Annotated in this window: 52 protein-coding genes and 3 pseudogenes (1 of these 55 cut by a window edge); 29 read left to right on the forward strand and 26 right to left on the reverse strand. The window is 72.9% G+C overall.

The window, feature by feature from the left end; translation table 11 throughout:
* Window positions 1-253: pseudogene (locus ACTWP5_RS10580) on the reverse strand (dihydroxy-acid dehydratase); the annotation flags it as partial.
* Window positions 250-1,317 (reverse strand): alcohol dehydrogenase catalytic domain-containing protein, encoded by a 1,068-nt coding sequence (locus ACTWP5_RS10585; protein ID WP_443220576.1) that lies wholly within the window; start codon window positions 1,315-1,317, stop codon window positions 250-252. The gene ACTWP5_RS10585 and the pseudogene ACTWP5_RS10580, both read right to left, overlap by 4 nt.
* A 280-nt stretch (window positions 1,318-1,597) precedes the next feature.
* Here ACTWP5_RS10585 and ACTWP5_RS10590 point away from each other — a divergent pair, with 280 nt between their 5' ends.
* The 6 genes and pseudogenes from ACTWP5_RS10590 to ACTWP5_RS10615 form a co-directional block, all read left to right on the forward strand.
* Complete coding sequence (locus ACTWP5_RS10590) at window positions 1,598-2,905, forward strand: ABC transporter substrate-binding protein (RefSeq protein WP_443220577.1); 1,308 nt, start codon at window positions 1,598-1,600, stop codon at window positions 2,903-2,905.
* Window positions 2,905-3,897 (forward strand): carbohydrate ABC transporter permease, encoded by a 993-nt coding sequence (locus ACTWP5_RS10595; protein WP_443220578.1) that lies wholly within the window; start codon window positions 2,905-2,907, stop codon window positions 3,895-3,897. Before ACTWP5_RS10590 ends, ACTWP5_RS10595 begins: the two co-directional genes overlap by 1 nt.
* Window positions 3,887-4,765: a carbohydrate ABC transporter permease gene (locus ACTWP5_RS10600; RefSeq protein ID WP_443220579.1), complete on the forward strand. Its 879-nt coding sequence runs from the start codon at window positions 3,887-3,889 to the stop codon at window positions 4,763-4,765. The genes ACTWP5_RS10595 and ACTWP5_RS10600 overlap by 11 nt, the downstream gene beginning before the upstream one ends.
* An 18-nt stretch (window positions 4,766-4,783) precedes the next feature.
* Complete coding sequence (locus ACTWP5_RS10605; RefSeq protein ID WP_443220580.1) at window positions 4,784-5,602, forward strand: VOC family protein; 819 nt, start codon at window positions 4,784-4,786, stop codon at window positions 5,600-5,602.
* Window positions 5,599-6,558 carry an aldo/keto reductase gene (locus ACTWP5_RS10610; RefSeq protein WP_443220581.1) on the forward strand — a complete coding sequence of 320 codons (960 nt, stop codon included), beginning with the start codon at window positions 5,599-5,601 and terminating at the stop codon, window positions 6,556-6,558. The genes ACTWP5_RS10605 and ACTWP5_RS10610 overlap by 4 nt, the downstream gene beginning before the upstream one ends.
* A gap of 101 nt (window positions 6,559-6,659) precedes the next feature.
* Window positions 6,660-8,066 (forward strand): annotated as a pseudogene (locus ACTWP5_RS10615) (GH1 family beta-glucosidase); the annotation flags it as partial.
* 59 nt (window positions 8,067-8,125) lie between these two features.
* Here ACTWP5_RS10615 and ACTWP5_RS10620 read toward each other — a convergent pair.
* From ACTWP5_RS10620 to ACTWP5_RS10655, 8 genes are all read right to left on the reverse strand, one after another.
* Window positions 8,126-9,103 (reverse strand): LysR family transcriptional regulator, encoded by a 978-nt coding sequence (locus ACTWP5_RS10620; protein WP_443220582.1) that lies wholly within the window; start codon window positions 9,101-9,103, stop codon window positions 8,126-8,128.
* Between the two features lie 32 nt (window positions 9,104-9,135).
* Window positions 9,136-9,618, reverse strand: coding sequence for a 2,4'-dihydroxyacetophenone dioxygenase family protein (locus ACTWP5_RS10625; RefSeq protein ID WP_443220583.1), 483 nt, complete (start codon window positions 9,616-9,618; stop codon window positions 9,136-9,138).
* 52 nt (window positions 9,619-9,670) lie between these two features.
* Complete coding sequence (locus tag ACTWP5_RS10630; protein WP_443220584.1) at window positions 9,671-10,378, reverse strand: SDR family NAD(P)-dependent oxidoreductase; 708 nt, start codon at window positions 10,376-10,378, stop codon at window positions 9,671-9,673.
* A 156-nt stretch (window positions 10,379-10,534) separates the two neighbouring features.
* A complete protein-coding gene (locus ACTWP5_RS10635) occupies window positions 10,535-12,424 on the reverse strand; it encodes an exo-alpha-sialidase (RefSeq protein WP_443220585.1) in 1,890 nt (629 codons plus the stop codon).
* 113 nt (window positions 12,425-12,537) lie between these two features.
* Complete coding sequence (locus tag ACTWP5_RS10640; RefSeq protein ID WP_443220586.1) at window positions 12,538-13,167, reverse strand: hypothetical protein; 630 nt, start codon at window positions 13,165-13,167, stop codon at window positions 12,538-12,540.
* Complete coding sequence (locus tag ACTWP5_RS10645) at window positions 13,164-14,585, reverse strand: AAA family ATPase (protein WP_443220587.1); 1,422 nt, start codon at window positions 14,583-14,585, stop codon at window positions 13,164-13,166. The genes ACTWP5_RS10640 and ACTWP5_RS10645 overlap by 4 nt, the downstream gene beginning before the upstream one ends.
* 123 nt (window positions 14,586-14,708) lie before the next feature.
* Window positions 14,709-15,149 carry a hypothetical protein gene (locus ACTWP5_RS10650; protein ID WP_443220588.1) on the reverse strand — a complete coding sequence of 147 codons (441 nt, stop codon included), beginning with the start codon at window positions 15,147-15,149 and terminating at the stop codon, window positions 14,709-14,711.
* Window positions 15,146-15,331, reverse strand: a complete 186-nt coding sequence (locus ACTWP5_RS10655; protein ID WP_443220589.1) for a hypothetical protein — start codon at window positions 15,329-15,331, stop codon at window positions 15,146-15,148. The genes ACTWP5_RS10650 and ACTWP5_RS10655 overlap by 4 nt, the downstream gene beginning before the upstream one ends.
* A 230-nt stretch (window positions 15,332-15,561) precedes the next feature.
* Here ACTWP5_RS10655 and ACTWP5_RS10660 point away from each other — a divergent pair, with 230 nt between their 5' ends.
* The 3 genes from ACTWP5_RS10660 (at window position 15,562) to ACTWP5_RS10670 (ending at window position 16,944) form a co-directional block, all read left to right on the forward strand.
* The gene (locus ACTWP5_RS10660; RefSeq protein WP_443220590.1) at window positions 15,562-16,413 is read left to right on the forward strand and encodes a helix-turn-helix domain-containing protein; all 852 of its coding nucleotides are present in this window, start codon (window positions 15,562-15,564) and stop codon (window positions 16,411-16,413) included.
* Window positions 16,410-16,643, forward strand: a complete 234-nt coding sequence (locus ACTWP5_RS10665) for a DUF397 domain-containing protein (RefSeq protein ID WP_443220591.1) — start codon at window positions 16,410-16,412, stop codon at window positions 16,641-16,643. The genes ACTWP5_RS10660 and ACTWP5_RS10665 overlap by 4 nt, the downstream gene beginning before the upstream one ends.
* Window positions 16,644-16,725: 82 nt before the next feature.
* The gene (locus ACTWP5_RS10670; protein WP_443220753.1) at window positions 16,726-16,944 is read left to right on the forward strand and encodes a DUF397 domain-containing protein; all 219 of its coding nucleotides are present in this window, start codon (window positions 16,726-16,728) and stop codon (window positions 16,942-16,944) included.
* A 13-nt stretch (window positions 16,945-16,957) separates the two neighbouring features.
* Here the strand turns inward: ACTWP5_RS10670 and ACTWP5_RS10675 are convergent, their stop codons facing one another.
* The 3 genes from ACTWP5_RS10675 to ACTWP5_RS10685 form a co-directional block, all read right to left on the reverse strand.
* A complete protein-coding gene (locus ACTWP5_RS10675; protein WP_443220592.1) occupies window positions 16,958-17,821 on the reverse strand; it encodes a helix-turn-helix domain-containing protein in 864 nt (287 codons plus the stop codon).
* 178 nt (window positions 17,822-17,999) lie between these two features.
* Window positions 18,000-18,809 carry an SAM-dependent methyltransferase gene (locus tag ACTWP5_RS10680; RefSeq protein ID WP_443220593.1) on the reverse strand — a complete coding sequence of 270 codons (810 nt, stop codon included), beginning with the start codon at window positions 18,807-18,809 and terminating at the stop codon, window positions 18,000-18,002.
* Between the two features lie 159 nt (window positions 18,810-18,968).
* A complete protein-coding gene (locus tag ACTWP5_RS10685) occupies window positions 18,969-19,508 on the reverse strand; it encodes a DinB family protein (protein WP_443220594.1) in 540 nt (179 codons plus the stop codon).
* A 145-nt stretch (window positions 19,509-19,653) separates the two neighbouring features.
* Between ACTWP5_RS10685 and ACTWP5_RS10690 the strand changes: the two genes are divergently transcribed.
* The 4 genes from ACTWP5_RS10690 to ACTWP5_RS10705 all read left to right on the forward strand — a co-directional run bounded on the left by ACTWP5_RS10690 (window position 19,654) and on the right by ACTWP5_RS10705 (window position 24,492).
* Entirely contained in the window at window positions 19,654-20,616 is a 963-nt protein-coding gene (locus ACTWP5_RS10690; protein WP_443220595.1) for an arylamine N-acetyltransferase family protein, read from the forward strand.
* A gap of 483 nt (window positions 20,617-21,099) precedes the next feature.
* Window positions 21,100-21,786, forward strand: coding sequence for a lytic polysaccharide monooxygenase auxiliary activity family 9 protein (locus tag ACTWP5_RS10695; protein ID WP_443220596.1), 687 nt, complete (start codon window positions 21,100-21,102; stop codon window positions 21,784-21,786).
* Window positions 21,787-22,035: 249 nt separating this feature from the next.
* Window positions 22,036-23,427, forward strand: a complete 1,392-nt coding sequence (locus ACTWP5_RS10700; RefSeq protein ID WP_443220597.1) for a glycoside hydrolase family 6 protein — start codon at window positions 22,036-22,038, stop codon at window positions 23,425-23,427.
* A gap of 39 nt (window positions 23,428-23,466) precedes the next feature.
* Window positions 23,467-24,492, forward strand: coding sequence for a DNA-formamidopyrimidine glycosylase family protein (locus tag ACTWP5_RS10705; protein WP_443220598.1), 1,026 nt, complete (start codon window positions 23,467-23,469; stop codon window positions 24,490-24,492).
* Window positions 24,493-24,693: 201 nt separating this feature from the next.
* On the opposite strand, the gene ACTWP5_RS10710 is transcribed toward ACTWP5_RS10705, so the two are convergent.
* Window positions 24,694-26,838 carry a PQQ-dependent sugar dehydrogenase gene (locus tag ACTWP5_RS10710; RefSeq protein WP_443220599.1) on the reverse strand — a complete coding sequence of 715 codons (2,145 nt, stop codon included), beginning with the start codon at window positions 26,836-26,838 and terminating at the stop codon, window positions 24,694-24,696.
* A 129-nt stretch (window positions 26,839-26,967) separates the two neighbouring features.
* Window positions 26,968-27,933 carry a sugar phosphate isomerase/epimerase family protein gene (locus ACTWP5_RS10715; RefSeq protein ID WP_443220600.1) on the reverse strand — a complete coding sequence of 322 codons (966 nt, stop codon included), beginning with the start codon at window positions 27,931-27,933 and terminating at the stop codon, window positions 26,968-26,970.
* 315 nt (window positions 27,934-28,248) lie between these two features.
* Between ACTWP5_RS10715 and ACTWP5_RS10720 the strand changes: the two genes are divergently transcribed.
* The 6 genes from ACTWP5_RS10720 to ACTWP5_RS10745 all read left to right on the forward strand — a co-directional run bounded on the left by ACTWP5_RS10720 (window position 28,249) and on the right by ACTWP5_RS10745 (window position 32,897).
* Window positions 28,249-29,037: an ABC transporter permease gene (locus ACTWP5_RS10720; protein WP_443220601.1), complete on the forward strand. Its 789-nt coding sequence runs from the start codon at window positions 28,249-28,251 to the stop codon at window positions 29,035-29,037.
* 191 nt (window positions 29,038-29,228) lie between these two features.
* A complete protein-coding gene (locus ACTWP5_RS10725; RefSeq protein ID WP_443220602.1) occupies window positions 29,229-29,591 on the forward strand; it encodes an ArsR/SmtB family transcription factor in 363 nt (120 codons plus the stop codon).
* Window positions 29,592-29,604: 13 nt separating this feature from the next.
* Entirely contained in the window at window positions 29,605-30,648 is a 1,044-nt protein-coding gene (locus tag ACTWP5_RS10730; protein WP_443220603.1) for a TIGR03086 family metal-binding protein, read from the forward strand.
* Between the two features lie 219 nt (window positions 30,649-30,867).
* The gene (locus tag ACTWP5_RS10735; RefSeq protein ID WP_443220604.1) at window positions 30,868-31,854 is read left to right on the forward strand and encodes a sigma-70 family RNA polymerase sigma factor; all 987 of its coding nucleotides are present in this window, start codon (window positions 30,868-30,870) and stop codon (window positions 31,852-31,854) included.
* Window positions 31,855-31,887: 33 nt separating this feature from the next.
* Window positions 31,888-32,280, forward strand: a complete 393-nt coding sequence (locus ACTWP5_RS10740; protein WP_443220605.1) for a hypothetical protein — start codon at window positions 31,888-31,890, stop codon at window positions 32,278-32,280.
* 59 nt (window positions 32,281-32,339) lie between these two features.
* A complete protein-coding gene (locus tag ACTWP5_RS10745) occupies window positions 32,340-32,897 on the forward strand; it encodes a DinB family protein (RefSeq protein WP_443220606.1) in 558 nt (185 codons plus the stop codon).
* 151 nt (window positions 32,898-33,048) lie between these two features.
* On the opposite strand, the pseudogene ACTWP5_RS10750 reads toward ACTWP5_RS10745, so the two are convergent.
* The 3 genes and pseudogenes from ACTWP5_RS10750 to ACTWP5_RS10760 all read right to left on the reverse strand — a co-directional run.
* Window positions 33,049-33,735, reverse strand: a pseudogene (locus tag ACTWP5_RS10750) (lytic polysaccharide monooxygenase auxiliary activity family 9 protein); the annotation flags it as partial.
* Between the two features lie 263 nt (window positions 33,736-33,998).
* Window positions 33,999-35,831, reverse strand: a complete 1,833-nt coding sequence (locus ACTWP5_RS10755) for a multicopper oxidase family protein (protein ID WP_443220607.1) — start codon at window positions 35,829-35,831, stop codon at window positions 33,999-34,001.
* A gap of 284 nt (window positions 35,832-36,115) precedes the next feature.
* Window positions 36,116-36,622, reverse strand: a complete 507-nt coding sequence (locus tag ACTWP5_RS10760; protein WP_443220608.1) for a MarR family winged helix-turn-helix transcriptional regulator — start codon at window positions 36,620-36,622, stop codon at window positions 36,116-36,118.
* 51 nt (window positions 36,623-36,673) lie between these two features.
* Between ACTWP5_RS10760 and ACTWP5_RS10765 the strand changes: the two genes are divergently transcribed.
* The 3 genes from ACTWP5_RS10765 (at window position 36,674) to ACTWP5_RS10775 (ending at window position 40,511) form a co-directional block, all read left to right on the forward strand.
* On the forward strand, window positions 36,674-38,113 hold the full coding sequence (locus ACTWP5_RS10765; protein WP_443220609.1) for an MFS transporter: 1,440 nt from the start codon (window positions 36,674-36,676) through the stop codon (window positions 38,111-38,113).
* 272 nt (window positions 38,114-38,385) lie between these two features.
* Window positions 38,386-39,423, forward strand: a complete 1,038-nt coding sequence (locus tag ACTWP5_RS10770; protein WP_443220610.1) for a TIGR04222 domain-containing membrane protein — start codon at window positions 38,386-38,388, stop codon at window positions 39,421-39,423.
* Window positions 39,420-40,511, forward strand: a complete 1,092-nt coding sequence (locus ACTWP5_RS10775; RefSeq protein ID WP_443220611.1) for a DUF692 domain-containing protein — start codon at window positions 39,420-39,422, stop codon at window positions 40,509-40,511. The genes ACTWP5_RS10770 and ACTWP5_RS10775 overlap by 4 nt, the downstream gene beginning before the upstream one ends.
* Before the next feature lie 72 nt (window positions 40,512-40,583).
* On the opposite strand, the gene ACTWP5_RS10780 is transcribed toward ACTWP5_RS10775, so the two are convergent.
* A complete protein-coding gene (locus tag ACTWP5_RS10780) occupies window positions 40,584-41,678 on the reverse strand; it encodes a sensor histidine kinase (RefSeq protein ID WP_443220754.1) in 1,095 nt (364 codons plus the stop codon).
* A gap of 180 nt (window positions 41,679-41,858) precedes the next feature.
* Between ACTWP5_RS10780 and ACTWP5_RS10785 the strand changes: the two genes are divergently transcribed.
* The 3 genes from ACTWP5_RS10785 (at window position 41,859) to ACTWP5_RS10795 (ending at window position 44,214) form a co-directional block, all read left to right on the forward strand.
* Window positions 41,859-42,515 carry a M15 family metallopeptidase gene (locus ACTWP5_RS10785; RefSeq protein ID WP_443220612.1) on the forward strand — a complete coding sequence of 219 codons (657 nt, stop codon included), beginning with the start codon at window positions 41,859-41,861 and terminating at the stop codon, window positions 42,513-42,515.
* 203 nt (window positions 42,516-42,718) lie between these two features.
* Complete coding sequence (locus ACTWP5_RS10790; protein ID WP_443220755.1) at window positions 42,719-43,702, forward strand: endonuclease/exonuclease/phosphatase family protein; 984 nt, start codon at window positions 42,719-42,721, stop codon at window positions 43,700-43,702.
* A gap of 125 nt (window positions 43,703-43,827) precedes the next feature.
* Window positions 43,828-44,214: a VOC family protein gene (locus tag ACTWP5_RS10795; RefSeq protein ID WP_443220613.1), complete on the forward strand. Its 387-nt coding sequence runs from the start codon at window positions 43,828-43,830 to the stop codon at window positions 44,212-44,214.
* A gap of 48 nt (window positions 44,215-44,262) precedes the next feature.
* On the opposite strand, the gene ACTWP5_RS10800 is transcribed toward ACTWP5_RS10795, so the two are convergent.
* Together ACTWP5_RS10800 and ACTWP5_RS10805 are read right to left on the reverse strand one after the other, a co-directional pair.
* Window positions 44,263-45,981: a hypothetical protein gene (locus tag ACTWP5_RS10800; protein WP_443220614.1), complete on the reverse strand. Its 1,719-nt coding sequence runs from the start codon at window positions 45,979-45,981 to the stop codon at window positions 44,263-44,265.
* A 233-nt stretch (window positions 45,982-46,214) separates the two neighbouring features.
* The gene (locus ACTWP5_RS10805; protein ID WP_443220615.1) at window positions 46,215-47,423 is read right to left on the reverse strand and encodes a M6 family metalloprotease domain-containing protein; all 1,209 of its coding nucleotides are present in this window, start codon (window positions 47,421-47,423) and stop codon (window positions 46,215-46,217) included.
* Window positions 47,424-47,664: 241 nt separating this feature from the next.
* On the opposite strand from ACTWP5_RS10805, the gene ACTWP5_RS10810 reads away from it, so the two are divergent.
* Window positions 47,665-48,318, forward strand: a complete 654-nt coding sequence (locus ACTWP5_RS10810) for a DNA alkylation repair protein (RefSeq protein ID WP_443220756.1) — start codon at window positions 47,665-47,667, stop codon at window positions 48,316-48,318.
* 34 nt (window positions 48,319-48,352) lie between these two features.
* On the opposite strand, the gene ACTWP5_RS10815 is transcribed toward ACTWP5_RS10810, so the two are convergent.
* The 3 genes from ACTWP5_RS10815 to ACTWP5_RS10825 all read right to left on the reverse strand — a co-directional run bounded on the left by ACTWP5_RS10815 (window position 48,353) and on the right by ACTWP5_RS10825 (window position 51,214).
* The gene (locus tag ACTWP5_RS10815; protein WP_443220616.1) at window positions 48,353-48,703 is read right to left on the reverse strand and encodes a hypothetical protein; all 351 of its coding nucleotides are present in this window, start codon (window positions 48,701-48,703) and stop codon (window positions 48,353-48,355) included.
* A gap of 155 nt (window positions 48,704-48,858) precedes the next feature.
* Window positions 48,859-49,755: a bifunctional diaminohydroxyphosphoribosylaminopyrimidine deaminase/5-amino-6-(5-phosphoribosylamino)uracil reductase RibD gene (gene ribD / locus ACTWP5_RS10820; RefSeq protein ID WP_443220617.1), complete on the reverse strand. Its 897-nt coding sequence runs from the start codon at window positions 49,753-49,755 to the stop codon at window positions 48,859-48,861.
* 1 nt (window position 49,756) lies between these two features.
* Complete coding sequence (locus ACTWP5_RS10825) at window positions 49,757-51,214, reverse strand: hypothetical protein (RefSeq protein ID WP_443220618.1); 1,458 nt, start codon at window positions 51,212-51,214, stop codon at window positions 49,757-49,759.
* A 289-nt stretch (window positions 51,215-51,503) separates the two neighbouring features.
* Between ACTWP5_RS10825 and ACTWP5_RS10830 the strand changes: the two genes are divergently transcribed.
* Window positions 51,504-52,001, forward strand: coding sequence for a hypothetical protein (locus ACTWP5_RS10830; protein ID WP_443220619.1), 498 nt, complete (start codon window positions 51,504-51,506; stop codon window positions 51,999-52,001).
* 218 nt (window positions 52,002-52,219) lie between these two features.
* Here the strand turns inward: ACTWP5_RS10830 and ACTWP5_RS10835 are convergent, their stop codons facing one another.
* Window positions 52,220-53,206, reverse strand: coding sequence for a hypothetical protein (locus tag ACTWP5_RS10835; RefSeq protein ID WP_443220620.1), 987 nt, complete (start codon window positions 53,204-53,206; stop codon window positions 52,220-52,222).
* 159 nt (window positions 53,207-53,365) lie between these two features.
* Between ACTWP5_RS10835 and ACTWP5_RS10840 the strand changes: the two genes are divergently transcribed.
* Both ACTWP5_RS10840 and ACTWP5_RS10845 read left to right on the forward strand, forming a co-directional pair.
* Complete coding sequence (locus ACTWP5_RS10840; protein WP_443220621.1) at window positions 53,366-53,956, forward strand: TetR/AcrR family transcriptional regulator; 591 nt, start codon at window positions 53,366-53,368, stop codon at window positions 53,954-53,956.
* A 33-nt stretch (window positions 53,957-53,989) separates the two neighbouring features.
* The gene (locus ACTWP5_RS10845) at window positions 53,990-54,283 is read left to right on the forward strand and encodes a hypothetical protein (protein ID WP_443220622.1); all 294 of its coding nucleotides are present in this window, start codon (window positions 53,990-53,992) and stop codon (window positions 54,281-54,283) included.
* 86 nt (window positions 54,284-54,369) lie between these two features.
* On the opposite strand, the gene ACTWP5_RS10850 is transcribed toward ACTWP5_RS10845, so the two are convergent.
* A protein-coding gene (locus ACTWP5_RS10850; protein WP_443220623.1) for a serine hydrolase domain-containing protein crosses the window boundary here: on the reverse strand, window positions 54,370-54,817 show its final stretch. Its footprint extends 674 nt past the window's final position; 448 of the gene's 1,122 nt are visible here — the last part of the coding sequence; its start codon lies off the right edge, out of view; the stop codon is at window positions 54,370-54,372.

Here is a 54,817-nt window from a genome sequence, read left to right on the forward strand (position 1 = left end):
CCTCCGCGAGTTCCCGCAGGTGAGCGTTGCACGGCGTCAACTCCGAGAAGCTGTTCGCGATCCCGATCACCGGACGACCATCGAACACCTCCGGACCAAAACCCTGATTCCGCATCCACGAACGATGGATGAAACCGTTACGCCCCTCCGCCCCGAACCACGCCCCACTACGCCGGGCGCCGCCAGCCGGAGTCGGGGTCGGGGTCGGGGTCGGGGTGGAGGGTGTCTCGGGGGATCGGTCGGTGTGCGTCATGCGGTCCCTCCCGCGTCGATGAGGATCTTGGTGTGCGCGCCCCGCCGCGGTCCGCCCAGCACGTCGAGCCCGTCGGCCACCGCCCGGCGCAACGGCACGCGGGCCGTGACCAGCCGGCGGGCCGTCTCGGCGTGCGCCGCGAGGAACCCGAGGGCGGGCGCGAGGTCGGCCTCGGCCTGGTGCGACATGCTGCCCACGAGCGTCAGCTCCCGGTGGGCGGCGTCGGTCACGTCGAACGGAACCGGCCGCGCCGGAAGCCCGGCCAGCCCCACGACGCCCCCGGGCCGCACCGCCCGGCAGGACAGGGCGAAGCCGTCGGCGCTGCCGGAGCACTCCAGCGCGGCGTCCGCTCCCTCTCCTCCCTCTCCCGCCACGGCCACCGCCTCGGCCTCGGCGCCGACGCGCAGGCCCAGGCCGGCGGCCACGCGCAGCCGTTCGTCGGCGACGTCGACCACCGTGACCTCGTGGCCGCGTTCCCGCAGGACCAACGCCGTGGCCAGGCCGATCGCCCCGGCGCCCACCACCAGGCAACGCGACCCGTCGCCCGCCCCGCGGGTGACCCGTCGCACCAGGTGCCAGGCCACGGCGAACGGTTCGGCGAGCGCCGCGACCTCCGGGTCGAGGCCGGGCGGCGCGGCCACCGCCATGGCCGCCGGCACGGTCACCCGTTCGGCGAGCCCGCCGTCGGCCGACATGCCGAGGTGCCCGAAGTCCGGGCACAGGTGGTCGTCGCCGGCCGCGCAGCGGGCGCAGCGCCCGCAGGGGATCAGGGCGTTCAGGGCGACCAGGGTGCCCGGCGGCAGGCCGGTGACGCCCGGCCCGGCGTCCGTGACGTGGCCCGCGATCTCGTGCCCGAGGACCAGCGGAGCGTGACGCCCGGTCACCGGGTGCGCTCGCCCGACCGGGATCAGCAGCGGCCCCGCGGCGTACTCGGCCACGTCGCTGCCGCACAGTCCGCACCAGGCCACGGCCACCCGCACCTCGCCGGGGCCGGGATCGGGCGCGTCGGGCACCGCCGTCTCGTAGCGGACGTCGCGGCGTCCGTGCCATCTCACCGCGCGCATGGGTGCCTCCCGCTGACTGTCTACACGCTGCCTTCGCACACGCACACAGGCCCCCGCTGCTCGCTCCCGCTTCCCGTTCCGTTTCCGGCCCGGTCGGGGGGCACGGAGCGTCACCCTAACCCGCTGCCGTGCGGCGGGCACCGGGTCGCGCGCCGCGCGAACGGCCGCGGGCGGCGTGCGAATAGGAGCCATCCGCTGCCGCGATAACCCATGACACCGGGCCGCCGCGCCCCCGAACGTCGCTCGGCAAGACCGCACAACACGGAAGTCGGAGGGCGTCATGGTCTCGTTTTCCACGACGCGGCGACCGAGCCGCCGGCAGGTACTGCGCGCATCCGCGCTCGGCACCGCCGCGTTCGCCGCCGCCCCCCTGCTCAGCGCCTGTGGCGGGTCCTCGGGCGGCTCGTCCGGGCGGCCCGTCGTCCGCCTGTGGCACTGGTACAACGAGCAGCGCGACCAGTGGCCGCGCCTCGTCGAGGAGTTCCAGGAGGCCCACCCGGACATCGAGGTCCGCAACCGCCTGTTCGGCTCGCCCGACGAGTACCTGCCGGCGCTCCAGGCGGCGGTGGCGGCCGGCGACCCGCCGGAGGTGTTCGCGCCGCACGTGCTGGCCCTGGAGTACGGCAGGAACGGCATCACCGCCAACCTGCGCGAGGAGCTCGGGGAGAGCTTCGTCGGGGAGTTCTTCGACTCCGCGAACGGCCTGTTCAGCGACGGCGACGGCCAGTACGCCGTCGGGTGGATGGCGCAGACCTTCGGCGTCTTCTACGACCCCGCCGCCCTGGCGGACGCCGGCACGGACGTGCCCGAGACCTGGGACGACCTGATCGAGGTGGCGCGGGCGGTGCGGGATACCGGCCGCGAGCCGCTCGTGCTGTCCAACAACCCCGGCACCAGCGGGCTGGACTTCTGGCTGCCGCTGATCACCCAGATCACCGACGACCCCGAGCTGGTCGTCCGCCTCGACCAGCAGCGCGACGGGGCGAGCTGGGAGTCCCCCGAGGTCGTCGAGTCGCTGGAGCTCGTCGAGCGGCTGCGGCAGGAGGAGGTCTTCGCCGCCAACCCCAACGGCATCGCCGGCAACCAGGCCGAGCAGATGCTGTACACCGGGCAGGCCGCGATGCTCTTCTCCGGCTCCTGGACCCCGCAGGGCTTCGCGCAGGAGGCGCCGCCCGAGTTCGTCGAGAACTACCGCGTGATGCGCAACCCCGCGCTGCGGTCCGGGGCGCGGCACTGGACGGCCAACCAGGCCGGGGCGGCGTTCGCGGTCTCCGCGACCAGCCCGCACAAGGACGCCGCCCTGGAGTTCCTGCGCTTCACCTTCGAGGCCGACCGCTACTCGCGGATCATGAACGAGTCGAACTCGATGCCGTGCACGAAGACGGCGGCCGAGCGCGTGGAGGACCCCGTCATGGCGGACATGACCTCCTGGCTGACCGACGGTGACGGCGCCCCGCACATCCTGATGGGCCGCGGCTCCTCCGACTCCGCCGCCAACGGCCTGGCCGCCCTGCTGGGTGGCGAGTCCTCCCCGGACGACGTCGCCGCCGACATCCAGGCCGGCGTCGAGCGGGCGGCGGCCCGCTGATGGCGACGGCCGTGCACGACCGGGCGGCGGCGCGCCGCGCGGGTGGCCGGCGCGCGGGCGGCCGCCGGGACGGGAGCGGCCGGGGCGCGCGTCCCGGCACCCGCCGCCGTTCCGAGAGCCTGGCCGGATACCTCTTCGTGCTGCCGGTGGCGGTGTTCTTCGCCGGCTTCGTGGCCTATCCGTTCCTGCGGTCGATGTACCTGAGCCTGACCCGGTGGTCGGGCTTCGGGACGCCCGAGTTCATCGGCGCCGAGAACTTCCGGAACCTGATGGACGACCCGGTGTTCTGGGAGGCGATGCGCAACACGATCCTGTTCACCCTGGCCACGACCGTGCTCCAGACCGTCGTGCCGATGCTGCTCGCGGTACTGCTGAACCGGGGCTGGCGGCTCGGGGTGCTCTTTCGGACCTGCGTGTTCATCCCCGCCGTCGTGTCGTTCGTGGTCACCGGCTCGCTGTGGCAGCTGCTGTACGACCCGAACTTCGGGACGATCAACTCCTTCCTCGAAGGCATCGGCCTCGGCTCCCTGGCCCACCCCTGGCTCGCCGACCCCGACACGGTGCTCCCCGCGCTCGTCCTCGTCTCCCTCTGGCAGGCGGCGGGCCTGTTCATGCTGATCTACCTCGCCGGCCTCCAGGGCATCGACCCGACGCTCTACGAGGCGGCGCGCATCGACGGCGCGACGCCCTGGCAGCGGTTCCGCCACGTCACCGTGCCGATGCTGCGGATGGTGACGGCCGTGGTGGTGCTGCTCAACGTCGTCAACGGCTTCAAGACCTTCGACGTGATCTACGTGATGACCGGCGGCGGCCCCAACCGGGCCTCCGAGGTGCTGGGCACCTACCTGTACGGGCTGGCGTTCGGCTCGACGGCCGGCGGCGTGCCGGCGTTCGGCTACGCCACCGCCATCAGCATGGTCGTCTTCGTGCTGTGCCTGGTGGCCACGCTGGTCCAGGTCCGCGTGAACCGGAGGGCCCGCGATGTCTTCTGAACCGACCACCGTGCCCACCGCCGCGCCGGTCCCCGCCGGCGCCGCCCGGCGCCGCGCGGCCCGCCGCGCCACGGGCTACCTGACGCTGGTCCTCGTCTCCGCCGCCTCGGTGTTCCCCCTGGTGTGGATGGTGCTGACCTCCCTGCGCCCCAGGAACACCGTCTTCGGCGGCAGCGTCATCCCCGAGGAGTGGACGCTGCGCGCCTACGGGGAGGCGTGGACCAGCCTCGACTTCCCGCGCCACTTCGGCATCAGCCTCGCGATCACCGTCGTGACCGTGCTGGCCGTGACCGCGCTCGCCACGCTCGCCGGCTACGCCTTCGCCCACCTGGAGTTCCGTGGCAAGCAGGCCATCTACGTGGTGCTGCTGAGCACGATCATGCTGCCGGTCACGGCCGTCGTGATCCCGCTCTTCCTGGAGCTGGACGCCCTCGGGCTGCTGGACAGCCTGACCGGCCTGACGCTGGTGTACGTCGGCACCTCGCTGCCGTTCGCGATGTTCCTGATGCGGGTCTTCTTCGAGACGCTGCCACGGGAGCTCGTGCAGGCCGCGCGGGTCGACGGCGCGGGCGAGTTCGCGGTGTTCTGGCGGGTGATGCTGCCGCTGGCCGCCCCGGGCGCCGCCACGGTGGTCATCTTCCAGTTCATGACGACGTGGAACGAGTTCCTCTTCGCCCAGACGTTCCTCCAGACCACGAGCCACCTGCCGCTCCAGCCGGTGCTGTTCTCCGTCGTGGGGCAGCACTCCACCGACTGGCCGCTCCTGTGTGCCTCCCTGACCATGTCCATCCTGCCGATCATCGTCGTCTACGCGAGGATGCAGCGGCGCTTCGTGGCCGGGATGACCCTCGGCGCGGTCAAGAACTGACACTCACGAAAGGCCCTCATGTCCCCACACACCGGACACCCCCACGCCGGACACCGGCACACCGGCATCTCCCACGTGGAGATCGGCGTCAGCGACGCCGAGCGCTCGCTGGACTTCTACCGCGGCCTGCTGGGCCTGCGACCCGCGGCCGACGCGCCCGAGCCGGAGCGGCCCGGCGTGCACTGGCTCGACGCGGACGGCGCGCTGCTCCGGCTGGCGCAGGCGCCGGCGGACAGCACGCTCGGCGGCTGGGTCGGCGACGACCTCCAACGCGGCATGCGCCACGTCGGCCTGAAGGTCGGCGACGTCCATCGCCGGTCCGAGCGGCTGCGCGACGCCGGGGTCACGTTCTCCATCGAGCCGACGCGCGCCGTCGGCGACGTCAACCTCGCCTTCTTCCGCGACCCCGACGGCACCCTGCTGGAGTTCATCGACGGCCACCTGCACTACCACCACGTCCACGACCAGGGGCTCGCCGACCGCGAACGGAGCCTCGCCGAGGCCAGGCCGGCGGACGCCGGACCGGTCTTCGACCACGTCGCCCTCACCTCGGACGACCTCACCGCGACCCTGGCCCTCTACCGCGACACCCTGGGCTACCCGCTGATCGGGCGGCTGGACCACACGCAGGACCCGCGCGGCTTCGTCATCCACTACCTCCAGGCGGGCTCCGGCGTCCTGGAGGTCTTCACCTTCACCGAGCCCACCACGCCCGCGCCCACCGATCCCGAACGCCTCGGTCTGCGCGCCGTCGCCCTGGCCGCCGGCGACGCGCCAGCCGGCCAGGAGCGGCTCGCCGACCCCGACGGGGTCCCGCTGCGGCTGGTCACCCGATGAGCGCCGCGCACACCGCCCTGCCGCGGCGGCGCCTGGGGCCCACCGGGCTGCTCGTGCCCGAGATCTGCTTCGGGGGCGGCCCGCTGGCGGGCATGCCCGCCGCCTTCGGCTACGACGTGCCCGCAGAGCGGGCGGTGGAGACCGTCCGGCACGTCCTGCGCTCACCGGCGCCGTTCCTCGACACCGCCGCCGGCTACAACGGCGGCGAGGGGGAGCGCCGCGTCGGGCGGGCGCTCGCCGAGGCCGGCGGCCTGCCGGCGGGCGCGGTGCTGTCGACCAAGGTCGACCGGGACGGCGCGACCGGCGACTACTCCGCCGCACAGGTGCGGCGCTCCCTGGAGGGCAGCCTGGAGCGGCTGGGCGTCGACCGCGTCCAGCTCCTCTACCTCCACGACCCGGAGCACATCACCTTCGAGGAGGCGATGGCGCCCGACGGGCCGGTGCGGGAGCTCGCGCGCATCCGCGACGAGGGCCTCGCGGCGCACATCGGCGTGGCCGGCGGCCCCGTCGGGCTGATGGCCCGCTACGTGGCCACCGGCACGTTCGAGGTGCTGCTGACCCACAACCGCTGGACGCTCGTCGACCGCTCGGCGGACCAGCTCATCGACGCGGCCAGGGCCGCCGGCCTCGCTGTGGTGAACGCCGCTCCGTTCGGCGGCGGCATCCTCGCCAAGGGCGGCGCCGCGCACGGCCGGTACGCCTATCGGGAGGCCGACGCCGTCGTCCTCGACCGGGTGCGGCGGATCGAGGCGGCCTGCGACCACCACGGGGTGCCGCTCGCCGCCGCCGCCCTCCAGTTCTCCACCCGGGACCCGCGCATCGCCGCCACCGTGGTGGGCGTCACGCGCCCCGAACGCGTCGCCGACACGCTCAGGCTGGCGCGGTGGCCCATCCCCGACGAGCTGTGGATGAGCCTGGAGGGGCTGGCCGCGCCCGCCTCCCACTGGCAGCACTGACCGACTGACCCGGCCGGCCCGGCCGGCCCAACCGGACCGGCCCCCCCGACGATCCCGACCCCTGCCTGTTTCCCCGTCCCTCCGTCCGTGGAACGACTGCCATGACCAACGATGACGCTCCCGCCCTGCGCTTTCCCGAGGGATTCGCCTGGGGCACCGCCACCGCCAGCTACCAGATCGAGGGAGCCGTGGACGCCGACGGCCGCGCCCCCTCGGTGTGGGACACCTTCGCCCACACCCCCGGCCGCGTGACCGGAGGCGACACCGGCGACGAGGCGTGCGACCACTACCACCGCTATCCGCAGGACGTCGCCCTCATGTCCCAGCTGGGGGCGACCCACTACCGCTTCTCGCTGGCCTGGCCCCGGGTCCAGCCCGACGGCCGGGGCGCGTTGAACGCCCCGGGCGTCGACTTCTACAGCCGCCTGGTCGACACGCTGCTCGACAACGGCGTCACGCCCTGGGTGACCCTCTACCACTGGGACCTGCCGCAGGCCCTGGAGGACGCCGGCGGCTGGCCCGAGCGGGACACCGCCGCCCGGTTCGCCGACTACGCCGCGCTGGTCCACGAGCGGCTCGGCGACCGGGTGACGGACTGGACCACGCTGAACGAGCCGTGGTGCGCCGCGTTCCTGGGCTACGGCAGCGGCTACCACGCCCCCGGCCGCACCGAGCCGGCCGCCGCCGTGCGCGCGGCCCACCACCTGATGCTCGGGCACGGCCTGGCCGTCGCCGCGCTGCGGGAGCAGGGCGCCAGCCGCCTGGGCGTGACGGTCAACCTCTACCCGGTCGAGCCCGCGCCCCGCCCGGACGGCGCGGCCCACGACGCCGACCGCGACGCCGACCGGGACGCCGCGCGCCGCATCGACGGGCTGATGAACCGCCTCTTCCTGGACCCGATGCTGCGCGGCGCGTACCCGGCCGACGTGCTGGAGGACCTGGCGCGCGCCGGGGTCACCGACGCCTCCCACATCCGGGAGGGCGACCTCGCGACCATCGCCGCCCCCCTCGACATGCTGGGCGTCAACTACTACTCGCGGCACGTGGTGCGCGCCGGCACGGGCGAACGGAACGCGGTCTCGCAGTGGCCCGGCTCGGCGGACGTGGAGTTCGTCAAGCGGGGACTGCCCGTGACGGAGATGGGCTGGGAGATCGACCCGGACGGGCTGTACGAGACGCTGACCCGGGTGTGGCGCGAGTACGGCCCGCTGCCGCTGTACGTCACGGAGAACGGCGCGGCCTTCGCCGACGAGGTCGCCGAGGACGGGCGCGTCCACGACGAGGAGCGGCGGGCGTACCTGGAGGACCACTTCCGGGCCGCGCACCGCGCGCTGGCCGAGGGCGTGGACCTGCGCGGGTACTTCGTGTGGAGCCTGATCGACAACTTCGAGTGGGCCCACGGGTACACCAAGCGGTTCGGGCTGGTCCACGTGGACTTCGCCACCCAGCGGCGGCTGGTGAAGGACAGCGGACGCTGGTTCGCGACCGTGACGCGGGCCGGCGGCCTCCCGGCGCCGGAGTGCGGTCGTTGGCGGAGCGCGGTCGCCGGGGGGTGCGGTGAGGGGGCTCAGAGCGCGGCGGCCCGGACCGGGGAGCGCTCGGCGGCGTCGCTGATGGTCAGCCGGGGCCCCGGCAGCGAGGTGATCAGGTCCCGGACCAGGGTGACGGCGGCGGACGTGGCGCGGTCGGCGCGCCACCAGACGGCGACGTGCCGCTGGACGCTGGTGGAGGCCAGCGGCAACAGCTCCACGCCCGCGCAGTTCGCCGTCATCATCGCCAGGGCGTTGGTCACCCCGACGCCCATGCCGCCACGGACCAGCGAGGCCAGCGTCTGCGGCTGGTTGGTCTGGAAGGCGATGCGCGGGCGGATGCCGGCCTCGGCGAAGGCCAGGTTCGTCTCGAACTGACGCGGGGTGTCCTCGCTGGGCTCGCCGATCGTGATCAGCGGGTACGAGGCGACCTCCCGCAGCGGCACGGGCGCCTCCGCCGCCAGCCGGTGCCCCGGCGGCACGACGACGACCAGCGGCTCGCTCCACAGCCGGGCGTTGAGCAGCCGGTCGTCGCGCGCCAGCGGCAGCACCGGACGGAGCGCCAGGTCGATGTCGCCGGCCGAGAGCTGGCTCTCCAGCGAGAGGGTGGGCCCCTCGAAGAGGGTGGTGCGCACGGTCGGCGCGGCCTGCCGCAGGCGGCGCACCAGCGCCGGGTAGAGGAACGCGGCGGCCGAGGGGTACATGCCGAGCCGCACCTCGCCCCGCACCACGCCGGCCGCTCCCGCCGCGACCTCGGAGAACACGTCGAGGCGCGAGAGGATCTCCTCCGCGTGGGGCAGCAGGGCCCGGCCCTCGGGCGTGAGCGTGACGGGCTGCACGCTGCGGTCGAACAGCCTGGCGCCCAGCACGTGCTCCAGCTCACCGACGTGGCTGGAGACGCGGGGCTGGGAGCGGTAGAGGGCCTTGGCCGCGGCGGAGAAGCCGCCGTTGTGGGCGACGGCCACGAAGCTGGCGATCCAGTCGAGTCGGTAGTTGTGGGCACTGGAGAGATCCACGCTGACCTCCGATGCGCGTGCGGGGCCCGTGGTCAGCGGATGAACTGGTCCACGTACTCGCGGCCCAACCCGACACGTTCGTAGTGGGCGCGGCACATGTCGATCTTCGTGAAGGCGTCCTCGTAGCCCGTCTGGTTGCCGTCCGCGTCCACGTAGACCATGGCACCCGTTATGTTGAACATGGTGATCATATAGTCGCAGTCGGGCGGTACGGCAAGAGTGTGGATCTCTCCCGGCGGCTCGTAGACGAAGTGACCGGTCTCGGCGACCCACTCGTGCTCGTGGTAGTGCCAGCGGCCCGCGATGACGTAGCCGAAGACGGCGCCGGGGTGGCGGTGGCGCGAGACGACGCCGGAGGCGGTGACCTTCAGCAGGTTGCACCACTGCCCGACGACCGTGTTGATCATCAGCGGGCGGAACCAGACGTTGGGCGCCTGCGGCACCCACACCCGCTCGTCGGCCGGCTCGGCGGCCACGGCGATCTCGGACGGGTAGTCCTGGGAGACCGGAATCATCGTTTCCCTTCCTTCTTTCTGGTCTGGAGGGGGCGGTGGGCGCCGGGGGAGGTCAGGCCGCGAGATAGCCGCCGTCGACGGGCAGCACCACGCCGGTGACGAACGCCGCGTCGGGCCCGGCCAGGAACGCGACCGCCCCGGCCACGTCCCGCGCCTCGCCCCACCGGCGCATCGGGGTGCGTTCGATGATCTGCCGGGTCATCCCCGGGTCCTCCTGCAACTCCCGGGTCAGACCGGTCCTGATCCAGCCGGGGGCGACGGCGTTGACCCGGACGCCCTCGGACGCCCAGGCCACGGCCAGGGCCTTGGTGAGCTGCACGACGCCCCCCTTGCTCGCCGAGTACGCCGGGACGCGCGGGCCGCCGAAGAAGCTCAGCATCGAGGCCACGTTCACCACGCAGCCCCCCGAGGCCGCCAGCAGACCGCGCGCGGCGGAGCAGGCGCGCATGGTGCCGGTCAGGTTGACCGTCAGCACCTCGGCGAAGACCTCGGGGCGGTGCTCGTCGTCCCGCCGCAGCACGCCCGCGGCGTTGACCAGCACGTCCAGGGCGGGCAGCGAGGCGAACAACTCCTCCACCTCGCCCGGCCGCCGCACGTCCACCTCGACGAGGGTCACGCCGGGCCCGGCCGGCACGCCGGGGCGCCGGCTGCCGAGCCCCGCCGCCACCACCTCGGCTCCCGAGGCGGCGAACCGTTCGGCGACCGCCGCTCCGATGCCGCTCGTGCCGCCGATGACGACGACGTGTGGCCGCTTGGTCACGAACTCCTCCGGGCCGCTCGTCCTCCCGGTCACCGCCGGGCTCGCGAGCCATGGCACCACGGCGGGGCGCGGCCGGGCCCCGGTCATTCGAGCGCTGAATGGCAGCCATCGCCCCCGCCGATGACCGCCGCCCCCTCCGCCGACCGGCCGTCGCCGCTACCGGCCGCGGACCTCGTCCAGCGGCAGCGCGAGGACGGGCGCGTCGGCCGGCGGCTCGTTCCCCTCGCGCAGCGCGGTCAGCTCCGCCCGCGACAGCGCCCGGTCGTAAACCCGCACCTCGTCCAGCGATCCCGCCAGGTGGGTGCGGCTGTCCACGCCCTGCCCGACGTGCACGCCGAAGGCCGAGGTGCGGCTGACGCTGCCCGGCACGTCCGCCACCGAGGCCGTCTCCGCGCCGTCCACGGTGAGCGTCAGCCGCCCGGCCTCGCGCACCAGCGACAGGTGGTGCCACGCGCCGTCGTTGTACGGCTCGGCCGTGGAGACGGAGGCGCTGGCGACGGGCCGGGCGCCGTCGACCGCCGTGATCAGGGCCCGCAGCCGGTCGTTGTCCGGCTCGCCCCGGACCCACACCTGCGGCGCCGCGCCGCCGACCCCGCCCATCCACAGGAACGGCCGGGTGCCGCCCTCCGCCGCGTACCGGAACCAGAGGCTCACGGTGAAGTCACCCGCGCCGAGCGCCAGATCCTCCCGGAACGGCAGCCGCACCGCGTCGTCCACGCCGTCGAACGTGACCGCGCCGCCGAACCGTCCGCCGTCGGCGTCCGGCGCCGCGCCGCCCAGCGCCAGCGCGGGCTCCGCGCCGGGCGCCTCGTCGGGCGTGACCGGGTCGGGCCCGCGCCGCGGCCCGAGGTCCTCCTCGGTGAACCGGGCGAACCGTATCTGGTCCCGCGCGTCCTCGGGCCCGCCCTCGTAGAGCAGGCCGACCGCGCCGTCCCCGAGCACCACCATGTCCGAGTAACCGGACCAGTCGGTGGTGACGCGCAGCGCGCGGTCCACGCCCTCCCAGGTGGCGCCGCCGTCCCAGGAGGAGCGCACCGACATGGTCCGACGCCGGTCGGGGTCGGCCGGGCAGGCCAGCAGCAGCCGGTCGCCGTTCTCGCCCTCCTCGGCGGGCAACCGCACCACCGAGCCCTGGACCTGCGGCGTGTAGAGGCCGGGGAGGGCGGCGAAGGGCGCGGCGAAGCTCTCGCCGCCGTCGAGGCTGACGGTGTGCGTGCGGTGCCCGAGGTCGGTGCCGCGGTCCTCCCGCCCGTTGACGTAGATCGAGCCGTCCCCGCGCTCGACGAGCGTCATCTCCTGCGGCTTCTGCCGGAAGAGCCCGTCGGCGTCCCGAGGCCAGCTGTCCACCGCGCCGATCCGCCAGCTCGCGCCCCCGTCGTCGCTGAGGGCCAGGGCCGCGTGGTTCTCCGTGACGCGGCCGTCCTCCCAGCTCTCGCCGTTGATGCCGAAGACCAGGCGGCCGGCGTGCTCGCCGCGCGTCAGCTGGACGCCGTGCACCGGCCCCGTGGCGTACCAGGAGTCCCAGGCGGCGGGCAGCAGCTCGTCCGCCAACGAGCGGGGCCGCGACCAGCTCGCGCCGTCGTCGTCGCTGACCTGGAGGTACGGCGTGCGCGCGCAGGGCGGGCCGCAGCTCCCGGCGTCCTCACGGCCGGCGTTGTGCACGCTGGCCAGCAGGATCCGGCCGCTGCCGGCGTCCACCACCGGCACCGGGTTCCCCCGGGTGTCGCCGCCGCCGGCCAGCACCACCCGCATCGGCTCCCAGCTGGCCCCGCCGTCGAAGGACCGCCGCAACACGATGTCGATGTCCCCGGCGTCCCCGCAGTTCTCCCGCCGGCCCTCGGCGAAGGCCAACAGCGTGCCCTTGGTGGACGCGACGATCGCGGGGATGCGAAAGCAGGCGTACCCGTCCGCCCCCTCCTCGAACAGCACCTGATGCCCGACGTCCCGCCCCTCGACGTCCGCCCACGCGGGGCTGGGCGCCAGCGCCAGGAGCGCGACGACGAGGAAGACCGCCGTCCGGCGAGCCACGACACGAGCTGACGCCATGACAGACCCCCACGTAGGACGTCCGACAACCTCTCAGGAGGAGTCTCCCCACCAGCTGTTGTTACGAAAACGTCATCTCGCCGAGATCTTCGGGAGAGGTGGCCGGTCGGCGTTCAGGAAGCCGCGCGCAGCGCCGCCAGCAGGTCGTTCACGAACACCTGCCACGAGGACACCTTCGCGACGGGGCCCTCCCGGTCGAGGAGTTCGAGCAGCCGATGGCGGTTCTCCTCGAACCGCTTCTGGACGACGTTCAGCCGTCTCCCCGAACAGCCGCTCGCCTTCGCCAGCGTGTCCTTGAGCCGCTGCTTGGGATCCGCGACCCGCTCGACCGCCGACGGCGACGGGAGGTCCAGCGGAATCCGCCCCCGCGGATTGCCCGCCACCTCCCGGATCGCGGCCTCGTCGAGCAGGAGCCAGGCTTCGAGCATCCGCACCGGCACGACGGGGAGGTGGCGAAGCCCCGGCCACACGCGGTCGACGGCGACGGCGATCTCGTCGCGCCTGGCGCTGGCCGGTCCCCGGTCGGCGTCCCGCTGGAGCGCCGCCAGGTCGTAGTCGTCGCCCAGGCGCCTCGCGGCCCGCAGCTTGTCGGAGACGGAGTGGCCCACGCGCTCGCGCAGCCATCGGAGGTCCGGGGCGCTCACTGTCACCTCCACGCCCGCCTCCTCCGCGATCTCCTCGACGTGGGACGCCAGCCCCGCATCGCTGGTCCCCTCGCAGAGGTAGAGCACGCGGAGCGTCACGGCGTGCTCCAGTCGAGCGTGAGGAGGGCTCCGGGAGGGGCCTCCAGATAGGGAAGGATGTCTGCCTTGGTCACGTAGTACCGGCCTGTTTCCTCGGTTCTCCAGGTGTCGCGCAGCGGCCGAAGCCGCAGCCGTCGCGACGTCCGCCCCTCGGGAGTGCGGTACGCCGAGGCGTCGGCGAAGAGGAGGTCGGCCTCCGGCACCAACTGCACCACGCCGGGAGAGTGGGTGTTCACCAGGACCTGGCGGAACGGGTTGTCCTCGCCGGGCTCCTGCCTCGGATCGACGGCCAGCTCCCGCACGAGGTCGACCATCGCGGGAAGGTTGGCCGGGTGGATGCCGTTCTCCGGCTCCTCCATGCACACCAGGCCACGGACCTCCGGGTCCTCCAGCAGGACACAGAGGGCGAGGAAGCGGAGCGTGCCCTCCGACAGGCTGCGCGCCGGCAGCACCAGGCCGCTCGTCTCGTGGAGGCGGATCGTCAACAGCTCCCGCACGTCGTCCTCTTCCACGTCGAGCGTGCGGACCCGGATTCCGGAGAGGTCGGAGAGCCGGCCGGCGACGCGGGAGTAGACGCGCGACGGATCGCCCGACGCGTCGGCGAGGGCGATGCGGAAGAGCGCCCCCGGCAGGTGCAGGCCGTCCGGCTCGAGCGAGCGCGGATCCGCGTACCGGTCCGAGCTGCGCAGCGCCGACGGCTCCAGCGCCAGCCGCCGCCAGGACTGCATCTCCCGGCGCGCGGCCAGGATCGTGGGGTCGTCGCTGCCGGTCACGGTCGAGACGACGGTGGCGGGGGCGCGGGACGCGGCGGCCGGACGCGGCTGGCCACGGCTGCCGCCGTCCTGGTGAATCCGGATGATGGGCTCGCCCTCGTCCTGCGTGGAGATGTAGGAGACGCCGGAGCGCCGTCCGGTGACGACGCGGTCGCGGAAGCGACCCTTGGCGTGGGGGAAGCGGAGCCGGGAGGGCGCCTCCGACTGCTTGATGTGGCGCAGGCTCTCGTGGAGCAGGACCAGCCTGCCGATCTTCTCCGCGCCCGAGGGCGGTTGGTATCCGAGTTCGAGTTCGTAGCGCAGGAACGTGGTGGTGGCGTGCGCGACGCGCCCGAAGTCGTCCTCGACCTCGGGCGGCACGAGCATCTCGGCGGCGAACCGCATCCGGTGGGCGCCCGGCGCGTAGCCGTTCCAGAACAGGTCGCGCACGTCGGCCTGTCGGCCCAGCCGTTCACCGTGCGTGCCCCGAACCTCCTGCGCCGCCTCCAGGAAGGGCCGGTCGGCGAGCAGACTCAGGAACTGGATCGCGTCGAAGAGGTTGGACTTGCCCGTGCCGTTCTCCCCGGCGATGCAGGTGAAGGGCCCCAACTCGACGGCCAGCCCGAGGAGGTTCTTGAAGCCGTCGACCTCAAGGCGCGTGAGCATCTGCCCTCCATGAAAGCCGGCCGGCCTCGCCCGGCCCCGGCGACGTGATCGCTGTAACCCGAGCAGGATATGTCCGAAGAGACACACGCATGGCCCTCCACGCCGTGGGGGCAGGGCTCGGCATCAGGCACGGGGGACCGACGTCACGGATGCCACGGCGCTCGGGCAGGGGACGGAGTGCAGGGGCCGGTGGGAGAGCGTGTAGCGCAGGGAGTCGTCGGTCACGGTGAAGACGTACAGGGAGCCCTCGGACGCCGCCCGCGTGAGCCGGGCGTGTTCGTGGACGTCGTCGGCCCAGCGGCGTAACGCGGCGGCGGCGTCGCTCCGGCCGGCCGAACCGACGGGAACGCGCGCGAGCTCCGGCAGCCACGGCGTATCGGGATCCGGGTCGATCAGGCCGGCGAGCCGCTGGGTCTGCCAGCGGAACCACCGCCGCGCGTGACGCGCGCCCCGTGCGTGGTAGCCGGCGAGCAGCCACTCGCGGGAGCGGTCCAACTCGGCCACGGTGGCCTCGCACCACGAGCCGCGCACCGACCCGAGGAGCCGTCGCGCGCCGCGCGTCACGCGGTCTCACCCCTCGCCAGCCGGTCGAGAAGCGCCAGGTGCTCGTCGATCCGCGCGTTGAGCTCGTCGACGCGCCGGGTCAGGTCGTCGGCCTCGTCCTCCCCGGCGAGGGATGGTCGGTTCGTTGGCCCGTCGGTCGAACCGCTGGGGCCGGTACCTGTCGCTGTCGGATCCGCAGCCATCCCGTTCCTCCGTTCTTCCCGGGTGGTTCGGACCTCCGCTGATGTCTCGTCCACCCGCCCGCTCGCCTCGGAGTTCCGTACGGCCTGTCGCGGAGGCCGTGCTCCGAGTCACTACGAGAGGCTGCTCGCGACAAATCGCGTAGGCAAGTGTTCCTAACGTGGTTCATCACATAGAGCTAATTTGCCTACTGGCTGCCCCTGCACGGCGGCCGGCACGCCACCATGTGCCCATGGCTCAAAGCGACATGCCCACGATGCGGAGCCGTCGACTCGGCGGAGAGCTGCGACGCCTGCGCGTCGAGGCAGGGCTGAAAGTGCAGGACGCCGCAGCGGCTCTGGAGTGTGGCCACCCCAAGATCAGCCAGATCGAGACGGGGAAGCGCGGCATCAGACAGCTTGATCTGACGCTGCTCCTCGACCTCTACGGCGTGGGGGACGAGCAGTTGCGGGCGAACCTCAAGCGCTTGGCCAAGGAGATCCACAGGGTCGACTGGTGGAGCCAGTCAGGACCGATGCTGCACGACGAGCTCAAGGACTACCTGACCCTTGAAGCGGATTCGCGTCTCGTGCGCTCCTACGAGTCGATGGTGCTCCCCGGACTCCTCCAGACGGAGGCGTACATGCGGGCGGTGATCGCCCCCGTCCAGCCGGAGCGGGTCGACGCCCTCGTCGACACCCGGATGCGACGGAAGGAACTCCTGGGGCAGCACCCGGGCTTCCGGCTGCGTACGGTCATTGACGTCCCCGCGCTCCACCGCATGCCAGGGTCGCGGGAGGAGCGGCGTGAGCAGATCGACCACCTTCTCCACGTCGCGAGACGTCCCAACGTGAGCATTCAGGTGTTGACCCTGGACGCGTCGCTACCAGTCGACCAGTGGCCACCGTTCACGATCTTCAGCCTTGGCGAGGAGCCACCTGCCGACGTCGTATGGCTGGAGCACCTGACCGGCGGTACGCTGCTGGAGCGACGGCATGACGTCGCGTTGTACAGCAGGACCTGGGGTGAGCTGACGGCAGCGGCCCTCGCTCCGGCCGCGTCCAGGCAGTACCTTCGCGACCTGATCAAGGAAAAGCTGACATGACACCCGCGAACAGCGCTTTTCGGCGTACCGAAGCGGACGTGCGGGGCATCGCTTGGCGCACGAGCAGCTACAGCGGCAACAACAACGGGTGTGTTGAGCAGGGACGGATCGCCACCGGCCAGCGGGCGGTCCGTGACACGAAGGACCGCCAGCGCTCGACGCTCGTCTTCGACGCGGCTGCCTGGGGTGCCTTCGTCGCGGCCGTGCGGGACGGGCACCTTTCGGCCTGATCGAACGCTCGCGGCGCTGTGGCGAACGATGTCCTCGCACGACTCGAACGCATCGAGAAGGGGTTGGTTCGAGATGAGTGGGATGACCGGTCCGGGCGGCGCGGATCTTGCGGGCATCCGCTGGCGTCGGAGCTCTTATACGGCAAGCAACGGGCAGTGCGTCGAGGTCGCCTCGCTCCCTGGTCGACGTGGCATAGCCCTGCGCGACTCCAAGCACGTCCACAACGGTGCCACCGTCGTCTCCCGACCCGCCTGGGGTGCCTTCGTCGCGGCCGTGCGGGACGGGCGCCTGACCGTCTGAGGGAGAAGCGGCCTCAGACCTCCCGCAGCACGCGGTGGATCATGTCCCGGCTGGCATGGGGCTCCGCGGCCTTCACGCAGAGGCTGTTCATCACGTGCCGGTACTCCTCCACCTCCGCCGGCTTCGACGGGTACACCGCACTGTTCAGCTGCTCCAGGTACACCACGTCGGGGAACGTGCCGCCCGGGAGGCGCACGATGCTGAGCGGGCCGCCGCCCGCCGCGTGGCCGCCCGCCGTGAACGGCATCACCTGCACCGTGACGTGCGGCTGCTCGCTCACCTCCAGCAGGTGCCGCAGCTGCGCGCGGTGCGCGGCCGCGTTCGTCACCGGGCGGCACAGCACCGCCTCGTCGATCACCATCCACAGCCGGGCCGGGTCGCTCGGCCGGTGCAGGACGCGCTGCCGCAGCATGCGCAGCTCGACGCCGCGCCGTATCGCGCGCCCGCCGCCCTCGGCGGCGCCAAGTCCCGGCCGGCTCAGCTGGATCACCGCGCGGGCGTAGTCGGGGGTCTGGAGCAGGCCCGGCACGAACTGCACCTCGTAGCCGCGGACGACGTGGGCGGCCTGCTCCATCCCCAGGTAGGACTCGAACCACGGCGGGATCACGTCCGCGTACTCCTGCCACCACACCGGCGCGTTGGCCTGCGCGGCCAACGCCAGCAGCGTGGCGCGGTCCTGCTCGTCCGTCACCTGGTAGAGCGAGAGGAGGTCGGCCACGTCGCGCGGCTTGCAGGCGCAGCGGCCACGCTCCAGGCGGCTCATCTTCGACTCGGAGCCGCGGATCGCCCAGGCCGCCTTCGCCCGGCTGACGCCGGCCGCCTCCCGCAACTCGCGTAGCCGCTGCCCCAGCACCAGCCGGGGCAGCGCCGAACCCACCGTGCGGCCGTCCCCGCCTCCCCCACCACGGCCGGTGGAAGGGCCGAAAGCGGGGTTTCCACGGTGGGTCGGCCGGTTCGCTGACGTGTCAGTGGCTGCCATGTCGGACTCACTCGCCTGGGTCGATCCGGGTGGGGGAGAGGGGACGCGGTGACGAGGCTGAGGGCTCGCGGTCGGGCTACGGCTTGCGCCCGACCGCGCAGAGGACGTCCACGCGCGACGTCTCACCGAAGGGCTGCGCCTCGGGACGCCAGGCGTCGCACGTGACGAATCCGGGCTCGACCAGGTCGAGCCCGTCGAAGAAGCTCCTGATCGTCGAGCCGGCGCGCAGCTTGTACGGCACGGCGCCCGTGTCGTCGTACCCCTGCTGGGCCTCCTCGAAGGACGGGCTGAAGTCCTTCGTGCCGTCGTACAGCGCGAGGTAGCTCCCGGAGGGGAGCGGGGCCAGGAGGCGGCGCACCAGGTCGAGCGCCACCTCGTCCTCGGCCACGTGTCCCATGATGCCCATCAGCATCAGCGCGACGGGGCGGTCCAGGTCCAGCTTCCGGCCGACCAGCGACAGGATGTGCTCGGGGTCGTAGAGGTTGGCGTCGACGTAGTGCGTGGCGCCCTGCGGGGTGGAGGTCAGCAGCGCGCGGGCGTGCGTGAGCACCAGCGGGTCGTTGTCCACGTAGACGATGTGGGCGTCCGGCGCGACGCGTTGGGCGACCTCGTGCGTGTTGTCCACGGTGGGGAGGCCGGTGCCGACGTCGAGGAACTGCCGGATGCCCGCCTCGCCCGCCAGGTACCGCACGGCCCGCGTCAGGAAGACGCGGGAGGCGCGCGCCGTCTCGATGATGCCGGGGAAGACCTTGACGTACGCGTCGCCCGCCACGCGGTCGACCTCGTAGTTGTCCTTCCCTCCGAGCCAGTAGTTGTAGATGCGGGCCGAGTGCGGCACCGAGGTGTCGATGTGCTCGGGCACGGTCTCGTTGGCCTCGTCGGTCACACGTTCTCCCCGGGTGGCGCCGATCGGTCTGGTGTCAGGTCAACCACCGTATGCGACCGACTGGTACCCGACAAGCGATCCGGAACACGACGGTCCGTCAACGCGGCGGTGACGCACGGCTCGTGGGCGCTGGGGGTTGGGGGGACGCGGCCGCGCCGTTCAGTCGAGGAGCCCGGTGGCGCCGTCGAGCTGTTCCCGCAGGATGTCGGCGTGGCCCGCGTGGCGCGCCGTCTCCGCAAACACCCAGGCGTAGATCCAGCGCAACGAGACGCGTCCCAGCCACGGATGGGGCACCTCGTCGTCCAGCGCGAACCCGGCCGCCACGCGCCGCGACTCCTCGCACGCCCGCTCGTAGGTGGCGACCAGCTCGGCCACCCTCTCCTCCTCGCCGACCTCCCAGCTGTCGGCCTGGCCGCCGACGGGCCGGGGGATCTCCTCGACCGGCCGCCGTGCCAGCTCGCGCTGGAACCACGCGCGTTCGACGCCGGTGAGGTGCTTGACGATGCCGGCCGGGGTCGTCGCCGAGGCCACCAGGCGCCTGCGGGCGTCGGCGTCCGACAGGCCCGAGACCTTGCGCACCACGATCCCGCGGTGGAGGTCCAGGTACGCCTCGAGCACCTCGCGTTCGCCGCCCGTGGGGTGCGTCTGCTCGATCGTGGTCGGGAGCGAGGAGGGGTCGGAAGCAGGGACGGACGTCATACGCGTCAGGCTACGTGCCCGGTCCTCGGCCGGTCCTCGGCCGGTCCTCGGGCGGTCCTGGGCCGGTCCTGGGCCGGTTCTCGGCGCCTGCGACCGTCGCCCTACGACCCGGGTCCTCCGCCGCACGGGAGGAAGGATGGTGGGCATGAGCGAAGCCAGCGACACGCGCGCACGGGACACACGCGCACAGCACGACCGAGGGCCGGAGATCCGGGAGCCGAGCGACCAGGGGCCCGGCGGCAAGGGACCGGAGACGCCGCGCCGGGCGCCGGTGCTCCTCGACGAGGCCCGGGTGGACGCCTACCTCGCGCGCCTCGGCACGGCGCGGCCACCCCGCGCGGACCTGGCGACGCTGCGGGAGCTGCACCGCGCGCACCTGTGCGCCGTGCCGTTCGAGAACCTGAGCGTCCACCTCGGGGAGGAGATCCGCCTCGCGCCCGACGCGCTGGTCGACAAGATCGTCAGGGCCCGGCGCGGCGGCTTCTGCTACGAGTTGAACGGCGCGTTCGCGGCGCTGCTGCGGACACTCGGGTACGAGGTGACCCTGCTGGCGGCCCGCGTCCACACCGAGGCGGGCCTCACGCCGCCGTTCGACCATCTCGCGCTGCGCGTGGACCTGCCCGAGGAGGGCGCGCCGGGCGCCGCCTCCGGTGCCGCGTCCGCGCCGGTCCCGTGGCTGGTGGACGTCGGCTTCGGGCGGTTCGCACACCTCCCGCTGCGGCTCGACGTCCTCGCCGAGCAGCACGACCCGGGCGGCGTCTTCCGCCTCGTCGAGCTGCCCCACGGCGACCTCGACGTCCTGCGTGACGGCGCGCCGCAGTACCGGCTCGAAGGCCGTCCACGGGAGCTGGCGGAGTTCACGATGGGCGCCTGGTACAACAGCACCTCGCCGCGTTCGCACTTCACCCGTAAGGTGACCTGCTCGCGCCTCACCGAGGCGGGCGGCCGGGTCACGCTCAGCGGGCGCACGCTGGTGACGACGGACGCGGCGGGTCAGCGCGCCGAGGCGGAGCTGTCCGACGACGCCGCCGTGCTGGCCGCCTACCGCGACCACTTCGGCATCGGCCTGGACCGCGTCCCCGAGGTTCGCACGCCCGCCGCGGGCTGAGGGCGGCAGCCGACACGGCGGGGGCGGCGGTCCACGCCACCCTCGCCGTACCGACCGGCGTCGCCTCTCCCCGGTCCGCGGCCCGAGCCGCGTGGCCGGGAGGGCGGCCGTGCCGACCGGCCGGCACGGCAGGACCGGCGCGACAGGGCCGGCACGGCAGGGCCGGCACGACGGGCGTCACGGGCACGACCGGCCCGGCCGTCACGGCGTGAAGGTTCCGTGACCTCACGCAGCGTGAGATCGCGGGCGGAACGGCCGTCACGCCGCGGTCGCGTTCCGTCAGACGTCCCAGATCGTCCCGGGTGCGCGCCGCCCCACCCGGGACCGCTTCGGCCGCGTGAACGGCCGGTTACCCATGACCGTCCTGTGGACGACCAGGGTTTCCTCTGCGTGTCCAGGGGTAATCTGGCGATAGCCCTGGGAGCGCTCCCACAGCACCACCAAGGAACCCCCACTCTTCCGGAAGTACGGAGACCGCGCATCATGAATGGTCATGTACAGGTCACAAGTCCGCGTCGCTGGACGGTGCGGGCGCTCGCGGCGCTGTTCGCCGGTGTGATCGGTCTGCTCGCGCTCTTCATGAGCCCCTGGACCAACTCCGCCGAGGCGCACGGCTCGATCGTCAACCCCGCCTCCCGCAGCTACGGTTGCTGGGACCGCTGGGGCAGCGACCACATGAACCCTGCGATGCAGCAGCAGGACCCCATGTGCTGGCAGGCGTTCCAGGCGAACCCGAACACCATGTGGAACTGGATGAGCCTGTTCCGCGAGAACCTCAACGGCCAGTTCCAGCAGAACATCCCCAACGGGCAGCTGTGCAGCGCGGGTAACGCCCAGGGCGGTCTCGCCACCTCGCTGGACAACCCCGGTCGCTGGACCACCACCAACGTCGGCAGCAACTTCACGGTCCAGCTCTACGACCAGGCCAGCCACGGCGCCGACTACTTCCACGTCTACGTGACGCGGCAGGGCTTCGACCCGAAGACCGAGCGCCTCGGCTGGGACGACCTGGAGCGGGTCCACACGACCGGCAGGTACGCCCCGGCGCAGAACATCTCCTTCAACGTCAGCGCCCCGGGCCGCACGGGACACCACATCGTGTACACGATCTGGCAGGCCTCGCACCTCGACCAGACGTACTTCATCTGCAGCGACGTCAACTTCACCTGAGCGAGCGACTCAGCTGAAGTGACCCGCATGCGGTGAGCCGCACCACCCACCGGGCCCTCGTCGCGGGGGCCCGGTGGGCCGCGTCCGGGACGGCGCGAGCCGGCGACCCCGGGCCGCGGCACCCCGGAGCCGGACGGTCCCGAGCGAGTCGGACGGTTCCCCGAGCGAGTCGGACGGTCCGCCGAGCAGTCCGTGAGACGTCCGAGCAGTCCGTGAGACGCCCGAGCGATCCGTGAGACGGAGAGTCCCGTGAGACGGACAGGACGCGCGCGCCGTGCCCTGGCGACCGCGCTGGGCGGCGTCACCCTCGTCGCCGCCGGCCTCGTCGCCACCGCCGACGCCAGCCCTGCACCCACAGCCGGCTTCGACGCCGGCCCCGCCGCCGTTCCCACGGCGCGCGTCGACAACCCGTACGTGGGCGCCCAGACCTACGTGAACCCCGAGTGGTCCGCCCGCGCCGCGGCCGAGCCCGGCGGCGCGGCCGTCGCCGACCAGCCGACCTTCGTCTGGCTGGACAGCGTCGCCGCCCTCCACGGCGCCGACGGCGCGATGGGCCTGCGCGACCACCTCGACGCCGCCCTCGACCAGGGCGTCGACCTCGTGCAGCTGGTCCTCCACAACCTGCCGGGCCGCGACTGCGACTGGCTGTGGTCGGAGGGCGAGCTCTCCCTGGACGACCTGCCGCGCTACCGCGAGGAGTTCGTCGACCCGATCGCCGCCGTCCTCGCCGACCCGGCCTACGCCGGCCTGCGGATCGTCACGGTCGTCGAGCCGGACGCCGTGCCGAACCTCGTCACCTACGCCGCCCTGGACGAGCCGCAGTCCACCGAGGGCTGCCGGCAGGCCCTGGGCCGTGGCACGCACCTTCAGGCCGTGGGCTACGCCCTGTCCCGCCTCGGCCCGCTGCCGAACGTCTATCCGTACCTCGACGTGGGCAACCGCGGCCGGTTCGGGTTCGAGGAGGAGGCCCGCGTCCTGGTCGACCTCCTCCACCTCGCCGCGAGCACGGCCGGCGCCGAGCCCGGGTACGTCCACGGCTTCGCCACCAACGTGGCCGACCACGCCCCCACCCGCGAGCCGCACTACTCCGCCGACGACCTGATCGACGGGGTCCCCGTGCGGGAGGGCAGCAGCTGGCTGTCGGGGAACCGCTTCGCCGACGAGCTGCCCTACGCCCAGGCCGTGCGCCGGGCGCTGGTCGCCGAGGGCTTCGACCCGGGGATCGGCATGCTCGTCGACACCTCCCGCAACGGCTGGGGCGGCCCCGACCGGCCCACCGGACCCGGGCCGCGCACCACGGCGGAGGAGTACGTCGAGGCCAGCCGGACCGACCGCCGCCTCCACCCCGTGAACTGGTGCAACCAGGCCGGGGCGGGCCTCGGTGAGCGGCCCGTCGCCGTACCCGCGCCGGGCGTCGACGCGTACGCGTGGGTGAAGCCGCCGGGCGAGTCGGACGGCGCGAGCATCCCGCTGCCGCAGGAGGGGACGGGCTACAGCCCGCTGTGCGACCCGACGTACTCGGGCAACACCGCCAACGGGAACAACCCGTCCGGCTCCCTTCCCGACGCGCCGCCGGTCGGCGACTGGCACTCCGCCCACTTCCGGGGCCTCCTCGCCCACGCGTGGCCGCCCCTGCCCTGACCCGCCGCGACGGTGCGGACACACCTCTAGGGTGGGGGCATGCCCGAGGGAGACACCGTCTGGCAGGCGGCGCGCCGGCTGCACCAGGCACTGGCCGGCCACACCGTGGTCCGCTCGGACCTGCGGGTGCCGAGGCTCGCCACCGTCGACCTCACGGGCCGGGCGGTGCTGGAGGTCGTGCCGCGCGGCAAGCACCTGCTGATGCGGCTCGGGGGCGGCCTGACGCTCCACTCGCACCTGCGGATGGAGGGCGCCTGGCGGGTGTACGGGCCCAGGGAGAGGTTCAGCGGCGGACCGGGGCACCAGATCAGGGCGATCCTCGCCGTGGACCCGGCAGCGGACCCGGCAGCGGACCCGGGCGGGCCGTCTGTGGGGCGGCCGGGACGGGCGGGGCCGCCGGGAGATCCGCCCGGTAATCCCCCTGGCGGCCCGCCGGGCAGCGCACCGCCGTCGGCCGCCGCCGGGCGGCGGACCGCCGTCGGATACCGCCTCCAGGTGCTGGAGCTCCTGCGCACCCGCGACGAGGCGCGCGTCGTCGGCCACCTCGGCCCTGACCTGCTGGGCCCCGACTGGGACGCGGCCGAGGCGCTGCGTCGGCTGCTGGCCGACCCGGCGCGGGCGGTGGGCGCGGCCCTGCTGGACCAGCGGGTTCTGGCCGGGATCGGCAACGTGTACATGGCCGAGGTCTGCTTCCTGGCGGGCGTGACGCCCTGGCTGCCCGTTGGCGAGGTGCCCGGGCCGGAGCGGCTGGTGGCGCTGGCCGGCCGGCTGCTGGAGGCCAACAGGGAACGGCCGATGCGCACGACAACGATCGAGCCCGCGACCGGCGCGACGGGCGCTGCCGGCAGAAGGGCCGGTGCGGCGGCGGGCCCCGTCCCCAGGGGCCCTCGCGCGCCCCGGCTGTACGTCTACGGGCGGGCGGACCGCCCCTGCCTGGTCTGCGGCGACGCGGTGCGGGTGGTCAACGACCGGCTCTCCGTGGGCGCGGCGCGCGATCCGGGCCGTGACCGGCCGACGTACTGGTGCGCCACGTGCCAGGCGGGACCCGGCCCTCGCCCCTGCTGAGGGCCGGATCCCGCCCGCCGCGCTGACCGCGCCGCTACGGGGCGAGCTACGCGTTCAGCTGGTCATCGGTGGCCCGCTGGTCGGTCGGTCTCCTGCACCAGGATGCCTCACCGGGCGGGCCTTGGTCAGCATGCCCTCGCGATCCTGGCCACGGTGGGCTGGCCTGGTGGCCAGCCCACCGTGGCGGTCAGGACGCGCCGGTCAGCTGGTGGGGGTGAGGATCACCTCCGCGCTTCCGGTGAGGGAGGGCACGCCCTCCTCGCCGGGGTCGGTGTAGGAGGCGTTGAAGACCCCGAAGAGGTTGTCGTGTTCGGGGTCGTGCCCGTCGGGCTGGGTCGTCTGGATCGTGCCGGAGCAGCCGGAGGCCGAGGTCTGCGGGTGGCCGTGGCTGTCGTGGCCGAGGATGTACGTCACGGTCACGCGCGAGCAGTCCACCGGCTGGTCGTCGGTGACCTCCACCTCGAACGCGACCCGGTCCCCGAAGGAGAAGGCGTCGCCGTCGGTCGGGGTCACGAAGGTGACGACCGGGGTCTCGTTGCCGACGACGACCTTCACCTCGGCGGAGGCGGAGCGTCCCCGGTGGTGGCCGCCGACGTCCGTCACGCGCAGGTTCGCGGTGTAGCCGCCGTCCTCGGAGTAGGTGTGCGTGGGGTTGGGCTCGCGGGAGTCGATCCGGCCGTCGGAGTCGAAGTCCCAGGCGTACCGGAGCCGGTCGCCGTCGGCGTCGCTCGTGCCCTCGCTGGAGAACCGCACGGTCAGCGGCGCGTGTCCGCTGACGACGTCGGCGGAGGCGACGGGCTCGGGGGAGTGGTTGCCGTTCGGGCCGATGTACTGGAGGCGGGAGACGCTGGCCTCGGGGTTCTCCGCGAAGTACCCGGTGCCGTACTCCAGCATGTACAGGGCGCCGTCGGGGCCGAACTCCATGTCGATGATGCCGCTGAACTCCATGGAGCCCAGCACGTCGTCGATGGCGGTCAGCTCGCCGGTCTCCTCGTCGAGCGTCATGCCCTTGATCCAGTGGCGGGTCCACTCGTAGAAGAGCGGCACGCCCTCGTAGTGCTTCGGCCAGGCGACGGGGGTGCGGCCCAGCCGGTTGAAGGGGTTGTAGTCGTAGGAGGGGCCGGCCATGGGGGCGATGCCGCCGGTGCCGAGCTCGGGGAACTCGGCGGACTCGCCGTAGCCGTACCAGACGTCGGGCTGCTCGACCGGGGGCAGCTCGGCGAGGCCGGTGTTGTGCGGCGAGTCGTTGACCGGGGCGGCGCAGTCGAAGGGCTCGCCCGACTCCTGCGTGGCGAAGTCGTAGTCGACGTACGGCAGCTCGGGGGTGACGCAGAACGGCCAGCCGTGGTTGCCCGCCTCGGTGGCGGCGAACCACTTGCCGTGGCCCGCCGGCCCGCGGTCGGGGTTGGCCTCGCCGGCGTCGGGCGAGTAGTCGGCGACGTAGAGGGCGTCGGTGTGCGGGTCGAGCTCGATGCGGAACGGGTTGCGCAGGCCCATCAGGTAGATCTCGGGCCGGGTGTCGGGCGTGCCGGGGGCGAAGAGGTTGCCCGAGGGGATGGTGTAGGAGCCGTCCTCCTCGACGTGGATGCGCAGCACCTTGCCCCGCAGGTCGTTGGTGTTGGCCGAGGTGCGGCGGGCGTCGAAGGCCGGGTTGCGGTTCGGCCGCTCGTCGATCGGGGCGTAGCCGGCGGAGGCGAACGGGTTGGTGTCGTCGCCGGTGGAGAGGTAGAGGTTGCCGTCGCTGTCGAAGACGATGTCGCCGCCGACGTGGCAGCACAGGCCGCGGTCGGTGTCGACCTGGAGGATCTGCTGTTCGCTGTCGAGGTCGAGCTCGTCGCCGTCGAGTTCGAAGCGGGAGAGCAGGGAGTAGCCCTCGAAGGCCGCGAAGTCCTCGGGGGTGCCCGTCTCGGGGGCGTCGCCCTCGTTGACGTCCGGGGTGGCCGGGTCGTCCACGGGGGTGTCCAGCGGCGGGGCGTAGAAGAGGTAGACCCAGCGGTTGTCGCGGCCGTCGAAGCCGGGGTCGACGGCGATGGACTGGAGGCCCTCCTCGTCGTGCTGGTAGACGTCCAGCTCGGCGGCGAGGGTGTTCAGGCCGGTGTCGGGGTCGTTGAGCCAGACCTCGCCGGCGCGGGTGGTGTGCAGGACCCGGCCGTCGGGGAGGACGGTGAGGTCGATGGGCTCGCCCGGGGTGTCGTTGAGGATGACCTTCTGGAACGCGGAGTCGGCCGGCGGCTCGCCGGGCTCGTGGCCGCCGTGGGCGGCGGCCGTTCCGGGTGGTGCGAGGAGCGCCGCGAGCGTGAGGCCCGCGGCGGCCAGTATGAGCGGGGTCGTGCGAGAACGGTGCATCGTGGACCTTTCGTGCCGAACGGGCCCTGGTGGGGCGTCAGCGGGACGGCGTGACAGCGCCGTCGGTGGGGCGGGAGGGCTTGTGGCGGGCCGTGGTGACGTGCCGCGCGGTCGTGGCGTCGTCGTGCGTCAGCAGCGCATCGAGCGCAGGTAGTCGTAGCCGACGGCCGTGGTCTGGAGCGGGGAGACGTCCGGTGTGTCGTTCTCGACGATGTACTCCAGGACGCGGTGGGCCCGGAAGACGCGCGCGAAGTCGATCATCCCGGTGCCGAGGTCGGCCATGTCGCCGGTGGCCGGGTCGCGGTCCTTCACGTGGTACTGGAGGACGGACTGCGGGGCGCGGCGGATGACGTCGATCGCGAAGCCCTCGGGGTCGTCCACGCCGTCGCCACTCTCGATGCCGCCGGTCACGGCCCAGTACAGGTCGATCTCCAGGTGGACCAGGCGCGGGTCGAGTTCGCTGGTGAGGATCTCCCAGGGGGTCAGGCCGCCGCCGAGGTCGGTGGTGAACTCGTGGGCGTGGTTGTGGTAGCCGTAGCGCAGCCCGTAGGCGCGGGCGGCGGCGGCCTCGTGGTTCATCTGCTCGGCCCAGCGCCGCCACTGGTCGGCGTCGTCGGAGGCGAGGTAGGGGACGACCATGAAGGACTGGCCGAGCGTCGCGGCGTTGGTCAGCTTCGTCTCCAGCGCGGCCTCGTCGGCGGCGATGTCGTCGTGGCTGGAGGTGCACCGCAGGCCCAGCTCGTCGTAGAAGGCGCGCAGTTCGGCGGCGGTGCGGCCGAAGTACCCCAGGGCCTGCTCGACCCGGGGGTAGCCCTGGTCGGCGATGGTGCGCAGGGTCTGGTCGAAGCCGATGTCGCCGCCCATGGCGTCGCGCACCGTCCACAGCTGGATGCTGATCTTGCCGGGCGGCACGTGGACGGGTCGGCGGCGGCGTTCCGCGGCCTGCGCCCCGGGCGCGGCGGCCAGGCCGCCGGCGACGAGGGCGACCGAGCCGAGCACGCCCCCGGCCGCGCTCCGCAACAGGGAACGCCGGCCCGGCCCGTGGTGGGCGCGGGCCGCGGCGAGCGCACGGTCGTCCGATATTCCGTAACACATGGCGGCTCCTGGGGAGATAAGGAACGTGCGGACAGGCCGCACGGGGCGGCGTTGTGTGGGGGTGGGCGCGGACGCGCTGCTCATCGAGGCGGCGGGGGGACGGATGCTGATGAGGGAACGGTGCGAACGGGAGCGGAACCGAGGTGCGACGTCGTGGTCCGTCGGGACTGCGAGCCAACGTAGAAACGACTTTGGTCGTCGTCAAGATAAGTTTCAAAACTTGTCTTCGAAACTTCGGTGGAGCTCACTCAAAGTCTCGTGTGACGCGACGTCACGTCATCCCCGCCGGTCCGCCCAGCCTTCTAGGATGACGGCGTGTCCGCCTCCGCGCAGCGGGCCGCCGAGACGTTGCTCCCCGTCAACGCGACGCTCGGCGTGCTGCTCGCCACCCTCCTCCTCGCCGCCGTGGGCACGGCGGCCGTGGCGCACCTGGTCCGCGACGACGGGCGCGGCCAGAGCCGGGACATCCTCACGGCGGGGCTGCGCGCCGCCCTCCAACTCGCGGCCGTCTCCTGGCTCATCGGCTGGGTCGCCGGCGTGGTCCCCGCCCTGCTCGGCTTCGTGCTGCTCATGTACCTCGTCGCCGCGCGCACCGCGGGGCGACGGATCACCCCGAACGCCACCTGGGTCTGGGCCGCCGCGCCCATCGCCGCCGGTGTGCTCCCCGTCGTCCTCGCGCTGCTGGCCACCGGCCTGGTCACGCTCGACGACGTCGCCCTGGTCCCCGTGGCCGGCATCCTCATCGGCGGCTCCCTCACCGCCACCACGCTGGCGGGCCGCCGCGCGCTGGAGGAGCTGGCGGCCCGCAGGGGGGAGGTGGAGGCGGGGCTCGCGCTCGGCTTCGAGGAGCGCGCCGCCCGCCTGGAGATCGCCCGCCCGGCGGCGTCCGCCGCCCTCATCCCCGGCCTGGACCAGACGCGGACGGTCGGCCTGGTCACCCTGCCGGGGGCGTTCGTCGGCATGCTGCTGGGCGGGGCCTCGGCCACCGAGGCGGGCGCGGTGCAGCTGTTCGTGCTGGTCGCGCTGATGGCCACGCAGTCGGTCGCGGTGGCCGTCGCCCTCGAACTCGTCGTCCGCCGCCGCCTGCACCGCGAGGTGCCGTAGCCCGCCGCGCGCCGGTCCGTGCGCGCCGGCCGTGCTCGCCCGCCGGTGTCGGGTCCGTGGCGCGGGATCTCGTCCGTCGGGACACGCTCGCCGCGTTCGTGACGGACTGTTATGCAACCAGTCGGTTGACCATGCCGGGTGCCGGGTCGTAGCTTGTCTTCAACCATCTGGTTGAAGAAGGGGAGCGTGAGATGCCTGACGACGGGCTGACCCGGGTGTTCTCCGCCCTGGCCGACCCGACCCGGCGCGACATCGTGGCCCGGCTCGCCGTCGGAGACGCCACGGTCAACGAACTGGCCGCACCGTACGACGTCACCGTGCAGGCCGTGTCCAAGCACATCAGGGTCCTGGAGGACGCCGGCCTGGTCAGTCGCCGCAGGGACGCCCAACGGCGACCCTGTCACCTCGAGGCAGAGGTCCTGGACCTGATGACCCAGTGGATCGAGCGTTACCGGCGCGAGGCGGAGGCTCGGTTCAGCCGTCTGGACGCCGTCCTCCAGCAGATGGACGAGCAGCCGGTGACGGACACCCCGACGAAGGAAGCAGCATCATGAAGGAAGCAGCATCATGAGCGCCACGCCCACCCACCACCCCGGCGACACACGGATCGCGGTCGACCCGACGCTTCCCACCATCGTGATCACCCGGGAGTTCGACGCCCCCCGCGAGCGCGTCTTCCGCGCGTACACCGACCCCGACCTGGTGATCCAGTGGCTCGGCCCGCGCCACCTCACCGCTCGGATCGACCGGTACGACGCGCGGAGCGGCGGCTCCTACCGCTACGCGCACCGCGCGGACGACGGGACCGAGTACGGCTTCCACGGCGTGTTCCACGAGGTGCGCCCCCACGAACGCATCGTCCAGACCTTCGCCTTCGACGGCTCGGCGGACACGGTCAGCCTGGAGACGGCCGTGTTCGAGGACCTCGGCGGCTCGCGCACGCGGGTGACCGTCACCTCCCTCATGGACTCCCTCGCCACCCGCGACGCGATGCTCGCCAGTGGCGCGGAGGGCGGCGTCCGGGAAGGCCACGAGCGGCTCGACGTGGTGCTCCGCGGCCTGGGGGCGGCCGACGAGCACCGGGCCGTCGCGCGCGCCTTCACCGACCGGGTCCGCGGCGTGCCCGAGGGGGCGTGGGAGCGCCCCGCGCCGTGCGAGGGGTGGTCCGCCCGGGACGTCGTCCGGCACCTCGTCGAGTGGTTCCCGGACTTCCTGAAGACCGGCGCCGGAGTCGACCTGCCGAAGGGGCCGAGCGTCGACGAGGACCCGGTGGCGGCCTGGACGGTCCACAGCGAGGCGGTGCAGGCCCTCCTCGACGACCCCGCCACCGCGCGGCGCGAGCTGTCGAACCCGCACCTCGGACAGGCGCCGCTGGACCAGGCGATCGACCGGTTCTACACGGCCGACGTCTTCATGCACACCTGGGACCTGGCGCGCGCCACCGGCCAGGACGAGACCCTCGACCCGGGCAGGTGCGCGCGGCTGCTCCAGGGGATGGAGCCACTCGACGGCGTGCTCCGCGAGAGCGGGCAGTTCGGCCCCCGGGTCGAGGTCCCCGAGGACGCCGACGTGCAGACGCGTCTGCTCGCCTTCGTCGGCCGCACGCCCTGACCAGGGGCCCCTCGGCGCGGCCGGCGGCGGCAGGGCGAGAATCACCCTCGTGACCGGCGCCGCCGGCCGCGCCTCCCGGGCGCCGGGACGTGGGGTCGGCGACGTCGTTCGCGTCGGGAGTGGCGCCCGGGGGCCGAGGGCACCACAGGGCCGCTCCCGTCACACCAGCACGGCCCGGTCCGTCATCCCACCGACGGACCAGAGCAAGGAGAGTGACCGGTGGACGGACACGGACCTCAGGACCAGGCAACCCGTGACGACGAGTACCTAGCGCGGCGCTTCGAGGAGCACCGCTCCCACCTGCGGGCGGTCTCCTACCGCATGCTCGGCTCGCTCAGCGAGGCCGACGACGCGGTGCAGGAGGCGTGGCTGCGCCTCAGCCGCGCCGACACCTCCGGCGTCGGGAACCTCGGGGGCTGGCTGACGACGGTCGTCGGCCGCGTCTGCCTCGACATGCTGCGCTCCCGCGCCGCGCGCCGCGAGCAGCCGCTGGAGGCCCACCCGCGCGGGGACGCCCCGCACGCCGGACCGCCCGCACACCGTGTGCCCGACCCCGTCCTCAGCGACGTGGACGGCCCGCCCGACCCCGAACAACAGGCGCTGCTGGCGGACTCCGTCGGCCTGGCGCTGATGGTCGTCCTCGACACCCTCTCGCCCGCCGAGCGGCTGGCCTTCGTGCTCCACGACACCTTCGGCCTGCCGTTCGAGGAGATCGCCCCCGTCGTCGACCGCACCCCGGCCGCGGCGCGGCAGCTCGCCAGCCGCGCCCGCCGCCGGGTGCGCGGCGCGGCCCCCGAGCCCGACCCGGACCTCGCGCGGCAGCGGGAGGTGGTGGACGCCTTCCTCGCCGCCGCCAGGGGCGGCGACCTCCAGGCGCTGGTCTCGGTCCTCCACCCCGACGTCGTGCTCCGCTCCGACACCGCGCTCGTGCGGGGCGCGCACGACGTCTCCCGCGGGGCGTCGACCTTCTCCCCGCTGGCCGACTCCGTCCGCCCGGTGCTGGTCAACGGCGCCGCGGGCATCGTGGCCTTCCGGGAGGGCCGACCGCTGTCGGTGGTCGCCTTCACCATCACCGGCGGGCTGGTCACCGCGCTCGACATCGTGAACTCCCCCGAGCGCCTGGCCGGTATGGACCTCACCGAGTTCGCCGACGGCGAGCGGGTGACGGACGACGCGAGCCCCGACGACACGCCGAGGACACAGTGAGGTCGGTCGGTGGCTCTCCGTAGTCTTGGCGGCATGAGACGACTGCGACTCCTGGCGGCCACGGTCGCCGTCACCGCCGCCGCGACCGGGCTGCTCGCGGCCGGCGCGACCACGGCCGCCGCCCAGGCCAGGGACGAGCCCGGCCGCGTTCCCGCCACCGACCTCCAGATCACGCCCTCGGCGAGCGGCTCCTTCGAGCAGTACGTCGGGGAGCGGGTCGACGTCGCGCCGGGCGACGTCGGGTACGCCACCGTCGAGTGCCCGTACGGGCAGGTGCCCACCGGCGGCGGCGCCGCGACGTCCGCCGAGGACATCGCCATCCTCGACACCCACCCGACGGCGACCGGGTGGTTGGCCTCCGGCGTGAACTTCGGCGACAGCACCCAGGAGCTGCGGGCGTACGTCATCTGCGCGGACGCCACCTGAGGCAGGGCGCCGGCGCCCTCACGCGGGGCGCCGGCGGACAGCCTTTAGACTCTGCGGCCATGACCGCCGAGGCCGAGCCGCAGCTCATCGACGAACAGGGCCGGCCCGAGCCGCCCGTCACGGGCGACGAGGCCGCCACGCTCCTCGGCTTCCTCGACTTCCTGCGCGCCACGCTCGCGTGGAAGTGCTCGGGGCTCGACGCGGCGGGGCTGCGCGCCACGGTCGGGCCCTCCACCATGACGCTCGGCGGCATGCTCAAGCACCTGGCCTTCGTCGAGGACCACTGGTGCTCCCACGCCCTGCACGGTCGGGAGCGGGCGGCGCCGTGGCGCACGGTGGACTGGGGAGCCGACCGCGACTGGGACTGGCACTCGGCCGACGAGGACACCCCCGAGGAGCTGCGCGGCCTGTGGCGGGACACCGTCGCCCGGTCCCGCGCCCAGGTCGCCGAGGCCCTGGCCGACGGGGGCCTCGACCGGCCGGCGGCGCGCGCCTGGAGGGACGGGCGCTCACCCACCCTGCGGTGGATCCTGGTCCACCTGATCGAGGAGTACGCCCGCCACTGCGGCCACGCCGACCTGCTGCGGGAGTCGGTCGACGGCCTGACGGGGGAGTAGCGCCCCGCACGCGCGGGGACCCGCCGGGCGTCGCCCGACGGGTCCCCTCGTACTGGTGGTGCGGTGGTGCGGTGGTGCGGATGGTGCCGTGGTGCGGTGTGGTGCCCCGGTGATGCGGCCGTCGGCTGGCCGGCCGCTCAGCGGATCAGTACGTCACCTCTCCGCGACCGCCGTCGAAGACGACGTCCGAGCAGGAGTAGAAGTTCTCCTGGCTGTCGGAGCGGATCCAGTGGATGAACATGATGTGCTGGCCGCTCCGGCTGGGCAGCTGGACGTCCCAGTAGTAGTAGCCGCCGTCGGAGCCGGCGCCGCCCGACTGCGGCGGGTCGGTCACCGAGTCGACGAGCTCCAGGTCGTCCCAGCCGAGGGGCTGCGTCGGCGAGTACCCGCTCTTGGTGAGGTACACGTCGAAGTCACCCGGGTGGGCCGCCCAGTTGCTGTACTGGATCTGGACGTTCGCACCGGAGCTGAGGTGCGTCGTCGGCCAGTCGGACCGGGCCGCGTTGTACGACGAGAAGTCGTACGGCCCGTTGTGGCCACCACTGCACAGCTCGCCGTCGGGGATGTACCCGACGGTCCGGCCGCCGCCGTTGGAGTCGAGCACGGCGAACCAGTTGTACAGCGGCGTCGTCCCCGTCTCCGCGACCGCGGCGGCGCAGGCCGGGTTCGACGGCGTCTGGTTGCCGCTCTGGAGCATGTCCTTGTAGCACAGGTACGTGCGCGAGCCCGGCTGCATGGCGACGCCGTGGGCCGAGGCCGGCGCCGGCATCGACGCGACCACGAGCCCGAACAGCGCGGCTCCCAGGACGCTCAGTAGTCGGATCTTTCGAGTTGCCATGTGGGGGGTCTCCATCTGTTCGTCCCTACCGTGGGAGCGCTCCCGCACCTCACCGTAGCGCTGCCCACGCCGCGAACTCAATGGCCCCAACGCTGAGAGCTCCCACGACGTTCGACACGAGTCGGTCGCCGTGGGAGCGAAATGGGAGAGAAGTGGAAGCGAAGTGGGAGCGAAGTGAGGGTGGAATGGAAACGGAGTGTGACCGTTCCGGCCCCGAGGCCGGGGCCAGGCCCGGGGCCGGAACGGCGAGGATCGGCCCCCGGTCAGTGCTCCCCGTGCCCGCCGTCCGGGCTGTGGTGGTCGAAGACCATGACCTCACGCGGCAGCACGGCGAACGGCCGCATCATGCCCATGTCCTCGTGTTCCAGCAGGTGGCAGTGGTACATGAAGCGCCCCTGCGCCCCCTCGTACGGACCCAGCACGTTCACCATCTGACCGGCCGGCACGGTGACGACGTCCTTCCACCCCTGCTCGTTCGGCGCGAGCGGGATCCCGGCGCCGGGCGAGGCGTCGAACGCCACCGGGCTCGTCGTGCCGCCGAGCTCCGGGCTGAAGCCCTCGGTGAGGTACGGCTCGCGGCCCAGCAGCTGGAACGCCGTCAGGTGGATGTGCATCGGGTGGGTCGGGCCCCCCAGGTTCAGGAAGCTCCACTGCTCGTGGTCGCCCTCGGCGATCCTGATCGCCAGGGTGTCGTCGAAGGTGCGGGCGACCCTGCGGTACGTCCTCGTCGTCCCCTCGGCGTCGGTCAGCTGGATGACGCCGTCCGAGCCGAGCGTCACGGAGTCCTCGGGGACCTCCACCATCTCCCAGATCTCCGGGTGCCCCGCGCCCCCGACCGTGCCGGGCGGGGTGAGCACGACGAGGCGGTGCCGGTGCGGGACGTCGTGGGTCAGCCGACGGAAGGACGAGGAGATCACCGGCGGGAGGACGAACCGGTCACGCACCGGGCGCCTGTCCACGCGGAACTCCATGACCTGCGGGAACGGCACGTTGCGCGCGGGGTCGCCCGGCCGCTCGGCGTCGGCGGGGGCGTTGACCAGGCGCAGCCGCCTGCCGCGCAGCGCGCCGAAGTCGACCAGCAGGTCCATGCGCTCGGCGGGGGCGATGGTGAGCCGTGGCAGCCCCTCGTCGAAGTCGACGGGCACGGGTGCCGGCAGCAGGCCGCCGTCGCTGCCGATCTGGTGGACCACGCCTTGCACGAGCTCCCCGTCCTCGTCGACCAGCGCGAGGTCGAAGACGCGGGCGTTGGCGGCGTTGAGCAGGCGGAAGCGGTACCAGCGCGGCTCGACCTCCAGGTGCGGCCAGACCACCCCGTTGACCAGCGTGTACGGGCCGGAGAAGGGGATGGTGACGACCGGCTCGCCCGACTCGGGGTCCGGATCGGACAGGCGCGGCACCTTGTGCAGCACCTCGCCGGTGGGGCGGCCGTCGGCGTCGGTCTCGAAGTTGCGGTCCGTCAGGACCAGCGGGATCTCGTACTCGCCCGACGGCAGCCGCAGGGCCTGCTCCTCCTCGTCCCGCACGAGGTACACGCCGACCAGGCCGGCGAGCACGTTCCACCGGGTGATGTTGAGGGCGTGGTCGTGGTACCAGAGCATGGCGGAGCGCTGGTCGTTCGGATACTCCGACAGCTGGGCGTCGCCGACGCCGACCGCGTTCTCCGTCCAGCCGTCGTTGCCGCCGCCGGTGACCGCGCCGTGGAGGTGCGTCACCGACCAGGCCGGGAGGTCGGCGACCTCCTTGGTCTCGATGAAGTCGGGGCCCCGCCCCGGCTGGGCCGTGCTCGGCTCGCCGTCGACCGTCAGCGGCGCGGTGCCGGCGGCCAGCGGGTACGGGCCCTCGATGCGGTTGGCCCACGAGACGCGGACGCGTTGGCCGCGCCGGACCTCGATGGTGGGGCCGGGAAAGTGGCCGTCGTAGGTCCACGTCAGGCTCGGGGGCATCTGCGAGTGCAGCCGCACCGACCTGGCCTCCAGCTCGACGGTGATGTCCTCCCCCCGGCCGCCGCGCCCCGGCCGCAGGACGGGCGGTATGCGGAGCGGGTCCCTGAACGGCGTCAGGCCCCCGGTCTCGTGACGCGCGTCGTCGTCCCTCATGGTGTGAACCCCCCTGGTTCCCCCCGTACCGCCGACGGCTTCGGCCGAACTCCGGCGGCACGTACGTCGATTGGTCTGGCGGGACTCCCCAGTCCCACCAGAAGCGAGACTAGCCTCACAAGTCGCCGATCAGGGGAGGTTTTCGGTCACCGTATCCCCGCACGCCACGCAATACGGCTCTCACGTGACCTCGCCGCCTGACTGCGCACATGAGGGTCGCAAACGTCCGAATCGGACACGGGTGAGGGCTGTCGGTCAGGAGAGGGCGCTGGAGCCCGCCGGGCTCAGCGGTCGGCGTCGACGCGCTGGGACTGGGCGAGGAAGTCGTCGACCATGCGGTGGAACAGGGTGGCGAGCTGGCGCAGGTCGTGGGAGGACCAGTCGGACAGGGCCTCCTCCATCCAGCGCTGGCGGACCTCGAGGATGCGCTCGTGCGCCTCCGCGCCGGCCGCCGTCAGCTCCACGAGCTGGGCCCGCCCGTCGTTCGGGTCGGGGAAGGAGCGGACGTATCCCTCGCGCACCAGCCGCTGGACCTGGCGCGTCACGTGGGGCGCCTCGACCGCCAGGCGCGTGGCGAGCTCGCCGGGGCGCATGGGCCCGGCGTCGCTGAGGAGGCGCAGGACGGGCACGGCGGCGCGCTCGACGGGGACGCCGGCCTCGGCCGCGATGTGGCCGTGCTGCCTGGCCCTGCCGATCAGGTGCGCGATGCGTGCGAGCGCCCGCTCGATCTCGACCACCTCCGCCGGGGTGGCGGGGGCGACGGGCGTGTGGGACGGACTACGGGAGGTCACGCCGCCAGTTTACCCAATGATTACTTAACTTAATCAAGTACACTCCTCCCCATGACCACTGCCCCCTCCACCAGCACCGCGCCCGCGAAGGATCCCGTCGACCCCGAGCCGTCGAGCCGGCCGGGGCTCACCCTGCTCGCGCTGGCGATCGCCGGCATGGTCGCGTCGGTGCAGCAGACCCTGGTGCTGCCCCTGCTGCCGCGCCTGGTCGAGACGTTCGACACCTCCGTCTCTACCGTGACCTGGGTGTTCACCGTCACCCTCCTCGCCGGCGCCGTCGCCACGCCGCTGCTGTCCCGCTTCGGCGACATGTACGGCAAGAAGCGGCTGATCACCCTCACGCTCTCCGTGATGTGCCTCGGCTCGGTGCTGTGCGCCCTCGCCGACAACCTCGGCACGCTGATCGCCGGCCGCGCCCTCCAGGGCGTCGCGGCGGCGCTGATCCCGCTGGCCATCGGCGCGATCCGCGACAGCTTCCCGCGTGAGAAGGTCACCTCGGCGATCGGCATCGTCAGCGCCACGATGGGCGTGGGCGGTGCCCTGGGCATGCTGGTCACCGGGCTCATCGCCGACCACACCGAGAGCCACAAGCCGGTCTTCTGGATCGCCGCCGGCGCCGGCCTGGTCGGGCTGCTCCTGGTCACGCTCAGCCTCCGCGACACCGGCGCCCGCACCGGCGGGCGGCCCGACATGCTGGGCGCCGTGCTGCTCGCGGGCTTCCTCGTCTGCCTGCTGCTCGGCATCAGCCAGGGCAACACCTGGGGGTGGACCAGCGCCTCGGTCCTCGGCCTGTTCGTGGGCGCCGTCGTGCTGTGCGCGCTGTGGGTCGCCGTCGAGCTGCGGGTCCGCGAGCCGCTGGTGCGGCTGGCGCTGCTGGTCGGCCCCCGCTCCCTGTCGGCGAACTTCGCCTCGCTGCTGCTCGGCTTCTCGATGTTCGCCGGCTTCACCCTGATATCGACCTACGTGCAGACGCCGAAGGATGCCGTGGGCTACGGCCTGTCCGGCGACGTCATCGACGTCGGCCTGTACTCCCTGCCGAGCACCGTCACGATGCTCGTCTTCTCCGCCCTGACCGGCCGCATCGAGGCCAGGATCGGCGCCGGGTACACCCTGGCCACGGGGTCGTTCGTCGTCGCCCTCTCCTTCGGCTGGCTCGCGCTCTTCAACGACACCGGCACCGACTTCCTGATCTACTCCGCCGTCATGGGCACCGGCATGGGCATCGGCTACGCGGCGCTGGGCACCCTCGCCGTGCAGCACGTGCCGATGGACGTCAGTGGCATCGCCAGCGGCGTGAACTCCCTGGTCCGCACCGCGGGCGGCAGCGTCGCCAGCGCGCTGACGGCGGCGATCCTCTCCGCGCAGGTCATCGCCGGCACGGAGGTGCCCACGCACGGCGCGTACGTGGTCTGCTTCACCATCGCGGCCGTCGGAGCGGGCCTGACCGCCGTCGTCGCCGCGTTCAACGGCATGCGCCACCGCGCCGCCTGACCGCTGCCGTCCCGGACGGCCGGCGGCCAGGCGGCCGGCCTCCGCGACGGCCGGCCCGCCACGGCGGGCCACCGGCGACGGCAGGCGCTCCCCCACGCTTCGGCCCGCACGCCTGAACGCCGGGCCGCGCCCGGGATGGTTCGATGGCACCCTCCCGGCGCGGCCCGCCGCACAGGGAGGGGCGGGCGAAACCGGCCGGTTTGGCGCACTGGTGTGCGAGGGAGAACCCTCACAGGGGAACTCGCCGTCGCACGGGGGAGGGAGCGAGTCTCATGATCGACGGTTTTGATCTGGGCGCGCAGCAGTACACGGCCATCGGGGGGCTGCTGTTCGGGTTGGTCCTCGTCCTACGGGAGCAGCTGCGGCGCGCGGTGACGCGGGCGCTGCCCGCCGTGCGCGAACGGGCCTGGCCCGGCCCCGGCACGGCCAGGGCCCTGGACGACCTCGGCCTCACGCCGTGTGAGCTGGCGTACTTCTCCGACGGCCCGGTCCGGGCCGTCGAGACCGCCCTGGGCGGCATGATCGACCGCGGCGCGGTCCGCGTCTCGCGCGCCGGCTGGCTGACGCGGGTCGAGGGCGAGCCCGAGCCGACCGACCCGGTCGAGGCGGCGGTCTGGCGGCGGATCGGCGACGGACCGCACGGCGAACACGTCCGCCGCGTCACCGCGTCCGTCGGGTACGCCCCCGCGATGTCCACCATCCGCTCGCGGTTGGTGAACCGCGGCCTGCTCCTGCCCGACGCCGTCGTGGCCCCGCTCACCCGGTGGCGGGGCAGCCTGGTGACGGCCGTCGTCCTGGCCTTCGCCACGCCGCCCGTCCTGCTCCTCCTCGCCGGCGCGCCGTCCTCGGACGACCGGCTGCTCACCGCCGCCGGGGTGGCCCTCATGCTGGCGGCGGGGGTGCTCGGCGTGCGGGCCGTGGCGACGGGGGACCGCACGGCCGGCCAGGTCGCCGTCCTGCGTGGCGACCCCAGGCCGGTGCCGATGCACGCCCGCGCGGCCACCGGCCGGGCCGCGCTCGCCGCCAAGCGCGAGGAGCTGACCCGCGCGTCCACCGGTGGCGCGCTGGGGGAGGTCGCCCTTCCCGTCGGGGTGTCCCTGGCGCTGCTCGGGCTCGTCGCCCTCGGCGACGCGGACACGGAGGAGGCCCTGGCGGCCGACGCGCCGCCCGTCGAGCCGGACCCCCGTCGCGACGAGGGCGGTGGCTGCGGCACGGCCACCGCGGGTGGCGACGGCGGCGGCGGTGACGGCGGAGGCGGCGGTGGCTGCGGGGGTGGCGGCTGCGGCGGGTGCGGGGGCTGCGGCGGATGAGCGCGGGCGCGAGGCCGCTGGGCGTCGGCATCGGCTGGCGGCCGGAGATCGACCTGAGCGTGGAGCGGCTGCCCGGCGTCGACTTCGTCGAGGTCATCGCGGAGAACGTGCGGCCCGACCGGCTGCCCGCGTCGTTGCGCGTGCTGCGCGAGCGCGGCACGGTCGTGATCCCGCACGGCGTGGGCCTGGGTCTGGGCGGCGCGCACCCGCCGGACCCCCGGCGCCTCGCGCACCTGGCCGCCTGCGCCACCGCCCTGGACGCGCCGCTGGTCAGCGACCACATCGCGTTCGTGCGCGCCGGCGGCATCGAGGCCGGGCACCTGCTGCCCGTGCCGCGCACCCGCGCCTGCCTGGACGTCGTGGTGGACAACGTGCGGCGCGCCCAGGCCGCGCTGCCGGTGCCGTTGGCGCTGGAGAACGTCGCCGCCCTCCTCGGCTGGCCCGACGACGACCTGACGGAGGGAGAGTTCCTCGCGGAGCTGGTGGAGCGCACGGGCGTCGGCCTCCTCGTCGACGTCGCCAACCTCCACACCAACCACGTCAACCAGGGCCTCGACCCCGTCGCCGCCCTCGCGCGGCTGCCGCTGGAGGCCCTGGCGTACGTCCACGTCGCGGGCGGCATGGACCGCGGCGGGCTGTGGCACGACACGCACACGCGCGCGCCCGGCGAGGACGTCCTCGCGCTGCTCGGCGAGCTGTGCACGCGGCGCCGGCCGCCGGGCGTGCTCCTCGAATGGGACGGGGACTACCCGAGCGACCGCGTGCTGTCCGACACCCTCGCGCGGATCCGGCACGTGACCGACTCCCACGCGGCCGTCTCGTCGCCGCGCCCGCCGCGCCCCCCGGCGCTGGTCGGCGCGTCCGTCGGGCCGGCCGTCGCCCAGCCGGCCCAGCCCATCCAGCCCGAGCCGCCGGAGCCGCCGGAGCCGCCCGAGCTGGCGGAGCGACGCCGACAGCTGGCGGAGCGCCAGACCCAGCTGCTGACGGCCCTGCTCCGCGACGGCCCTCCGCCGCCCGGCTTCCCGAGGGACCGCCTGGCGGCCCAGACCGCCAGCCTGCGAGCCAAACACCGCCGCCACCACCACTGACGGCGTCCCGAGAGCCCCCGGGTGGGTTCGCGAGGCCCTGCCCGTGGAGCGGCGCTCCCGATCCGTCGGGAGTCACGGAACGCCCTGCGGCTCGTGGTGGCGCGGCAGTTCCACGGCGACGCGGAGCCCGCCGGCGGAGCGCGGTGTGAGGGTGAGCCGTCCGTCGTGTGCGTCGGTGATGGTCCTGACGATGGCCAGGCCGAGGCCGACGCCCGCGTGGTCGCCGCTGACGCGTTCGGTGCCGCGCTGGAACGGCTCGGTGAGCGTCGCGACCAGCTGGGGGGTGAGCGTCTCGCCGGTGTTCTCGACCGTGAGCACCACGGTGTTCGGCTGGACGCTGGCGCTGATCCACACGGTGCCGCGTTCGGGCAGGTTGTGGACGATCGCGTTGTGCACGAGGTTCGTCGTCAGTTGCAGCAGGAGCGGCGGCGACCCGAGCGTGGGAGCGATGTCGCCGTCCGTCTCGATGGTGACGCCCCGCCTCTCCGCGAGGGGGAGGAGGGCTTCCGTCGCTTCCTCCGCCGCGAGGGAGAGGTCGACGTGTTCGCGGGCGAAGGCCCGCTGGTGGGCGCGGCTGAGCAGGAGCAACGCCTCGGTGAGGTCGATCGCCCGCGCGTTGACGGCGTGGAGGCGGTCGACGAGTTCGCCGGTGTCGCGGTTCGGATCGCTGAGGGCCACCTCGAGGAGGGCCTGCGAGGTCGCCAGCGGGGTGCGCAGCTCGTGGGAGGCGTTGGCCGCGAACCTCCGCTGCTCCGCGACGTGTGCTTCGAGCCGCGCGAGCATGGTGTCGAAGGCGTCGGCGAGCGCGCGGAACTCGTCCTCGTGGCCGGGCAGTCGGACCCGGTGGGAGAGCGATCCGTCGGCGGCCCTGCGGGTGGCGTCGGTGATGCGGGTCAGCGGGGCGAGGATCCGGCCGGCGAGGATCCACCCTCCCGCCAGGCCGAACACCAGCAGGAGCCCCAACACCCCCGCCGCCCTCGGCGCGAAGACGCGCAGGAGTCTGGACCGGACGGGGAACACACCGCCGGTGGGGTCGTCGGACAAGGTCATGAGCGCGCGTTCGGGAACGTACCGCAGGAGGAAGAGCCACACGGCGGCGAGCAGCAGGAAACCGGCGAGCATGAGGAACCCGGCGTAGCTGAGGGTGAGCTTGAGACGAACGCTCATGCCGGGCGTCCGGTTCACGTTCGCCTCCTTCTCAACGACCGGCGCCCGCACGGAGCCGACGCTACGAGCCGGCCCCTATCGTCGGCATATCGAAAACGACATACGTGGTGGCAACATCGCGCTGCCTTGACTGGCCGCATGACCCGAACGCCACCATCGGCACGAACGACGAGCCGCCGGATGCGCCGGCTCCCCGTCGTCGGCCTGCTTCTCGTCCTGGCAGTGACCACCGGCGCCGTCGGCTGCCAGGGGTCGCAGCCCTCGTCCGGCCCGTCCGACCCCTCCGTCCCACCTGGCTCGTCCGACCCGTCCGACCCGTCCGCGGCACCCTCCGGCGGCCCCCGCGGTGAGCACCGTGGTCCGCTCGGCGAGGGCGGCCGGCTCGGCGAGGCCGACGGCGTCGTCCCCGACGGCGTGACGGTCCTCGACGCCACGACTCCGGCCGTGGCCAACCTCGATCCCGACCTGCTGGAGGCCCTGCGCCGGGCCGCGACGGACGCGGCGGACGACGGCGTCGCGTTCCACCTCACCAGCGGCTGGCGCTCGCCCGAGTACCAGGAGCAGCTTCTGCGCGAGGCGGTCTCCGAGTACGGCTCCGAGGAGGAGGTCGCCCGATGGGTGGCCACCGCGGAGACCTCTCCCCACGTGGCGGGGGAGGCGGTCGACATCGGGAACTCCGACGCGACGGCGTGGCTGTCCGCCCACGGCTCCGCGTACGGGCTGTGCCAGATCTACCGTAACGAACCCTGGCACTACGAGCTGCGCGCCGACGCGAGCGACGAGGGCTGCCCGCGCATGTACGCCGATCCCACCCACGACCCGAGGACGCAGGCGTGACCGGCGACGAGCGAGGACGGACGACGGCGCTGCTGGACACGGCGAAGACCGACCATGACGGCCGCGCCGACCATGACGGCCCGGCCGGGCGCGCCGGCCACGGCGGCGCCGGCCGCCGGGACACCGGCTCAGGCGCCCGGCACGCGCGCCTCCGCCGGGCGGCCCTCCACCGCGTCTCCAGGCCGGAGCCCTGGAGGCGCGGCCTGGTCCTCGCGGCGCTGGCGCTCCTGCTCGGCCTGCTCCTGCTGCTGCACGCGCGAATCCCGAACCAGATCGGGGGCCTGGGCAGCCTGGTGGAGACCTTCCTGCCGTGGTTCGGCCTCCTCGTCCCGGTGCTGCTGGCCGGCGCGCTGCTGCGCCGCTCCGCCTCCGCCGTGCTGGCGCTGCTGCTGCCGGTCACGGTGTGGCTGAACCTCTTCGGCGGGCTGCTCACCGACAAGTCCCAGCCGGGCGGCGACCTCACCGTCGCCAGCCACAACGTCGGCGACGACAATCCCGACCCCGCCGGCACCGCCCGCGAACTGGCCGCCTCCGGTGCGGACGTGCTGGCCCTGGTGGAGATGACCCCGCAGGCCAGGGAGGTGTACGAGGAGGAGCTGGCCACGGCCTACCCCCACCACACGGTGCGGGGCACGGTCGGGCTCTGGAGCAGACTGCCGCTGTCGGACACCGCGTCGGTCGACGTTCTCAGGTACGCGCCCCGAGGGCCGCGGCCCGGTGGGGCCCGGGACCAGGGCTCGCCGGCGGACACCGCGTCGGGCGACGTCACGACGGACTCGCCCCGGGCGCTGCGCACCACGGTGGCCACCGACCAGGGGCCGTTGGCGGTCTATGTGGCCCATCTGGGGTCCGTCCGGGTGTTCCCCAGGAACGGCTTCTGGACGGCCCAGCGCGACGACGGCGCGCAGGCGCTCGCCGAGGCCGTCGCCGCCGAACGGAACGAGCGGGTCGTGCTGCTCGGCGACCTGAACGGCACGATGGACGACCGCGCGTTCGACGGCCTCACCTCGCGGATGCGCTCGACCCAGGAGGAGGCGGGGAACGGATTCGGCTTCACCTGGCCGGCACAGTTCCCGATGGTGCGGATCGACGAGATCCTGGTCCGTGGCCTGGAGCCCAGGAACTCCTGGGTGCTGCCGGCCACCGGCAGCGACCACCGGCCGGTGGCGGCCACCGTCAGCTGGTGAACCAGGGCGGCGCGACACCGGCTCCGACGCCGTCCGAACCGTGGGACAGCGGACGTCGGCGGTGGGCCACGGGCCGGCGGAGGAATGCGGTGGCGGACCGGACGGCGTTCCGGCAGGCTCCCCCCATGGTTTCCGTTGTGCAGAACATCGCGATCGACTGCGCGAACGCCTACGAGCTGGCCCGGTTCTGGAGCGAGGTGACGGACCGCCCCCTGCATCCGGAGGACAGGCCGGGCGACGACGAGACGCAGGTGCTGCTCTCGGAGAGCGGGCCGATCCTGCACTTCAACGAGGTGCCGGAGCCGAAGACCGTCAAGAACCGCATCCACCTCTGCCTGCGCCCGTCGTCGACCCGCGAGGAGGAGGTCGAGCGACTGCTCGGCCTCGGCGCCACCCTCGTCGCCGACCGAAGGATGTCCGACGGCAGGGGGTGGGTCGTCCTCGCCGATCCCGAGGGCAACGAGTTCTGCGTCCTCCGAAGCGAGTCCGAGCGGGCCGCGACGCCGTCCTGACACGCGGGCGCCACCGGCTCCCCGGCCGGTGGCAGGACCCGCTCCCCCTCAGATGACGTGCCAGTCGTACTCGACGTCGTACACGCCGCCGAACTGCTCGACCCGCTGGACGAGCTCCGGCCCCACGGCCGGATGCCGCGCGAAGTGCTCCGGGTCGTCGACGTTGATCGTGATCGGGATCGGCGTGAACGTCTCGTCGAGCAGGCCCTCCCTGACCTCGTTGTTCAACACGTCGAAGGTGTCCTTCGCCACCGACTCGATGGCCGCCCCGAGGACGGGCCCGCCGGCCGCCGTTCCGCCCGCCTTCGCCGCCTCCCCGGCAGCTGCCTTGAGCGCGTTGGTGAACACCTCGTACAGGGTGCCCCAGGCACCCTTCAGGTCGCCGTTGTCGTGCTCGATCAGCAGGAGCGTGGTGGTGTAGGAGCGGGGCCAGCTCCCCGGCCGGCCGATGTCGAACTCCATCAGCACGTGCGGCCTGGTGCTCCAGGGGTCGCGCACCTCGTCGGCGGACACGTCCCCGATCTCGTGCCCCCGCACCACCTCGGCGCCGAACGAACCGTCCGGCTGCACCCCGAGCGTCGCCGAGTCGACGCCGAGCGCCGACACGTACACCTCGTCGCTGGCGCCCTGGAGGAAGGCGTCCGTCGACTCCCGCTCGACGAAGTACCTCAGCCGGAACTGGAGTTTCCTGTTGTGCCAGAAGGTGGTCCAGACGTGGTGGTCGTTGCCCCACACGAAGAGGTCGACCTGGTTCTCCCGCCGGGACACGGCGGCGACCGCCTGGTTCCTGTCGAAGACGGCCTGGCCGGGCACCGGGAACCACTCGGCGGCCCAGCCCTTCTCGTCACTCCAGAACGTCGTCCAGACGTGGTCGTCGTTCCCCACCAGGTAGAGGTCCATGTGCCACGGCGCGCGGGACAGCGGGGCGATGGGGCGGCCCTTGTCGAAGACGGTCTTCCCCGGCAACGGCCGCCAGTCGGCGGCCCAGCCGCTCCGCGCGTCCCAGAACGTCGTCCACACGTGGCTGTCGTTCCCCACCAGGAAGAGGTCGAGGCGGTCCTCGCGCCGGGACAGCGCGGCGACGGACTGACCCCTGTCGAAGACCGCCGCGCCGGGCAGGGGGAACCAGTCGCCGTGCCAGCCGCCGGCCTCGACGCTCCAGAACTGGCTCCAGACGTGGTTGTCGTTGCCCATCACGAAGAGGTCGAGGTGCTCGGGTGAGCGGGACACGGCGGCGACCTGCTGTCCCTTCTCGAAGACGGCCGCGCCGGCGATCGGGATCCACTCGCCGTGCCAGCCGCCGGCCTCCACGCTCCAGAACTGCGTCCAGACGCGGTTGTCGTTGCCCATCACGAAGAGGTCGAGGTGCTCGGGTGAGCGGGAGATCGCGGTGACGGGCTGCCTGTCGAAGACGGCCGTGCCGGCGATCGGAACCCAGTCGCCGTGCCAGCCGCCGGCCTCGACGCTCCAGAACTGTGTCCAGACGTGGTTGTCGTAACCCCACACGAACAGGTCCAGATGGTCTTTCGAACGGGACACCGCGGCGACCGTCTGGCTCCTGTCGAAGACGGCCGCGCCGGGGATCGGGAACCAGTCGGTGGCCCAGCCCGCCTGGGCGTTCCAGAACGTCGTCCAGACGTGGTTGTCGTTGCCCACGACGAACAGGTCCAGGTGGTCCTCGGACCGGGACACCGCGCTGACCCGCGCGCCCGCGTCGAAGACGGCCGCGCCGGGCACGGGAAACCAGTCAGCATTCCACGCACACATGAGATCGCTCCTCCGGAAGGTCCCCTCGCACGCCTCTCGCGCCTCTCCCGTCAGACTCGATCCACCGCGGCGGCAATGACGACGACAAATCCCTAAAACCACACGATCTGATGAACTCCGATCCGCCACGGGGCCTCGGCACCCCGCCGCGGCCCCGGTCTGGTCCCGTGACGTGTGTCGGTCACGGAACCAGACGACGGCCGTCTCCCCGGGGCGGCGTCAGGGCTGGTGCGTCACCGCTGGTCGGCCGGCTCGACCGTGACGCGGAGGCCGTCGCCACGCGCCTCGTCGAAGGAGAGGACCGTGCCGGTGGTCGGCTCGGTCCACGAGCTGCCCGGCTGGAACGGGGCGTCGTCGAGACCGGCGGCCGAGCCGGGCGTCGCGTCCACGATCCGGACCGGCCCGTAGCCCGACCGGACGGTGGTGTCGACCGTGTACACGAGGGCACCCGTGGTCAGGATCTCCCGGTCGTAGCCGGTGGCCTGCCGGTTCTCCACCACGACGGCCCTCGTCTCCGACAGGGGCAGCACCACCATCCCGTCGCTCGTCGGGCGTGAGGTGGTCGACTCCGCGACGGGGACGAGCGTCGCCGCCGTGCGCTCGTCGAGGTCCGCGCAGCTCACCTGGCGGTCGCCCAGCCAGCCGAGCTGCCAGCGGTGCCAGGCGAGGAACTCCGGCGCCTGACCGGAGATCAGGCCCATCAGGTCCCAGCCGCCGGCGGCCGCGTGCCAGTTGCCCGGGTCGTCCTCCGGCGCCTCGTAGAGGTAGAGGTCGGGCAGCCCGAGCGTGTGCCCGGACTCGTGGGCGAGCACCAGGCCGCCCCAACGCCACTGGTCGTAGCCGAAGGTGACCGCGTGCGTGAGGTGGTTCCCGTCGGCCGTGACGTCGAGGTAGTTGGTGGTGGGGGAGTAGGTGATGTTCTCGGCCTCCTCCGTGGCGACCACCCAGACCACGTCGGTGTCCGAGAAGTCGAACTCCGCGTCGGCGGCCTCGATCGCGTCGCCGATGTACCGGACGTGGTCCTCGTAGCTGAGGCCCCGGTCGAAGGGGTAGGACGTCGACGGCTCCGGCATCCGGACCCAGGCGTCGGAGGTCGTGACCTCGATGTCGAGGTCGCCGCCGGAGACGTTCTCCAGGTACTCGACGCCGGAGCGCAGGTTCGACTCGGCCTTCAGCAGCGAGCCCCGGGGGGCCGGGTGGTCCTCGAAGTCCACGAAGACCATGGCGGCTTCGAGCGTCCCGACGGCGGGCAGGGCCTGGTCGTCGACGGGGAAGCCCGACCCCAGGTCGTCGAGCGCGGCGGGCAGTCTGCACTCCGCCGAGCTCGCGGGGGATGGCGCCGCGTGAGCGGCGTTGTCGGTGGCGAGCGGCGCCGCCGCGACGCCCGTGACGAGCAGCGCGGCGATCGCCGTCAGGGCCCGACCCCTACCTCGTTCGTGCAAGGTTCACTCCTTCGTTCCGTGTGACGAGCCGCCACCGGCTCGCTGCCGCGCTCACGCTACGTCCTGATGTCACGTGTGATATTGCACATGGCAGTCTCGTTTGTAAACGGTCGTGACGAGAGGGGTGAGCGCGAGCGGCGACCGCTCGCCGTCCGCGCCGCTGTCAGTGGCCGCCCCTAGGCTGGCCCGCACCCGAGCAGCACAGGAGGCTGAGGTGGCCGAGACGACGGTGGCCGAGGTGATGGCCGAGCTGTCCGCGATGGAGGACCCGAGAGCCCGCGAGGTCAACGAGCGGCACGGCGACGACCACGGCGTGAACCTCAGCAGGCTGCGCGCGCTCGCCAAGCGGCTGAAGACGCAGCAGGACCTGGCGCGCCGGCTCTGGGAGACGGACGACAGCGCGGCGAGGCTGCTCGCGATCCTGGTCTGCCGCCCGAAGGCGTTCGAGCGGGACGAGTTGGACGCCATGCTGCGCGCCGCCCGCACGCCCAAGGTGCACGACTGGCTCGTCACCTACGTGGTGAAGAAGAGCCCGCACGCCGAGGCGCTGCGCCTGGCCTGGACCGCCGACCCGGACCCGGTGGTCGCGAGCGCCGGCTGGGCGCTGACCACCGAGCGCGTCGCGAAGAAGCCGGACGGCCTCGACCTGGCGGGGCTGCTCGACGTCATCGAGGCCGAGATGAAGGCCGCCCCGGACCGGTTGCAGTGGGCGATGAACCACTGCCTGGCCCAGATCGGCATCGACCACCCCGAGCACCGCCCCCGCGCGATCGCCATCGGCGAGCGCCTGGAGGTGCTCAAGGACTACCCGACGTCCCCCGGCTGCACCTCACCGTTCGCCCCCGTCTGGATCGCCGAGATGGTGCGCCGCCAGGAGGACAAGGCGGCGGGCTGAGGGGAGGGCAGCGCGTCGTGCCGGGCGCGGTCCGTTACTCGATGGCCTCGAAGATGTCCGCGTCCGTCTGACGCTGCCACTCGGGGAGGTCCTCCCAGTCCGCGACGTAACTCGCCTTCGGGGATTCGATGTGCTTGTGGATCTGCGCGATCCAGCAGATGGCCACGAACCGCCCCTTCTGCTCGCGGGTCAGCTTCGACGTATGACCACCGCTGATCGCGACGAAGTCCCTGACCTGCCGGTAAACGGCGGCAGCCGCTTGGCGCTCCCACTCGGGCGTCTCGTCCCAGGGGGTGACATAGCCCAGCTTGGGTTCGCCGGGGTAGTGCTTCCTGACACCAGCGATCCAGGCTTCACGGAAGACGCGGCCCTGTTCGTCGGCCATCGACTCCTCTTTTCTTCGACGGGTCGTCCGATCGAGTTGGCAACTGATTCTGCCCGACTCAGGCGATGCGATGCGGTGGTCCAAGAGTTAACGACGATTTCTGCACCCTGGCGGCCAGGGATTGCCGTGGATGGGCGGACCGACGACCATGACGGTCAGCTCCTGTGGCAGGACAAGCGCACGTAGCCACCGAGTCGCGTGACGTCAGCGAGTCGATATCCATCCGGGATCGCGGTCGCCTGGCCGGAGACGGGAGACCAGGAGCGTGGAGTGCTGGGAATGTACGTGATGAGTTGGTCCGCGAGAGCCGCCAGGGCGGCAGTGGCCGCGCTGCCCGGGGCTCCTTCGAGAAGAACCGATCGCGCCCCCGAACCACTGAGTGTGGTCAGGACGTCTGCCACCTCACCGGTCAGAGGACCACGAGGAACCGTGAAGACGTCCGGGCCGTGTGCGCCCGACCTTCCTTCGCGAAGGTCCCCGTTCTGCCGAATCAGCAGATCATGGGAGTCGTGCAGCCTTCGGACGTCGTGCGTCACGGCGCCGTGGTGGTCGTGGGGGATCGGTGTACCGTCCGCTCCCGCTTCGTACGCCCATGTGATGTAGGGGCGGCTCTCGCTCAGGGATTTCAGCCAGGGGCCCAGGACGAGCAGCGCCTCTTCTCTGAGGACGTCTCGCTCCACGTCGACGCCTGCTCTGTGAAGCAGAGCTGCTCCGCCTTCGCCGCGTGACGTGGGATCCATGACCGCGATGAGGACGCGGGCCACACTGGCGTCGATCAATGCCTGACGACAGGGAGGAGTTCGGCCTTGATGGTTGCAGGGTTCCAGTGTGACAACGGCGGTGCTCCCCTCCGCGAGTTTTCCCGCCGCCGCGAGCGCGTTCGCCTCCGCGTGGGCGTCTCCTTTTCGAAGGTGGTATCCCTCGCCCACGGTCCGCCCCTCACTGTCAAGAATGACGCACCCCACCGGAGGATTAGGACTGGTCGCTCCCAGGCCATGGGCAGAAATGGCTATGGCGCGCCGCATGGCGGCGACCTCCTGGGCGTTTGCCATGTCAGAACTCCGGTGTTTCCTGGATGGCGTCGAACAGTTCGGATACGGCGGGAGAATCACATGTGGTTCCCAGCTTGTTGACCGTCGCCAACACCTCGTGGAGAGTGCGTACAGATCCGGAGCCGCGCGCCGTGGTGTATGCGGAAGCTGCCCAACTCGTTGCATTGTCGTACTCCCCCGTCCCCATGTAGGCAACGGCCAGTCGGGCCTGAGCGTAAGCACGGTCGCGTTGGTAGACACCCGGTAGGTCCGACAGGGCTCTCTCAAGTACCGGGACTGCCAGGTCCGGGCGTGACAGGCTGAGCCAGCAGTTGCCGCGCCTCATCTCGATATAACTCGCGGTGCAGAAGTCGCCGTGGCCAGAACGAGCATCGCCCGTTGCGTTCGGCGGGGCGGCGAACTCGTGTGCCTGATCCAGCCTTTGGTGACACGAGGTCTCCTCGCCATCCAGCGCATAGCCGTGCGCCTCCTGTTGCATCGCCGCCGCGCGCATCGGACCCGTCAGAACGGCGCGGTTTCGCTGGGCTGCTTGGGACAGCCCGATGGTCTGGGCCGCGTTGCCGGCCGCTGTGGCCTGCTGACTCCTGCGGAACAGCGTCCATGTCACCATGGCCTGGTCGTTGGCCTCGACTGCCCACTCCATTGCCTGGCTCGCCCATCTCTCCGCCTTCTCGGTCTCAACTGAGTCCTCGTAGAGCCATGAGGCGGACTCGGCATAGCGCGCTGCCAGCCGCAGCACGTCGGTGCGTTGCGTTCCTCGGGATGCCACAAGCAAGGGCTCGATAACGGTGAGCTGCTGACGGACCGATGCGAGGGCATGCCGTGGGCCGAGCAGGTTGTCCGCTTTGACTAGCGCATGCCACATGTCGTCGAGGTGGTCGACGATCGCATCGATTCGCGAACGGTCCGTTCCGTTCAGAGAGAATGGCCGGTTGGCCGGCGTGGCTGTCGATGCCCGCTGGGGTATGGCGACGCATGCCGCCCCGGCAAGCAATTCCCGTCGACTGATGGCCACAAGCTGCCTCCGCCCTCCAATCCATGCGGTGACGAGAAACGTATCCGGCTCCTGGGTGGCGCTGTCCGGTCCTGTCTCATCGTCGGTATCGACGGGGGCGAGGGAATGCCGCTCTTCACTTGAGGGAGAAGGCTCGAACTCCCATGTCCGCTGGGGCACGCCAAGCATCTCCCCGGGGATGCCGAAGCCATCGCAGATTCGTTCGATCACCTGCTGGCCGCGCACTCCGCGAGCACCTCTGATGATGTCACCCACGCGCGAACTGGTCATCTTGCCGATAGCGGCGGCGATGTCCGCGTAGCTCGAACCCGTGCGCCGGTTCACGAGTCGGAGAATTTCGCTGTAGTCGCGTGTGGCGCACGCGTGGCGCATCGCTTGGCTGTCTAACAGCGTGTCGGGAATCGTCAGTGGATAGCCGGCTCGCTTGGCCGCGCGGTCGTCCATGGCCCCACCTGGCTGGTTCGGCAGTGATCCAGCCCAAGAGTAGCCCTACCCCACAAACGGGGTACCCCGGACGGACTTGAAAGGGGTGCCCCGTTTGCTGTGTCCGTTGCCGTCGGCGAAGGCCAGGCTCATGGGAGGCACATACGCCGCACCCCCGCGACCGATGCGCGTCGGTCCGGGGGCATGGCCATCAACTGGATAGGAGTTGACGACAGTGGTCGATTCTACGCACGACCATGCCACCAAAGGGCTGCCCCTGTCGGACCTCAGGCAGGAGGCGACGCAGGTCATGAGCCACCTTCGGGAGGCGCTCGGTGCGCGGGGCGTCACGCTGCCCTCGCTCGGGCTGGACGCGCCGCCCCTCGGTGGGGTGTCGCTGCGGCCCCTGATCCGGCTCGGGTCGATCGACCTCGACGCGGCGCGGGTGCTCGCGACCGCGCTGGTGGGGGCCAGGCCCGAGGTGTCCGCGCACCCTCGTCCGGCGGACGTGCGGCAGCTGGGCTACGCGTTGCAGATGCACGTCGACGACTGCGGCGTCTGCGCCGACGGGATGCCGTGCGTGATAAGGCAACGCCTCGACGCCGCCCACCGCCGCGCCCACGCGGCGAACGTCCCCTGCCGCAGTTGTCGCGGGCTCGGTCGCGTCTGGTGCACGGAGTGCTTCGGGTTCTTCGGCTGCACGAGGTGCACCGGAACGTGGAAGGTCCCCTGCCCCGAGTGCGAGGGCCGCCATGGCGGGCACCACGAGCCGCCCGGGAGTCACCCCACGTCTCCGGCCCGCCCGTAGCGGGCGGGCCGGAGGGCCGCTCCCCGACGGGAGAAGGCCGGCGCGGCGGCAACGCCACACCCCGCCGCGCCCTCGCCCCCGTCACGCTCGACCGGCGCACGTGGCGTGACGCGTCGACACGAGTGCCGCGTGGGCAGCCGCCCTCGTGGTGAGGGGCGGCCGGGCCCCGCCCGGTTCACGGTGACCGGGCGGGGCCCTCGCGCCATCCGGGGAACGCGTCAGGCGTTCGCGCGGCGCAGGCGTTCGGCCGCCTGCGCGCGGAGGGCGTCGCCGCACACCGGGGGGTCGCCGTGCAGGGCCTCCCAGCGGGCGTTGTGCGCGGCCGGCCACAGGCTCGCGGCCCACGCGACCTCCCGCTCCTCCGCCGTGAACCGGCGTCCCCGCACGTCCTGGTAGGTCGCGAGGAACGCGGCGGAGCTCTCGACCGGGGCCAGGGTCGGTGGGGAGTCGCTGGCGAACGTTCCGCACGCCGCGCCCGCCAGCGCCGCCTCCGGCTGCCAGGCCAGGCTGTCCCAGTCGTGCACCGCCCACACCTCGCCGTCCCGCCAGCTGAGGTTCTGCGCCTCGAAGTCGGCGTGGCCCAGCACGCACGGCAGTTCGGCGGCGAGCAGCCGCTCGCGGGCCCGCTCGGCCGTCTCGACGACGTACGCGGGCACGGCGCTCTGGTCCCGCTCGTCGAGGAACGGGATCGCCGGCCACAGCCCGGGGTCCGCGTGGTCCCACCGCGCCCAGCGCGGGGTCGGCAGCGGCGGCGCGACGGCCATGCCGGCCACGCCGGCGACGTCGGCCACCTCGGCCATCAGCCGGGCGAACACCGCCGCGTAGCGCGCGGCGACCTCCGGCGAGTCGCCGCGCAGCAGCTCGCCGCCGGGCCGGGACTCCTCGGCGTGCACGGCCAGCGCGCCGACGGTGAGCGCGGGCGTCAGCGGCCGGGCGCACGGGAACCCCCGCTCCGCCAACCGGGCCTGCACGGCGAGGCACGACGCGGCCCGGCCGTCGTCCTCCCGCGCCTTCACCACGACGTCCCGCCCGTCGCCCAGCCGCAGCCCGAACACCGCCGAGATCGACCGCCGCGCGAACAGCACCCCGACCGGCTCGGCCCCCAGGTGCTCCCCGCACCAGGCGGGCAGCCAGGCCGGCAGCCAGTCCGGCAGCTCCTCCGGCATCCGGTCCGGCGGGTCAGCCGCCGTCTCATCCACCGTCATGGGGCGACTGTGTCACGCGCCGAGCACGACGAGAACGACCGTGTGCGGCGCATGGCGGCGCATGGCGGCGTAAAAGCGCCAGCCACCGACGTTGCGTCAGATCGAAACGCATGCGTACGCTTCAGTCATCTGAACGGCACCGTTTCGCTGGGAGGCGCCATGTCCGAGGAGCGTAGTCGCGGCGAGCTGCGGGAGGAGGCCATCCTCCTGGCGGCCGTCGTTCTGCTGACGGAGGTCGGCTACGACCAGATGACCATCGAGGACGTCGCCCGACGCGCCAAGGCGAGCAAGGCGACGATCTACCGGCGCTGGACGGGAAAGGCCGACCTCGTGGCGACGGCCGTGCGGCGGTACGCGGACACGCCCGTGACCGCTCCGGCCGAGACGGCGAGCCTGCGGGACGACCTGATGGCGGTGCTGCTGGACCTGCGCGCCAGCCTCAACGGGCAGGGCAACGCGCTCATCCTCGGGCTGCTCTCCGCCATTCGCCGCGACCCCCTCCTCGCGGAGACCGTGCGGCGCCACGTCATCGAGCACAAGCGCCAGATCTTCGCGACCGTGCTGGCCCGAGCGGCCGCGCGGGGTGAGGTGCCCGTGGGCACCGACCACGCGCTCGTCGCGGAGGTCAGCTCGGCCGTGCTCTTCTCCCGCCTGCTCGTCACCGGCGAACCCCTCGACGACGCATTCCTCGGGCAACTCGTGGACGCCGTGCTGCTCCCCATGGTCCATCACCAACTCCAACGCGCATAGAAGCGCACAGAAGCGCACAGAAGGAGCCCCGTCGTGTGGCAGACGTTCGTCCTCAGCTTTCTCGCCGGCCTCATGCTCGGCAACGGGCTGCCGCACTTCGTCCGCGGCATCACCAGGAAGCCCTACCCGAGCACCCTGGGGAACGGGCCGGTCCCCAACCTCGTCGCGGGCTGGGCGTCCCTGGTCCTCGGCGGCCTCCTGCTGTGGTGGGCCGACCTCGGCCGCCACCCCGAACTGGCCTTCGCCTCCGTCGGCGTGAGCGTCCTGCTCATCGGGCTCTTCCACGCGGGACCGGGCGCCTTCCCCCGCGCCGAGGCGCCTCAGTGAGCCGACCCTCACCACCACCGCCGCCGCCTGACGCCCGGCGGGTGAGCGCCCACCCTCCCACCCGCCGGTCCCGCCACCCGACCGCGTCAGTCCAGGAGGCCGAGCAGGGCGTTGTACGCCTCCTGGACGAGGGCGTTCCCGCGTGCCGTGCCGGTGTTCGCCAACGCCACCACGGCCGTGCCGTGGTGGGGAACGAAGCCGGCGAACGCGGTGCAGCCGAAGGTGACACCCCCGTGGAAGTAGAGGCGGGAGCCGTCGGGCCGAGGGCGGACATGCCACGCCAGCGCCACGCCGTTGCCGCACCGCCGGCGGAACCGGGGCCGCACGACGTCGCGCAGGGCGGCGCGGAGCGGGCGCGGCACCTCGGCCGAGGCGGGGTCGAGGAGAGCCTCCGTGAGGGCGAGGAGGTCACGCGCGCTGGCGCGAACGGCCCCCGCCGCGGGGAGGCCGGGGAAGCGGAACGGGGGTTGGGGCCGGCGGCGCCAGTAGCCGGTGACCTGGGTGGACGGGGGAGACGGGCGGGCGGCGCAGTCG

The sequence above is a fragment of the Streptomyces sp. 4N509B genome (assembly GCF_052245655.1).
GTDB lineage: Bacteria > Actinomycetota > Actinomycetes > Streptomycetales > Streptomycetaceae > Streptomyces.

What these genes read in the sequence shown, in the direction of transcription:
- ACTWP5_RS10695 (WP_443220596.1), top strand. Translation starts at nt 21,100, where the DNA reads ATGAATGGTCATGTACAGGTCACAAGTCCGCGTCGCTGGACGGTGCGG.
- ACTWP5_RS10710 (WP_443220599.1), bottom strand. Translation starts at nt 26,838, where the DNA reads ATGCACCGTTCTCGCACGACCCCGCTCATACTGGCCGCCGCGGGCCTC.
- ACTWP5_RS10585 (WP_443220576.1), bottom strand. Translation starts at nt 1,317, where the DNA reads ATGCGCGCGGTGAGATGGCACGGACGCCGCGACGTCCGCTACGAGACG.
- ACTWP5_RS10810 (WP_443220756.1), top strand. Translation starts at nt 47,665, where the DNA reads ATGGCCGAGCTGTCCGCGATGGAGGACCCGAGAGCCCGCGAGGTCAAC.
- ACTWP5_RS10690 (WP_443220595.1), top strand. Translation starts at nt 19,654, where the DNA reads ATGAGCGAAGCCAGCGACACGCGCGCACGGGACACACGCGCACAGCAC.
- ACTWP5_RS10765 (WP_443220609.1), top strand. Translation starts at nt 36,674, where the DNA reads ATGACCACTGCCCCCTCCACCAGCACCGCGCCCGCGAAGGATCCCGTC.
- ACTWP5_RS10815 (WP_443220616.1), bottom strand. Translation starts at nt 48,703, where the DNA reads ATGGCCGACGAACAGGGCCGCGTCTTCCGTGAAGCCTGGATCGCTGGT.
- ACTWP5_RS10705 (WP_443220598.1), top strand. Translation starts at nt 23,467, where the DNA reads ATGCCCGAGGGAGACACCGTCTGGCAGGCGGCGCGCCGGCTGCACCAG.
- ACTWP5_RS10745 (WP_443220606.1), top strand. Translation starts at nt 32,340, where the DNA reads ATGACCGCCGAGGCCGAGCCGCAGCTCATCGACGAACAGGGCCGGCCC.
- ACTWP5_RS10795 (WP_443220613.1), top strand. Translation starts at nt 43,828, where the DNA reads ATGGTTTCCGTTGTGCAGAACATCGCGATCGACTGCGCGAACGCCTAC.
- ACTWP5_RS10770 (WP_443220610.1), top strand. Translation starts at nt 38,386, where the DNA reads ATGATCGACGGTTTTGATCTGGGCGCGCAGCAGTACACGGCCATCGGG.
- ACTWP5_RS10785 (WP_443220612.1), top strand. Translation starts at nt 41,859, where the DNA reads ATGCGCCGGCTCCCCGTCGTCGGCCTGCTTCTCGTCCTGGCAGTGACC.
- ACTWP5_RS10800 (WP_443220614.1), bottom strand. Translation starts at nt 45,981, where the DNA reads ATGTGTGCGTGGAATGCTGACTGGTTTCCCGTGCCCGGCGCGGCCGTC.
- ACTWP5_RS10740 (WP_443220605.1), top strand. Translation starts at nt 31,888, where the DNA reads ATGAGACGACTGCGACTCCTGGCGGCCACGGTCGCCGTCACCGCCGCC.
- ribD (WP_443220617.1), bottom strand. Translation starts at nt 49,755, where the DNA reads ATGGCAAACGCCCAGGAGGTCGCCGCCATGCGGCGCGCCATAGCCATT.
- ACTWP5_RS10755 (WP_443220607.1), bottom strand. Translation starts at nt 35,831, where the DNA reads ATGAGGGACGACGACGCGCGTCACGAGACCGGGGGCCTGACGCCGTTC.
- ACTWP5_RS10590 (WP_443220577.1), top strand. Translation starts at nt 1,598, where the DNA reads ATGGTCTCGTTTTCCACGACGCGGCGACCGAGCCGCCGGCAGGTACTG.
- ACTWP5_RS10605 (WP_443220580.1), top strand. Translation starts at nt 4,784, where the DNA reads ATGTCCCCACACACCGGACACCCCCACGCCGGACACCGGCACACCGGC.
- ACTWP5_RS10730 (WP_443220603.1), top strand. Translation starts at nt 29,605, where the DNA reads ATGAGCGCCACGCCCACCCACCACCCCGGCGACACACGGATCGCGGTC.
- ACTWP5_RS10685 (WP_443220594.1), bottom strand. Translation starts at nt 19,508, where the DNA reads ATGACGTCCGTCCCTGCTTCCGACCCCTCCTCGCTCCCGACCACGATC.
- ACTWP5_RS10725 (WP_443220602.1), top strand. Translation starts at nt 29,229, where the DNA reads ATGCCTGACGACGGGCTGACCCGGGTGTTCTCCGCCCTGGCCGACCCG.
- ACTWP5_RS10635 (WP_443220585.1), bottom strand. Translation starts at nt 12,424, where the DNA reads ATGGCGTCAGCTCGTGTCGTGGCTCGCCGGACGGCGGTCTTCCTCGTC.
- ACTWP5_RS10660 (WP_443220590.1), top strand. Translation starts at nt 15,562, where the DNA reads ATGGCTCAAAGCGACATGCCCACGATGCGGAGCCGTCGACTCGGCGGA.
- ACTWP5_RS10830 (WP_443220619.1), top strand. Translation starts at nt 51,504, where the DNA reads ATGAGCCACCTTCGGGAGGCGCTCGGTGCGCGGGGCGTCACGCTGCCC.
- ACTWP5_RS10625 (WP_443220583.1), bottom strand. Translation starts at nt 9,618, where the DNA reads ATGATTCCGGTCTCCCAGGACTACCCGTCCGAGATCGCCGTGGCCGCC.
- ACTWP5_RS10655 (WP_443220589.1), bottom strand. Translation starts at nt 15,331, where the DNA reads ATGGCTGCGGATCCGACAGCGACAGGTACCGGCCCCAGCGGTTCGACC.
- ACTWP5_RS10600 (WP_443220579.1), top strand. Translation starts at nt 3,887, where the DNA reads ATGTCTTCTGAACCGACCACCGTGCCCACCGCCGCGCCGGTCCCCGCC.
- ACTWP5_RS10775 (WP_443220611.1), top strand. Translation starts at nt 39,420, where the DNA reads ATGAGCGCGGGCGCGAGGCCGCTGGGCGTCGGCATCGGCTGGCGGCCG.
- ACTWP5_RS10645 (WP_443220587.1), bottom strand. Translation starts at nt 14,585, where the DNA reads ATGCTCACGCGCCTTGAGGTCGACGGCTTCAAGAACCTCCTCGGGCTG.
- ACTWP5_RS10780 (WP_443220754.1), bottom strand. Translation starts at nt 41,678, where the DNA reads ATGAGCGTTCGTCTCAAGCTCACCCTCAGCTACGCCGGGTTCCTCATG.
- ACTWP5_RS10825 (WP_443220618.1), bottom strand. Translation starts at nt 51,214, where the DNA reads ATGGACGACCGCGCGGCCAAGCGAGCCGGCTATCCACTGACGATTCCC.
- ACTWP5_RS10835 (WP_443220620.1), bottom strand. Translation starts at nt 53,206, where the DNA reads ATGACGGTGGATGAGACGGCGGCTGACCCGCCGGACCGGATGCCGGAG.
- ACTWP5_RS10670 (WP_443220753.1), top strand. Translation starts at nt 16,726, where the DNA reads ATGACCGGTCCGGGCGGCGCGGATCTTGCGGGCATCCGCTGGCGTCGG.
- ACTWP5_RS10840 (WP_443220621.1), top strand. Translation starts at nt 53,366, where the DNA reads ATGTCCGAGGAGCGTAGTCGCGGCGAGCTGCGGGAGGAGGCCATCCTC.
- ACTWP5_RS10610 (WP_443220581.1), top strand. Translation starts at nt 5,599, where the DNA reads ATGAGCGCCGCGCACACCGCCCTGCCGCGGCGGCGCCTGGGGCCCACC.
- ACTWP5_RS10715 (WP_443220600.1), bottom strand. Translation starts at nt 27,933, where the DNA reads ATGTGTTACGGAATATCGGACGACCGTGCGCTCGCCGCGGCCCGCGCC.
- ACTWP5_RS10595 (WP_443220578.1), top strand. Translation starts at nt 2,905, where the DNA reads ATGGCGACGGCCGTGCACGACCGGGCGGCGGCGCGCCGCGCGGGTGGC.
- ACTWP5_RS10665 (WP_443220591.1), top strand. Translation starts at nt 16,410, where the DNA reads ATGACACCCGCGAACAGCGCTTTTCGGCGTACCGAAGCGGACGTGCGG.